General features: G+C 61.7%; 38 protein-coding genes and 1 tRNA gene (2 of these 39 only partly in view). 15 read left to right on the forward strand and 24 right to left on the reverse strand.

Translation table 11 applies throughout. The features are described from left to right. From PRI8871_RS19595 to PRI8871_RS10425, 8 genes are all read right to left on the reverse strand, one after another. Positions 1-15974, reverse strand: partial view of a PKD domain-containing protein gene (locus tag PRI8871_RS19595; RefSeq protein ID WP_108886153.1) — the 5' portion only. It extends 12811 nt beyond the left edge of the window; the window shows 15974 of its 28785 coding nt (coding positions 1-15974); it begins with the start codon at positions 15972-15974; the stop codon falls past the left edge of the window. A 327-nt stretch (positions 15975-16301) separates the two neighbouring features. After that, entirely contained in the window at positions 16302-17021 is a 720-nt protein-coding gene (locus tag PRI8871_RS10395; RefSeq protein ID WP_108886154.1) for an alanyl-tRNA editing protein, read from the reverse strand. Next, positions 17018-19378, reverse strand: coding sequence for a DUF3772 domain-containing protein (locus PRI8871_RS10400; protein WP_108886155.1), 2361 nt, complete (start codon positions 19376-19378; stop codon positions 17018-17020). Before PRI8871_RS10400 ends, PRI8871_RS10395 begins: the two co-directional genes overlap by 4 nt. 2 nt (positions 19379-19380) lie before the next feature. Then, a complete protein-coding gene (locus PRI8871_RS10405) occupies positions 19381-20415 on the reverse strand; it encodes a cysteine synthase A (RefSeq protein ID WP_108886156.1) in 1035 nt (344 codons plus the stop codon). A gap of 56 nt (positions 20416-20471) precedes the next feature. After that, positions 20472-21596, reverse strand: a complete 1125-nt coding sequence (locus PRI8871_RS10410; protein ID WP_108886157.1) for a gamma-glutamylcyclotransferase — start codon at positions 21594-21596, stop codon at positions 20472-20474. Positions 21597-21602: 6 nt separating this feature from the next. Continuing rightward, positions 21603-22043, reverse strand: a complete 441-nt coding sequence (locus PRI8871_RS10415; RefSeq protein ID WP_108886158.1) for a TrgA family protein — start codon at positions 22041-22043, stop codon at positions 21603-21605. Positions 22044-22049: 6 nt separating this feature from the next. After that, complete coding sequence (locus tag PRI8871_RS10420) at positions 22050-23258, reverse strand: SAM-dependent methyltransferase (RefSeq protein ID WP_108886209.1); 1209 nt, start codon at positions 23256-23258, stop codon at positions 22050-22052. 73 nt (positions 23259-23331) lie between these two features. Then, entirely contained in the window at positions 23332-24753 is a 1422-nt protein-coding gene (locus tag PRI8871_RS10425; RefSeq protein WP_181389438.1) for a cryptochrome/photolyase family protein, read from the reverse strand. A gap of 142 nt (positions 24754-24895) precedes the next feature. On the opposite strand from PRI8871_RS10425, the gene PRI8871_RS10430 reads away from it, so the two are divergent. Then, positions 24896-25270, forward strand: a complete 375-nt coding sequence (locus PRI8871_RS10430) for a VOC family protein (RefSeq protein WP_108886160.1) — start codon at positions 24896-24898, stop codon at positions 25268-25270. Positions 25271-25274: 4 nt separating this feature from the next. Here the strand turns inward: PRI8871_RS10430 and PRI8871_RS10435 are convergent, their stop codons facing one another. The 8 genes from PRI8871_RS10435 to PRI8871_RS10470 form a co-directional block, all read right to left on the reverse strand. After that, positions 25275-26261, reverse strand: coding sequence for an MDR family oxidoreductase (locus PRI8871_RS10435; protein ID WP_108886161.1), 987 nt, complete (start codon positions 26259-26261; stop codon positions 25275-25277). A gap of 122 nt (positions 26262-26383) precedes the next feature. Beyond that, positions 26384-26968 (reverse strand): SMC-Scp complex subunit ScpB, encoded by a 585-nt coding sequence (scpB, locus tag PRI8871_RS10440; protein ID WP_108886210.1) that lies wholly within the window; start codon positions 26966-26968, stop codon positions 26384-26386. A gap of 67 nt (positions 26969-27035) precedes the next feature. Further along, positions 27036-27842: a segregation and condensation protein A gene (locus PRI8871_RS10445; protein ID WP_108886162.1), complete on the reverse strand. Its 807-nt coding sequence runs from the start codon at positions 27840-27842 to the stop codon at positions 27036-27038. After that, positions 27835-28872 carry a glycoside hydrolase family 3 N-terminal domain-containing protein gene (locus tag PRI8871_RS10450; protein ID WP_245897825.1) on the reverse strand — a complete coding sequence of 346 codons (1038 nt, stop codon included), beginning with the start codon at positions 28870-28872 and terminating at the stop codon, positions 27835-27837. The genes PRI8871_RS10445 and PRI8871_RS10450 overlap by 8 nt, the downstream gene beginning before the upstream one ends. Then, positions 28848-29822, reverse strand: a complete 975-nt coding sequence (locus PRI8871_RS10455; RefSeq protein WP_108886164.1) for an SPOR domain-containing protein — start codon at positions 29820-29822, stop codon at positions 28848-28850. Before PRI8871_RS10455 ends, PRI8871_RS10450 begins: the two co-directional genes overlap by 25 nt. Before the next feature lie 81 nt (positions 29823-29903). Beyond that, complete coding sequence (gene argS / locus PRI8871_RS10460) at positions 29904-31646, reverse strand: arginine--tRNA ligase (protein ID WP_108886165.1); 1743 nt, start codon at positions 31644-31646, stop codon at positions 29904-29906. A gap of 49 nt (positions 31647-31695) precedes the next feature. After that, positions 31696-33522, reverse strand: coding sequence for a cation:proton antiporter (locus tag PRI8871_RS10465; RefSeq protein WP_108886166.1), 1827 nt, complete (start codon positions 33520-33522; stop codon positions 31696-31698). Between the two features lie 41 nt (positions 33523-33563). Beyond that, complete coding sequence (locus PRI8871_RS10470; RefSeq protein ID WP_108886167.1) at positions 33564-34745, reverse strand: deoxyguanosinetriphosphate triphosphohydrolase; 1182 nt, start codon at positions 34743-34745, stop codon at positions 33564-33566. 81 nt (positions 34746-34826) lie between these two features. On the opposite strand from PRI8871_RS10470, the gene PRI8871_RS10475 reads away from it, so the two are divergent. After that, the gene (locus PRI8871_RS10475) at positions 34827-35150 is read left to right on the forward strand and encodes a HesB/IscA family protein (protein ID WP_108886168.1); all 324 of its coding nucleotides are present in this window, start codon (positions 34827-34829) and stop codon (positions 35148-35150) included. Between the two features lie 4 nt (positions 35151-35154). On the opposite strand, the gene PRI8871_RS10480 is transcribed toward PRI8871_RS10475, so the two are convergent. From PRI8871_RS10480 to PRI8871_RS10490, 3 genes are all read right to left on the reverse strand, one after another. Then, positions 35155-36057: a DMT family transporter gene (locus PRI8871_RS10480; RefSeq protein WP_245897826.1), complete on the reverse strand. Its 903-nt coding sequence runs from the start codon at positions 36055-36057 to the stop codon at positions 35155-35157. Continuing rightward, positions 36054-37124, reverse strand: a complete 1071-nt coding sequence (locus PRI8871_RS10485) for a DUF6902 family protein (RefSeq protein ID WP_108886169.1) — start codon at positions 37122-37124, stop codon at positions 36054-36056. Before PRI8871_RS10485 ends, PRI8871_RS10480 begins: the two co-directional genes overlap by 4 nt. 70 nt (positions 37125-37194) lie before the next feature. Beyond that, complete coding sequence (locus PRI8871_RS10490) at positions 37195-37740, reverse strand: DUF6749 family protein (RefSeq protein ID WP_108886170.1); 546 nt, start codon at positions 37738-37740, stop codon at positions 37195-37197. Between the two features lie 332 nt (positions 37741-38072). On the opposite strand from PRI8871_RS10490, the gene xth reads away from it, so the two are divergent. Then, positions 38073-38855 (forward strand): exodeoxyribonuclease III, encoded by a 783-nt coding sequence (gene xth, locus PRI8871_RS10495; RefSeq protein WP_108886171.1) that lies wholly within the window; start codon positions 38073-38075, stop codon positions 38853-38855. 121 nt (positions 38856-38976) lie between these two features. Then, entirely contained in the window at positions 38977-41088 is a 2112-nt protein-coding gene (locus PRI8871_RS20120; RefSeq protein WP_108886172.1) for a calcium-binding protein, read from the forward strand. 26 nt (positions 41089-41114) lie between these two features. Here the strand turns inward: PRI8871_RS20120 and PRI8871_RS10505 are convergent, their stop codons facing one another. Both PRI8871_RS10505 and dksA read right to left on the reverse strand, forming a co-directional pair. Continuing rightward, a complete protein-coding gene (locus PRI8871_RS10505) occupies positions 41115-42287 on the reverse strand; it encodes an FAD-dependent monooxygenase (protein ID WP_108886173.1) in 1173 nt (390 codons plus the stop codon). Between the two features lie 85 nt (positions 42288-42372). Then, on the reverse strand, positions 42373-42795 hold the full coding sequence (gene dksA, locus PRI8871_RS10510) for an RNA polymerase-binding protein DksA (RefSeq protein WP_108886212.1): 423 nt from the start codon (positions 42793-42795) through the stop codon (positions 42373-42375). A 277-nt stretch (positions 42796-43072) separates the two neighbouring features. Here dksA and PRI8871_RS10515 point away from each other — a divergent pair, with 277 nt between their 5' ends. From PRI8871_RS10515 to PRI8871_RS10545, 7 genes are all read left to right on the forward strand, one after another. Then, a complete protein-coding gene (locus PRI8871_RS10515; RefSeq protein WP_108886174.1) occupies positions 43073-44356 on the forward strand; it encodes a VHL beta domain-containing protein in 1284 nt (427 codons plus the stop codon). 72 nt (positions 44357-44428) lie between these two features. After that, on the forward strand, positions 44429-45274 hold the full coding sequence (locus PRI8871_RS10520) for an AAA family ATPase (protein ID WP_108886175.1): 846 nt from the start codon (positions 44429-44431) through the stop codon (positions 45272-45274). A gap of 72 nt (positions 45275-45346) precedes the next feature. After that, on the forward strand, positions 45347-46246 hold the full coding sequence (locus PRI8871_RS10525; protein WP_108886176.1) for an AEC family transporter: 900 nt from the start codon (positions 45347-45349) through the stop codon (positions 46244-46246). Positions 46247-46348: 102 nt separating this feature from the next. Further along, positions 46349-46807, forward strand: a complete 459-nt coding sequence (locus PRI8871_RS10530; protein WP_108886177.1) for a GNAT family N-acetyltransferase — start codon at positions 46349-46351, stop codon at positions 46805-46807. Further along, positions 46804-48180 carry a DUF2927 domain-containing protein gene (locus tag PRI8871_RS10535; RefSeq protein ID WP_108886178.1) on the forward strand — a complete coding sequence of 459 codons (1377 nt, stop codon included), beginning with the start codon at positions 46804-46806 and terminating at the stop codon, positions 48178-48180. The genes PRI8871_RS10530 and PRI8871_RS10535 overlap by 4 nt, the downstream gene beginning before the upstream one ends. Beyond that, positions 48177-48341 (forward strand): apolipoprotein acyltransferase, encoded by a 165-nt coding sequence (locus tag PRI8871_RS10540; RefSeq protein WP_108886179.1) that lies wholly within the window; start codon positions 48177-48179, stop codon positions 48339-48341. The genes PRI8871_RS10535 and PRI8871_RS10540 overlap by 4 nt, the downstream gene beginning before the upstream one ends. 16 nt (positions 48342-48357) lie before the next feature. Continuing rightward, entirely contained in the window at positions 48358-49542 is a 1185-nt protein-coding gene (locus PRI8871_RS10545) for a vWA domain-containing protein (RefSeq protein ID WP_108886180.1), read from the forward strand. A 73-nt stretch (positions 49543-49615) separates the two neighbouring features. Here the strand turns inward: PRI8871_RS10545 and PRI8871_RS10550 are convergent, their stop codons facing one another. Next, the gene (locus PRI8871_RS10550; protein WP_108886181.1) at positions 49616-50407 is read right to left on the reverse strand and encodes an MBL fold metallo-hydrolase; all 792 of its coding nucleotides are present in this window, start codon (positions 50405-50407) and stop codon (positions 49616-49618) included. A gap of 3 nt (positions 50408-50410) precedes the next feature. Continuing rightward, complete coding sequence (gene guaB / locus PRI8871_RS10555) at positions 50411-51859, reverse strand: IMP dehydrogenase (protein WP_108886182.1); 1449 nt, start codon at positions 51857-51859, stop codon at positions 50411-50413. 265 nt (positions 51860-52124) lie between these two features. On the opposite strand from guaB, the gene PRI8871_RS10560 reads away from it, so the two are divergent. The 3 genes from PRI8871_RS10560 to PRI8871_RS10570 all read left to right on the forward strand — a co-directional run bounded on the left by PRI8871_RS10560 (position 52125) and on the right by PRI8871_RS10570 (position 55842). Continuing rightward, entirely contained in the window at positions 52125-54161 is a 2037-nt protein-coding gene (locus PRI8871_RS10560; protein WP_108886183.1) for an ASKHA domain-containing protein, read from the forward strand. Between the two features lie 67 nt (positions 54162-54228). Next, positions 54229-54302, forward strand: a tRNA-Gly gene (locus tag PRI8871_RS10565). 118 nt (positions 54303-54420) lie between these two features. Further along, a complete protein-coding gene (locus PRI8871_RS10570) occupies positions 54421-55842 on the forward strand; it encodes a DarT ssDNA thymidine ADP-ribosyltransferase family protein (RefSeq protein ID WP_108886184.1) in 1422 nt (473 codons plus the stop codon). Here the strand turns inward: PRI8871_RS10570 and PRI8871_RS10575 are convergent. Then, positions 55839-56939, reverse strand: coding sequence for an acetoin utilization protein AcuC (locus PRI8871_RS10575; protein WP_370741987.1), 1101 nt, complete (start codon positions 56937-56939; stop codon positions 55839-55841). The genes PRI8871_RS10570 and PRI8871_RS10575 overlap by 4 nt on opposite strands. Positions 56940-57037: 98 nt before the next feature. Here PRI8871_RS10575 and PRI8871_RS10580 point away from each other — a divergent pair, with 98 nt between their 5' ends. Beyond that, a protein-coding gene (locus PRI8871_RS10580) for an AbrB family transcriptional regulator (protein WP_108886186.1) crosses the window boundary here: on the forward strand, positions 57038-57671 show its 5' portion. 425 nt of this gene lie beyond the right edge of the window; 634 of the gene's 1059 nt are visible here — the first part of the coding sequence; its start codon is at positions 57038-57040; the stop codon falls past the right edge of the window.

Below are 57671 nucleotides of genomic sequence, written 5' to 3' on the forward strand. Positions count from 1 at the left end.
TCCCATCTGTAGCGCGTCACGGTTTCGGTATTCTTGCCACCATCACCGCCCGTGCCGCCGTCACCGCCCGCGCCGCCAGCCCCGCCCGTTCCGCCAACCATCTGACCGGTAACGACTTTGTAGCCGCCATCCCCGGCGCCCGCGCCGCCAATCACGCCTTCCGCATCCGACGAGAAGGTGACGTTCTTGCCGACGATCAAATCGCCTTCGACTTCCAGTTTGAACAGCCTGGAGCCCTTGACCTCAATCACTGTGTTATCCGCAATCACCAGATTGCCCGGCACGGTGATCACCACCGTATCCGTTCCATAAAGGGTCGCTGCATCGCTGCTACCGGCGACACGCGTCGGCAGGGTCAGCGTCTGGTCGGTGTCCAGAACGATCGTGCTGGCCGCGCCATTGGTGCCGAACTGCCATGTGGGCACGACCGTCGTGCCAAAGGCGGTGCTGCCCGTCGGCAGGCTCAGGGTGTATTGGCCCGAGTTATAGCTGCTGGCCAGCGGTTGCAGGTTCTGGCTATTCAGGCCAGCGACTTCTTTGCTAACGACATTATCGACACTCACCCCGGCCGAGCCGCGGATTTCGATCCGTGTCAACGCGCCAAACTGCGCCGGCAGGTTGTCGAGCGCATAGACCGATCCGTCCAGCGTGACAGCTGGCAGTTCGATCACATCGCCCGAAACAGACCACGCCTTCAGTGCAAACTGCTGCCCGGCCTGCCCCCGGAATTCGATCAGGCTCAGATCGAAGATACCGCCGTATTGGTGTTCGATGACCAAGGGGGCCGCATCGCCCGTCAGCTTGATCGCCCCGGATCCATCCGCCGGACGCGACAGGGTTTCATGGGTGATGGTGTCTATCTGCATGGCCGCCGCAAAGGTGCTGGCGGTCAGCAATTTGCCGTTGCGCTTGACCTGAAGGTTCAGGGCTTCGACGTTGAAATCATAAGTAATTCGCAGCGACTTGATCGCATCATTCACGCCAAGGCCAAGCCCCGCGCCGTCGCCCAAGGACTGCAGGTTGATCGTGCTGTTCTTGGCCAGATCTGAGGATATCAGCACCGTGCCGGATAGGGTCTCAATCTCGATCTGCAACAGCCCAAAGGGGCCATTTGCGTTTTCGAGTTTCAGGCTGTCCAGCTCAAACGCGCCGCCATCCTTGGCGGTGATCAACAGCTCACTATTCACCGGCGCAGTCAGATTGGTTGCCCGGACATAGCCGCCGCTATCGGCCAATGTGGTGGCCAGTTTGCTGGACTGTTGGGTGAAGGACAAATGCCCTTCGGTATAGGCGTTGGTGTTGCCCAGCGTCTCGAACCGGAAGGCCCCGTCCACATAGCCCGGCTGGACAAAATCGCTGCCCGCGTTTTGTTGGCTGACCACCAGCGGATCGGCGTCAAAAACAGCGCGGTTGTCGGCCAGAACCACGCGGGTATCGCCCTTGGCGACCGGGCTGACCGTCAGCTTATCCGCCCCCAGAAGCAACAGGGACTCCGCTCCGTCAGTGGACAGAACATGCGTCAACGATGAGGTGTCGGTCGCCGATTTGGCCGCCTTCAGCGATGCGCCGTCAAAGACCCAATGCACGGCAGGTGTCGCGCCGGTGTGGTCGACGACAACCCGTTCAACCGCCAGATCCATATAGGCATAATTGGCCGCAACCGTGGTGCCAAACACCGCGCCCGATCCGAACGTCAGCGCGATTTCGTCGTCGCCCGCTTCGCCGTCCAAGGTGACCCGCGCCAAGGGGTTGACCGCCGTGCGCGCGGTTTCGGTGCCTTTGCCCGCTTTGGTTACGTTGAACCGGTCGTCGCCGTCGCCGCCATGAACCAATATCCGCAGCGATCCTTGCGCGGTGGCTGTGGTGTTGATGTCAACAGTGTCATTGCCCGTGCCCATCGCAAGATCAATGATATCAATGCCTTGCAAAGACAGACCCGACAGGTCGATATCGGCGCCCGACACCTTGATACCGGTGCCGCCTGCGTTGTCTTCAATCACGGCGGCCATACCGGCCTGCGCATCGCTGCGGTCAATGGTCACCTGATCGGTGCCCGTGCCGCCGGTGACTGAAATCGTGCCAGACAGCCATTCGCCAACCGCAACCGTGTTGTCGCCCGATTGCGTGGTCACGGTCACATTGCCCTGCCCGCCATAAAGGCCGACCGTGTCATTGCCCGCACCCAGCGCGGCGGTGATGTCGATATCCGTGTCGCGCACCGTCAGGCGGTCTTTGCGGTCGCCGAAGGTCAGGTCCAGCTTGCCAATACCATTCAGCACAATCGCCGGGCTCACCGCCGCGTCGGGCTGCAACGCATCGCGCAGGCTAAGGCCGACCGACCCGCCGGGGCGGGTATCGACCAGCAGGTCCATCGCGCTGCTTTGCACCAATCCGAAGGTCGTCGCGGCGGTCCCGCCGGTTTGCGTCACACCCAGCGAAACCGGCAGATCAGCCAGCGCATTCGCCGTGGTGGCCGGGGTGGTGCCGCCAAAGATCACCTTATCCCCGGCAGTGCTGCTGCCAAGGTTGCCGGTGTTGATCTGAACGCCGCTGCTAAAGGCCGAGGACAGCCCCAGAATACGCAGCGTGTCCTGCGTCCGGTTGAGCAGGTTGACGTCCAAACGCTCAAACCCGAGCATATCGACCGCGCCATTCGCCGTAGCGCCAAGGCCGGTGATGCGTGCACCATCAATCGTGCCGCTACCGGAGCCATAGGCGATCAGCCGGTCCGCCCCGCCTGACCCGATTAGCGTGACAGCCGAGGTCACGCGCGACAAGCCACTGGCTTCGGTCCCAAGCGTGACAAGGTCATCGCCGCCGCCCAGATCAACGGTGACTTTCTGCGTGGCCCCTTCAACCGCTAGCCAATCACGGTTGTCGCTGAGGCGCAGTTCGATTTCCTCAACCGTGCCAATGCCAAGGGTGACGTCGCCTTGCATTCCGGCGACCTTGAACCCGTTCTGATAGACCGAATGCGACGGTGCGGTGGCCCCGTTGGGCGTGGCCGACTGCGACCCGGTCAGGTCGACCAGGATTTTGTCTTTGCCCGCGCCGCCCGCAAAGAAAACATTGCCAAGAATGGCGTCCACATTGCTTTTGGCCGTGCCGGACTCGCCATCCAGAACCGAGGCCAGCTTGACTGTGTCGTCCCCCGCGCCGGTGTCTATGCCATAGCGCATGCCTGCGTCCACCGACCGGATGACCACGGTGTCATGGCCCGAGCCGGTTTCCAGCAACACCGAATTGCCGGTGATCGAGGCATCCAGATCGATTAGCCCGGCATTGGCGGCGTCAGTCACCTTACCGTTTCGGCCAAAGTTCGACCGCAACACCACGCGGCCATAGGTTTGGTCCGCCGCCGCCGACACAACGGCGCGCTGCCCGGTCAGGGACAGAACCGCCTTCAACGCGTCGCCCGCATCCAGCGTGATACCGCCGAACAGCGCGATCAGGCGGCTTTCGCCGTCCAGAATGATGCTTTCGTCAATCCGGTCGGTGGTGTCCCAGGTGCGAATGTCGATGTTCGAGGTGTCCGACCGCAGATTGCCAAGCGTCAGCGGCCCGCCGAATTGGGTGACATAGATCCCGCCCTTGGCCACCGCGTTCAGGCGGCCCGCATCGGTGATCAGGCGGTTGGTCAGCCCGCCGGCATAGCCTTGGCCAGTCGTGGAGCCGATCTGCCCGCCAGCGGTCAGCGTGACCGTATCGGCAATCACACGGGCCACGATTTCGGCCTCAGACGTCAGCGCGGCAGCATGCAGCAGATCACCGCCCGCACTTAGCGTGACGGCCGCGCCTTCGCCCCGCGCGATGGCGTGGGCAACGGTCATTTTACCGGGCGATTTCAAGGACACATCGCCCGATGCCTGCGCATCAATCACCCCCGACAGGATGGTGATCGGGGCCGCCGCACTGCCGATGGACCCGCCCGCCTTGAGCGTCACTGTGCCAGCAGACAGGCTATGATCGCCGCCCGACAGGATATCGCCCGCCGATTGGATCAGCACGCTGTCCATAACCACGGCATCGCCAAGGATCACATGCGCCTCAGGGTTGGTCGAAACGATCTGCAAGGCAGGCACGTTCGGCACCGTGGCAATGGTTGGGGCGGTATTGGTGGGCGTGAAGGAATTCACGGTGTAAAGCCCGGCATTGTCTGCCGACACCCCTGCGCCTTCGATCCGCCCCAAGACCACATCCATGGCCGAGGCGTTTTCAATCCGCAGCGTGGAGTAGCCCGTTGGGGCCGACACAGTGGCCCCTTGCATAAAGACACCGCCGGAGCGGATCATTCCGTCGCGAGCGTCAAAGCCCTGCCCCGCCGCCGACACCGTCAGCTTGGGTGCACCTTTGGAATTGATCGCCACCATATCGGGCAGATAGATTTTGCCGTCTTTGATTGTGACACTATCGACCGGCTTGCCATCGGGGCCAATGGCCGACCGTTCCAGCCCTTCGGTGATGATGCTTTTCGCACCCAGCGGCAGATCTGCGGGGATGATCACGCGCGGCGTCACCACATCGCGCATGGTGATGTCGCTTTGAACCTGGACTTTGCGGTCCACAATGATCGTCGATTGGTCGTTTTCGGATCCGACGTCCAACCCATAGGCCACCCGGTCCGCCGTGCCATAGATCGAGAACGCTCCGCCGTTCAGCAGATTGCCCGAGTCCGCTGTCAGGTTCAGGTGCCGCGCTTCGATCTGGCTTTGCGTGGTGCCTGCCGATTTCGCTTCGATCTTCTGGGCGAAATTCGCCGTCATGCCCGCCGTGGCGGAAGTATTGCCACCGATCTGCACGCCCTTGGCATAGGCATCGGCAATGACCAGCACCGCGTCCGAGGCCTGATCGGCCAAAAGCGTGACCGTGTCGCCCGCCAGCTTGGATTGCGACGTGATCTCGACAAAATTGTTGGCCGTGACATTGGTGATGGCCGACCCGCTGTTCACACCGGCCAGCCCAAGGTTCAGCGCCGCCCCATGCGATGTGACGCGCGTTTCTGTGCCGCCTGCCCGCAAGGTTAGCGTATCGTCTGCGACAATCGTCCCGGCCGAGGTCACCTTGGCCGTCGTGCCCACCGTTGCACTGGCCAAAGATTTGGTGCCTGCAACGCCCGAGGTCGCGTCAGATTTTGCATCAACGAACACGAATTCCGCGTGGCTGGCATCGACCGTTATATTCTTGGCTCGCAACGTGCTGCCGCTGTTCAGGTCAATCGTCGCGTTGTTGGTCACGTTGCCCGCCGCCCGCGCCAGAAGCGCCGCCGCCAGCGCGGTCGTGTCCAGCGTTTCCTTGGCGATCACGGTTTGCTTGGCCGCAGCAGTGATCGACAGATCCTCAAACGCCTGCATCGTCACGTTCTGCGCGACCTGCACAATCGCCTTGTTGTCGGTTTTGACTGCAAAGGTCGCGATGCTGCCGGTGGCCAGACCGCCCGACACCAAACTGCCATCCGCAAGCACGGACAGGGTGCTGTCTGCGCCAATCGTCAGGTCGTCTTGGTTGCCGGTAATGACCACGTCCTTCTGAACGTCGACGCGGGCCGTGACCTGAATGAAGGGATCAACGAATATACCGCCCAAGGCGACAACACCGCCATTGCCGCCACTGGCGACCATATTGGCGGCAAAGTTCGCCTTGGCCTCAAAGGTTTTGGCATTCGGCACCGCGACATAGGAACTGATCCCGCCCGAGCCACCAAACACCCGAATTTGAGCGCCGTCGCGGACTTGGGTTTCCACCACGACAACCGCGTTCACATCGGCCACAATGATACCGGCAGCAAAGCCGCCAAGCGCCAAGGACCGCGATTTTACGTCTGTCGCACCGCTTTCGACCAGCAGCGACCGCACGCGCATCCGATCCAGCCGTTCGACCTGAACCAGCGCGTCCTTGCCGATATAAGCCTGCACAATCAGGTTGTTGCCCGTCGTGCCCATGTCGATTTTCAGAACGTTGGCCGTGACCGCGCCAAGGCCCACGCCATAGTTGGTCAGCATATGACTGGTCGTGCCAAAGATCGGCGCAGGGCTAATCGCCACGCGGCCCGTGGCCTCAACCACCAAGGACCGGGCCGCGACGGTTGCCGCTTCGCCTGCCCCTGAGGATGCCCCAAGGCCGATCTGCGTCTTGTCGCCGACGGCAGCAATCGTGTCGCCCGTCGCCTCAACGATAACCACCGCCGCGCCCGCCGCGACACCGCCAATGGTGGCCGAACCTGTGGCGACTTTCAGGTCGATATCCGCATCCGCCGTGATCGACAGATCGCCGGGGCTATAAACCAACAACGTGCCCGAGGATTTACCGCCGCCGCCCAGGTAGGCGGTCGTATCGCTATCGTCCCGCACCACAGATACAGCCGCTGCGCCGCCGATCAGGCCGCCCGCGCCAGCAACGCCCACCGCCTCGATATCCGAGGTGAGCCGCGACGCGATGTCGATGTTCAGTCGGTGTTCCTTGGGCAACAATTGCCCCGAAGCATCCACATAGGCCGTGACCAGCAACGACTGGTTTACAACAGACACGCCAGCGCCGCCCGCAATGGCACCTGCGCTGACCGCGCCGCCCCAAGCACTCAGCGTCACATCATGGTCCGCGGTCACCGTCAGATCATCGGCCTGCACCGTCGCGTCAGACAGAATCCGGGCGGTGGTTCCGGCGCGCACATCCGAAGACCGCACCGATGTCGCCCCGTTGATCCGCGCCTTCAGCGCCTGCTGTTTCGCGCTTTGGGTGTCGGGGCCGATGTCGCCCGAGGTGCCATCATTCAGCAACCCGGCCAGCCCTGCGCGCAGTTCCGTCAAGGCGCTGTCGACAGGTTCCGGCTTGCCGTTCTTATAGACCACCGCATTGGTCGAACTGCCCGAGGCGCTGCCATAGCTGGCGCGGGTGAACCCCGCATCGGTCATGCCAAGGTTCAGCAGGTTCACACTGCCCGACAGGCCAACCCCGCCAAGCGCCCCGGCTGCGGCGTGGCTGGTCACATCCCAAACGCTATAAGCGGTGACATGCACGCCATAGCCTTGCACAGACCCGCCGTTGATCTCGGCCACTGTGGCGCGGTCCAGCGTGGCCACGACAAAGCCTGCGCCCGCCGCCGCCGCGCCGCCCGCCAAGCCACCCGCCACCGCATCCAGCAACAGGGTGTCTTCGGCGTGGAACGTCGCATCGCCGCTGGCCGCAACCGTCGCGCCGGTGGATTTTGAGGCCGTCTGCCCCTTGGTTTCGACATAGACGACACCCGCCGACAAGGCACCGCCTGCCGCACCTGCCGCGCTTGCGCCGACGGTCAGGATGTCTTCGCCCGAGGTGGCCACGACCGACAGATCGCCCGTCACGTCCACAATCGCGCCGGTGCCCATTTCGGCCACAACGAATTTGTTCAGCAGAACGACCGACACGGCCCCCGCCGCTGCCGCCGTGCCAGCCCCGCCCATCGCCCCCGCGACAAGGATAAGCTCGGAATCGTGATGCGCGGCGACCGCCATATCCGATTGCGCGCCAATCTTGGCCCCGGCCTGAACACGCGCAAAGGTGCCCGTCGCCAGATCCGCCACCGAGGCCGATCCGCCAAGCGCCGCAGCGCCTGCGCCGCCAATGCCCGCGCCGACCAAAATGATATTTTCTGACGCAATAGCGCCAACCGTTACGGTGTCTTTGGCCGCCACAACGCCGCCAAGGCTGGCCTTGGTATCCCCGTCCAGCATGACAACCGCGCCGCCGATGCCGCCCGCCGCCGATCCGCCGCCCGCAAGCGATGCGCCCACTGCGATCACGTCATACTGACGGCCTGCCGCCACATGCACACCTTTCTGCGACGTGACGGTGGTATCATCGCCCAGCACGGCGCCGGAATTGGCGTCGGACGTGCCAGAATGGACCACGCCTTCGATCTGGGCCGTGGTTTCGATGATGTGAATGCCCGCGTGCCCGCCCATGGCCAGACCTGCCGTGCCGCCGCCCGCGATACCGGCTCCAACGGCCACGACCTCAGTCCGGCTGGTGGCGTTGACGATCACGCCCGACAACGCCGCCCGATCCGCGACCGAACTGCGCTGCCCCATGGTCTTGTCGGTTTCAAGGTTGGGAACCGCCAAGGCCCCCGCGCCGCGTTTAATCTGCGGCGACAGGACAAACAGACCGGTGTCCGACACCTTGGTCAGGTCGATCGCATTGGCCCCCTGCGCCGCATCTTCGGCGTTGGCATGCAGGCTGACACGATTGCCCGGCAAAACGCGGACATAATAGGTGCCGCCATTGCTCAGCCCGCCGATGCTGCCTTGGCTGCTGACAAACAGAACTTCGTCGCCGGTCTTGAAATTCGTCGGCGTATCAGAGCCTTCGCCCAGAGTGATCTGGTTGGCGGCATTGTCCACACGCGATGCGCTGAATTCTTGCTGCGCGACCTCGCGGGTGGTTTGGGGGGCCTCATCCGTGGTGAATTCGCCTGTGTTGACCGTGACAGACGCGGTGCCCCGCGCGTTCAACTTGGCCAATTTGCCCACATGCGCCGTGGTGTTTTTGTCGATGAACCCGATGTTCACCGGGATCGCCGCGCCAACGCCTGACCCAGCCCCGGCAATGCTGCCCGCGACGGTGACCACCTCCAACGCGTCATCCGCCGTGACGGCAATGCTGCCCTGCGCGGTGATGGTGGCCGACGCGCCAATCAGCGCCTCAGTCCGCGTGGTAATGGAGGAAAGCCCCGCCTGAACCGCCAGCGCAAGCGCCTTGCCGCCCGCGATGCCCATGGTCAGGCCGGTGGTGTCGATTGAGGTCAGCGCATCGACGATCACCGAGCCGCCCGCCTGCGTCGTGCTGGTGTCGCTAATGGTTCTGATCTTCACCCCATCGCCGATCTTGGCGCGGGTCGTCACGTCGATATAGCCGATATCCGTCGACAGGCCGATCCCGGCCCCTTTGGCCAATCCAACCGCGCCAGCGGCGCCGATCAGGTCCAGCGACGAATGCGCCACAACGCGCACATCGCCAAGGGCCGTGGTGATCTGATGCGCCCCATCCCGCGCTGCGCCATAGGTCAGACTGCCCTCCGCGGCTTCGGTCACAGCGCCGATGGAGGCGATGGTTTCTGTATCAATTTGCGATACACTCGCCACACCGCCTGCGGCCAGCACCCCCTCGCCCGAGGCAGCCCCGGCAAAGGCGAAGACCTTGGGATCCATGTCCAGATCGGCGGAAACGGTCAGCCCATCTTTGCCCGCCTCGATTTTGACATAGGGGTCCACAAAGGCCTGCGTTGCCAGATCTAGGCTGAGGATCGTTGCGCTCAGGCCTACTGTCGCCTTGCCGCGTGCCGCCACCTGCCCCGACAAAACCATGGATTTCGCTGTGGTACGCGCGTCGACCGTGATGCCGCGCGCCTTGACTGTCCGGGCCAAATCCGCCGCATTGGCCGGGCTGATGAAGGCCCGCGTGTCCGTGGTGATGACATTGACCGAGACCGACCCGCCCAGCGTCAGCTTCGACGCCACAGCCAAGCCCCCGGTGATCGACCCGATCTCTGCCGCCTGCACGGCGCGCACGTCGATCAGGGCCCCGGCGGTCAGGGATGCGCTGCGAATATAGGCCTGCGTGGCTGCGTCGATGAAGTTGTAACCAACCGCCGCGCCCGCGCTATTGCCCTTGCCGCTGACGGCCATAGTGCCGTTCAGGGCGGAAATCACTGTGCTGTCCTTGGCCAAAATCTCGGCATTGCCGATGGCGACGGTGATCGCGCTATCGCCATTCAGGCCAGCGGTCACCGCACTGGTCACGCCGTTCAGGCCGATGTTGAAGGCCGCGGCATTGGCATCGCGCGATGCAGCCCCGCCGACGGCGGCGGCGGCGATCTTGCTGCCCAATAGCCCGTCCGAGCTGGCCACGGCCCGGATGGTCAGGCCCGCGACGGTGTTGGCCGTGCCGGTCAGCGCAGCGGTGGTGCCGGTGATGGTGGCGCTGGTGTTGATCGACACCTCGTTCCAGCCAAGCCCCGCGCCCACGGCGGAACTGTCGCCGCCCGCCAGCGCCAAGACGCCCGCAAGCGCGGTGATGTTTGTTTTATCGTCAGCCTCAACCCGCAGGGACCGGGCGCGCAGACCGTCGCCATTGGCCAGTTTGGCATTGGCCACCAAAGCCTGAACCGAGCCGGAAATATCGTTGGCCGACAGGGTAAACGCCGCCGCAAAGGCGGTCGAAGACAGGCCCGCACTGACCGAGAAGGCCTTGATTTCACGCGCATCTTCGGCGGTGACAGCCACGTCACCCGTCAGCGAGAACCCGGTCCAGCCGGTGTTCGCGGCAGCGCCCCGCAGCGCGGCCAGTGTTGTACCGTCCAGATCGTTGTAGCTGGCCGATCCGCCAAGACCCTTGCCCCCGCGCCCTGCGCCCACCGCACCGGCAACCGACACGACCGAGGCGTCGTTCAGCGCGTCGATGGTCAGCCCGCCGCCCGATGTCACCGACGCGCCATCGAGTTCGGCGGTGACGTCGTAATCCAGGAAATTCGCGCCGACCGATCCGCCAAAACCGTTGCCCTGCGCCGTGCCAGACACGCCAATGCCCGCCGCTACAGAATACAGATTTCCACCGGCATGCGCGGTGATCGAAATGTCCTGCGCGCTGCCAAGTGCCAGCGTTAGCGCCGGATCCGAGACCGCGCCATTGCCGCGCACCAGAACCGCCGCCTCAGTGACGGACGCGATATGGCTCAGGCCAAAGGCCCCGGCGATCATATCGGTCTTGGCGGTTGCGTCATTGCCGTAACTAGCCGCAACGCCGCCCATGGCGTTGACCACTGTCATGTGGTCCTGCGCATCGACGGTCAGGCCCGCGCCACCCGAACCGTTCAGCGAAATCCGCCCGTAGCTGGCGATTGTGGCCGAGGTGGTCTGATCGACCTTCCAGAAGGCCGCCGCCCCTGCCACGCCAAAGCCCGAGGTGGATTTGGGCGCTTCGGCGTCGGCATCGTTCAATTCGGCCCGCGCCCCGCCTTTGTCATCGGTCGGTTTCAGCCCGCCGGTTACGTCGCGGGTGGCCGGGTCTGCCGCATCCTCGGCGGCATCGTCTGGCGTGGCTTGATTGGCCTCAATGCGCGTACCAGCAAAGGCGGTGTTATAGCTGCCGCCCGTGCGCAGCGCCTCAACCGATAGGGTGCTGGCGTCAATCAGAATGCCGCCTGAACTGCCTGTGGCCGGTGCCCGCAACGTGCCTGCCTTAGCGCTTTCGCCCGCGTCGCTATTGGCGATGTCGCCGATATGGGCCAAGGTTTGCCGTTCGGAATTGCCGACCAGCCCGGACACGCCCGCCGCCTTGGCGCCGGTTTCGGCCCAGACCACGCCCCCGGCAAAGTTCACCTCATCAATGTCCGAGGTCGCCTTGACCGAGACCGCGCTGCCCCCGGTCAGGGTGCCGCGTTTCGATGTGGTCGCCCCCGCCGCCGGGGCAAATAGCGCCGCCTCAACCAGACTGTTATGCAGGACAACGCCGACGCTGCCCGCAATGCCAACCGAATCCGCTGCCGGGGCAGAGCCTGCCGTAATCAGCGCGGCGCGGATCATCTTTTCTGTCGCATCGACGCTGACACTGCCATCGGGACCGGCCCGCAGCGTGGTGCCTTCTTCGATGATCGCCTTGGCCGTGGTGTCGAACTTCGTCACCAAAAGCGAGCCGCCAGCCCCGTTCCCGCCCGAGCGGTTGACCAAGTCAATCACGCCGCCCGATTTGAAGGTGTTGCCGATCTTCTTGCCCCAGGTGCCGCCGTCGTCTTCAATTGCGGCTGTGACCGCGTCGGCGGTGCTGGCGGCATTGCCCATGCCCACCAGATCGACCAGTTCGCGCGACACATTGGCCGCAACCGCGATCGAGCTTCCGCTCCCTTCGGCCCAAGTGACCGTCTGGCCTTCGCCGTCCTTGCGCATCGCGATGCCGTCGCCGGCGCTGGCCTGATTGATCTTCGCACCCGAGCGGACATAAGCCTCGGCGCGGTCGTCATAGATCAGGATGTTGATCGACCCGCCAAGCGCGGTGGACCCTGTGTCGGGCGAATTGGTTTGACCTAGCGCCTGACTGTTGACCAGCCCACTTAGGCCGAACAGACCGTCGGTATAGGTGCCGTAAACACCCTGCGGATCGGCCAGCAGGTCATCGCGCAGCTTGGTCCAGAACTCTTTCTTCCAGATGCCCAAAATCGTTTCGCGCGGCGGCGTGGCAAAGGGATAAGACACATCGGAAGTCAGGTTCACCGACCCCAGCGCATCAATCCGGGCATAGGCGCCAATCTCGGCCAGCGCGGCATTGTCATAGACCCCGACCGCAATGGCCAGCGCGGCCCCATCGGCCTTGACCTTTTCATCGCCCGGCTTGCCGACAATGGCGGTGACGCCCGTGGTGACCGTTTGTTCGATGGTCGCAACGATATCGACATCTTGTTCGGACAGAATCCGGCCAGCCCCTTCGGCGGTGCCAACCTTCACCGTGACATCATGGTTAAAATGCGTGACGCCAACGGATCCGCCAAGGCTAAAGTTGACCCCCTCGCTCACCGGGTCTTTCGTTTCGGTCTTTTCGTCCTTGGCATCAGTGTCGGTGCCGCTGGAATCCGCCGGATCGGCATTGCCGGTATCGACCGTGCCCACATCGGGCTTGGCCCCGCCAAAGAAGCCTTTGGCCTTGTCCATGCCTGCGCCCATCAGGTAGCTGGTCAGAACATCTTCGCCGGTGTCGCCCGCGCCGATTTCACTGCCAGAGGCATTGCTGACGCTGCTGGTCAGCCGGGCGTAGATCCCTACGCCATTGGCCAGATCGGCATCGGGCAGCAGGGTATGCGCATCGCCCACGCCAAGCGCGGTCAGGTCCACCACTTCGGGCGCATGGGCATAGGCCGATGAGGTGACAAGCCGGAAATGGTCCTGATCAATGCGGACCACGTGATAAAGCGTGCCATCCTCTAGCCCGTCAATCGCCGGGTCTTTGATCCGCTCGACCGTGCCGTCGTCATGGGTGACAAAAGTATCAGCCCCGGTGGCATAGAACAGGCTATCGCCGGTCTGCCAACCGTGCCCTTTAAGCGTGATGATATCGCTGGCGTCATCCACGGCGCTGGTGGGCGTGAAGCTGACCGCCGCGCGGGTGCCGATGAACCGGTGCAGCCCGCCCGAGGCCGGACCGCTCAGATCAACGATTGCGCCTGTGGCGTCCTTCAGTTGGAAGCCCGTGCTGGTGACATTGGTGGCGAAATAGGTGGTTTCCGGGGCCAGCCCGCCGATCGCATCCGGCGTCAGGGCCAGCAGGTATTCAACCTCTTGCCCTTCGGTAAAGCCATGATCGGAAACCATAATCCGGTTTGCCGCGGCATCGATCCCCATCAGCGAAACGCTCAGGGTGCGGGGGGATGTGCCTTCGGTGGTAAAGCTATGCGCATTGTAGGGGTCGCGCTGCGTTGGCAGGCCAATGGCCAGCGGCGTGGCCAGATCCGTGTCGCCAATGGCATAGAACTGCACCCTGTCTTGGTCCAGCACTTTGACCCGGTAGCGTTTGGAACTGGTCAGGCCCGAAATTGCCGCACCGGCGGCCTGATAGGTGACGATATCGCCATCGCTCAGCCCGTGGCCGATCAGGCGCAGCGAATTGCGGATCGCTTCATCAGCCGAGGCATCGGCAATCGCATCCACCGCGCCGACAACATCCACCTTTTGGCGCAGGGTATGCGTGGCATCGGCATCCAGCGAAGACGCGCCAAGGTCGATTGTCGTCGGCGGCGCGCTGAGCAGTTGGAAATGGTCTTGATCGACGTAATTGACGTAATAGGTGCCGCCATCCTCTAGTCCGCCAATGGCCTTGGCCCCGGTGTCGATCAGAATGGTGGTGTCGGCGGCGGTATAGACAATGCGTTGACCATGGCTCAACCCGTGATCCTTGACGGTGATCAGATCGCGCGACAGGTCCACAACGGCGCTGGATTCCGCGTCAAAGCTGTAATCGGTGCCCCAATCCCATGTGCCTTGGTCCGGGCCATCTGCGGCCCCCACCCCGCCCTTGGCGTGGATTTCGCTATCGACGGTGGTGGTCACATCCACCAGTTCCACGGCAATGCCTGCAGCCAGCATCGCCTTGGCGTCGCTGGTGGCCGAGATAGACAGATCGCTGGTGGTGCTGGTGTCCGCCGTTGCGATCATATTGACGTTGCCGCCATGCGACACGATGGTCGTGCCTTTGTCGGATGATAGCCCGGTATCGACATCCAGAACCGCGACCGTCAGGCCAAAGCCGCCGCTGCTATCGGTTTCGCCCTCGAAATGCCCCTGCATCGCCAGCGTGGCCGAGGCCGAAGCGGTGGTCTTGGCGGCAACCAGTACATCACCACCGGCCGAGATTTGGCTGCCGGTCAGGGTGGTCGCAACATCGGTCACAACCACCGATACCGTCACGCCCGCTTGGCTGCCGGTGTCTTTGGGCAGGCCCAAGCGTTCGCGCTCGGCGGCGTTGAGCGGTTGCACCAAGGCTTCCGAGCTGACCTCGGTCGTGGCGCTGATCTGTACGGTGCCTTCGGCAAAGACCTTGGCCCCGGTCATCGTCACATCGGCATTGGCCTTGTGGATCAGAACCTCAGCGCCAACCCCCTTGAGGGTCGCGCCCATGTTCTTCAGAAATTCCAGCCCACCGTCGACGGTTTGTTCCAAGTCGACATTGCCAGTGGCCAGAAAATCCCCAACCTTCGCGCCGGTCTTGGCCTGCAAGGGCGCATCCACCGCCGTGGCGTCGATCGAAACAGATGCGCCTAGAATGACGCTGCCCGACCCAATAGTGATCTCGGCGCTATGGGCCTTTACGTCGATCAGCGGGATTCCGACCCGCTGGATAGCCTCATCCGCGCGGATCGAGACCGCGCCGCCGGTTCCCGCTTCAACCGAGGAGGTCGCGGCACCGGTATCGCCCCCGTCCAGCCGGGCCGAGCGGATGGTCGCGTTCGCGCCGACATCCACCTTGCGGCCCGCGATGTTCACATCGCCCGCTGCGCCTTCGTCGGTCAAAGTGTCGATGATCGCGCCGCCCGACATGGCAACCGTGTCACCGATCAGCGTGACACCGCCATCCGCGCCGACCCGGCCCGACACAGTGATCTTGCCCGATCCTACCAGATCCGAGGTGTCGGGCGTCGATCCGCCAAGCCCTTCGAACAAGGCCGCGCTTAGGCCGGTGCGGATCTCATCTTCTTTGAACGGGTCGTATTTATCGGCCAAGCTGACCCGAAGCGTATCGACCCGCGCATCGCCCATCGTGCCGATGTCGAACGAAACTGACCCTGCGTGGTTCAGATAGCCCACATCCAGCGCCGCCCCGGTCGAGACTGCCGCCTTCTGGCCAAAGGTGATATCCACCGCGCCGCCATACAGATGCAGACGCGGTATTGCGCCGGACGTATCCTCGCCCAGCGTCCAAGACGCGCCAAGCTGGCCGAAATCTTCGAAGGTCAGACCGTCGTCCGACACGGTAATCGGATTGCGGCTCGCCGCATCGTCCGTCAGACTGGGCTTGCCGAGAACGATCTTATCCGCGCCGCCCTTGGTGATGTAATCAAGGCTGAACGCCGTCAGATCCGTTTTCAGCGTCGGATCCAGCGTCAGCAGGTCATTGCCACGCGATCCGGTCAGATTGACCCGCACCGCCGTGGCTGCATCCATATTCCAGGATTTGAGCGTTCCCGAATTGTCGGCCAAAACCAACTGGCGCGTGTCGCCCTGATCCACCACGCGCAGAACCACGCTTTTGGACAGGCCGCCATCGCCCATATAGTCCGACAGGGAAATCGCCGCGGTGAACGGGTCCGCGCTGAGCAGAATGCGCGGCTCCATCGGCTCCAGCACCAGCGCCTTTTCCCGGACGCGCGGGGCGCCAAACGTATCTGCCACGCGCTTGGCCACACCAGCGATCAACGCAGATTTCATACCTTTGCGGAAGCGGCGGTCAAATGCGAACATGGCGGGCCTCAAATCAAGACAGACGTCTAAAAGGATCGATCTTCAAACGAGAACAAAGGTTTAGGACAGCCCCATGCCTTCAAAATCGCCCGCCCAAAGAAACCGGCATGGATTGTAAAACTATCCATTTGGGATCATCAGCGCATAAATTGCCCCGACTCGCCCCCGCCTAACCAAATGAGCATTGGGTTATCGATAGAACCAGGGAGGCCCGTTTTCAACGAATTTCCTTAATTTCCAAAGGAATTCCGGGGCCGTCACTTGGACACTTCACCCGAAAGATCCGCCGTGCCAAAAGGTGCCTAAATTTAAATCAGACAGGCCGAGTCAGGCGTCAAACACCAGCGATACACGCCGGTTTTGTTTGCCCTTGTTTTCGATCTTGCCGATGCGAATTGCGCCGATTTCGCCGGTGCGGGCCACATGCGTACCGCCGCAGGGCTGAATGTCGATCACCGCATCCGATGTGCCGATCTGAACCAGCCGAACACGCCCCGATCCGCGCGGCGGCTTGACCGACAGCGTTTTGACAAGGCCGGGGTTTGCGTCAAGCTCGGCTTCGCTGATCCACTTTTCGGTCACCGGCATGTCGCGGTCGATCAGCATGTTCAGCCGATCCTCCAGCGCGTCTTTGTTGTTCGGCGGCTCTGGCATCATGAAATCGAGCCGCCCCCGATCCGCCATGATCGCGCCGCCCGTCACAGGCAGTGGAATGACGACCGACAGCAGGTGCAGCGCCGTGTGCATCCGCATGTGGCGGTGGCGTCTTTCCCAATCCAGCGTTTGCACGACCGGCGTGCCAACGGCGGGCAACCGCGCCGGTTCCGCCGGGATCAAAACGATCGCGCCGTCATCGCCTTTGACAGCCGAGGCAATGCCGATCGACTGGCTGCCCCAACGCAACACGCCGCTATCGCCCGGCTGGCCGCCGCCGGTGGCGTAGAACACTGTCTGGTCCAGCACGATTCCACCTTCGAAGGTCAGCCCGGTCACGGTGGCCGGTGCTTCGCGTAGGTACGGGTCTTGCTGGAACAGTTGGGCAGTCATTCGGGAACTCCTGTGGTCGGCGGAGTGTCTTCGATTTCAGCGCCCCGATCAACCGGGGCCTTGGGGTGCAAAGCCTCGGGGTTGCGCAGCCAGATATCGCGCTGCGCGAACGGGATCTCGATCCCCTCTTCGGCAAAGCGGCGGGCGATTTCGTGGTTCATGTCGGATTTGACCTGCATGACCTGATGCACATCGCTGAGGATCGCGCGGATTTCGAAATCGACGGAATCCGCTCCAAAGCCCATCAGATAGACATTGGGTTCGGGGTTCATCATCACCATCGGATGATCACGTGCGATGTTCTTGAGGATCTTTTCAACGCGCATCGTGTCGGTGCCATAGGCCACCCCAACCGCCACTTTGACCCGGCCAATGGAATTGCCGCGTGTGTAGTTGGTCACGGTGCCCGACACCAGATCGGCGTTCGGCACGATCACATCGGTGCGGTCAAAAGTTTCGATCCGGGTGGACCGGACGGAAATGGTTTTGACATGCCCGTGCTGGCCACCGACCTCGATCCAGTCGCCTTCGGAAATCGGACGTTCGATCAGCAGGATGATGCCCGAGACAAAGTTCGATACGATGTTCTGCAAACCAAAACCGATACCGACCGACAGCGCACCAGCCACAATGGCCAGCGACGACAGATCCAGCCCGGCGGTAGTGATCGCCACAATGGCCGAGATAAAGATCCCGACATAGCCCACGCCCGACACAATGGCATTTCGCCCGCCCGCATCAATCCGGGTCTTTGGCAGAACCGTCCGGCGCAACCCACCCTGCAGCAGCCGCGTGACCAGAAAGCCGACGATGAACAGCACCAGAACCAGCAGGAAGTCGGTGGGCGAAATCCGTGTCTCTCCCAGCGCGAAGCCTTCATGGAACCGCGTCCACAGTTCGGTCAAGTCGGCGACCCGTGCCCCCCAGACCAGAGCCAGAACGGGCAAGGTCATCAGGATAAGGATAAAGCCAGTCATGACGGGGATCAGGCTATTGCGGGCGTCGGCTTCGTCTCCGACGATCATCGCATACAGATCGCCGATGAACCGTTGCAGCACTAGCAGCACGGCCAGCACGCCAACCGTCTGCACCATCGGCAGGATCATCCCCCGACCGACGCCACCATATCCGATACCGGCCAGGATCGGACCAAGCAGGCCAACGACAATCAGGCCTTTGCCAAAGATGTGAAGCAGTTGCGACCGGAAACGCTGGGAATCGCTTTCCTCAGTGGTATCGCCAGAGGGGCGACCGCTTTGCAGGATCAAGCCCAGCCGGAACAGCATCAGGCCCAGCACCACCAGCAGCGGGAAATCGAGAACGGCCAGAACCGTTTCGTCAAAAACCGAAATGGTCGCAAGCACGTAGAGCGCCATGCGCAGCACCGTCACCAGCGCCATCATATGGGCGTAGAACACCGCCTCGACCCGGCGCACCGGTTCAAGGTGAATCAGCGCCGCACCGTCTTCGCGATACAGCACCTCTTCAGCCAGCCAACGGACCACCAAAAAGGCCAGCGCCCAGACCGGCAGCAGGTCGACCATTTCGCCGGTGCGCAGGCCCAGCATTCCCGTGGACTTAACCGCAAAGACCGCAAGGTAAATCGCAACCGCAGGCAGAACGATGCGGCCAAGGGACAGGAGAAAACTCCAGACCGGGCCACCACGCACAGACGTGCCTTTCAAACCAGTCAATGCCCGGCGCACCCAAGTGTTGCCCTTGACGCCCAGCACCAGCGCAATGGTCAAAAGCAGCATCACGACCGGCAGGTTGGACCGCATCACCGCCAACTTGGCAGGGGTCTTGGCGGCTTGATACAGCTCTAGCCACATCGAGTTGGCCGACTGATAAAGCGCATCCAGCGCGGCAGGCCAATACTGCGGATTGAGCGGGGTCGGACCCAGTGCCAGCAGGCGATCCGCTTGCCGGGTGCGGATCAATGAATCGATCTCGCCAATCAGGCCGTCGGCCCGCAAATACGCCTCTTCGGCGCGGATCACCGGGGCACGCAAATCGGCCAGCTGTTTGTTCAGGGCGCTGCGGCGTTCGGCGATGTCGGGGGCCTCTTCCCGGCCCTCAGGAACCTCACCCAGCGCAGCAATTTGATCCTGCAACGTCTTGATACGCAACGTATTTGACGATTGTGCAGCTGTGAACGCATCGCGCCAAACGACGATCTCGACACGCAGTTCTTCCAGTGCACTATCTGATGCGCGACCGGCCTCAATCGCCTCTTCTGCGCGGATCGCCGTGCTTTCCCAAGTGGCATAATCCGGGGTCGCCGTCTGCGCCCATGCTGATAAGGTCAGTCCGAGCGCAAGCAGCAGACCGGCGGCAATCCGAGCAAACCAAGCCATTCTTAATCGTCTTCAAATACGCCGGGAATGGACGCCGCCGCCCGGTCAAGCCACGCAGGAACCGGCAGGCCCTTTTCCTTCAGGAATTCAGGGTTGAAAAGCTTGGACTGATAGCGTGTGCCATAGTCGCACAGCACCGTCACGATGGTGTGACCCGGCCCCATTTCCTTGGCCATGCGGATTGCACCTGCGATGTTCACACCGGACGACCCACCAAGGCACAGGCCTTCGTGTTGCAGCAGGTCGAACACGATCGGCAGCGCTTCGGCGTCCGAGATGTTGTAGGACATGTCGGGCGTGAAACCTTCGAGGTTGGCGGTGATCCGCCCCTGCCCGATGCCTTCAGTGATCGAGCCGCCCTCGGCCTTGTGCTCGCCCGTGGTGTAATAGCTGTGCAGCGTCGCGCCATCGGGATCGGCCAGCGCGATCTTCACGCCCTTGGGCTGAAGGGCCATGCCAACGCCCGCAAGTGTCCCACCCGAGCCAACCGCACAGACAAAGCCATCAACCTTGCCGCCGGTCTGTTCCCAGATCTCCGGGCCGGTTGTTTCGATATGCGACTGGCGATTGGCCACGTTGTCGAACTGATTGGCCCAAATCGCGCCGTTTGGTTCGGTTTTGGCAAGTTCTTCGGCCAGACGGCCCGAATAGCGCACGTAATTGTTCGGATTCTTATAGGGCGCGGCGGGCACCTGAACCAGTTCCGCCCCGGCCAAGCGCAGCATGTCTTTCTTTTCCTGGCTTTGGGTCTCAGGAATGACGATCACCGTCTTGAACCCCATCGAGGCCCCGACCAGCGCAAGACCGATCCCGGTGTTGCCTGCGGTGCCTTCGACGATCGTGCCGCCCGGCTTCAGAAGGCCCTTGGCAATTGCATCGCGAATGATGAACAGCGCGGCGCGGTCCTTGACCGATTGGCCGGGGTTCAGAAACTCACATTTACCCAGAATCTCGCAGCCGGTCTCTTCGCTGGCCTTGTTTAGGCGGATCAGGGGGGTGTTGCCGACGGCTGCGGCCAGATCTGTTGCGATGCGCATCGACCTGCTCCTTCTTAACTGGTTTGTAACAGGTGTAGGCGGGCCTGCCGGGGAACTCAAGCAGATGCGCGCAACCGATCACGATGTCTTGCAAGCCATAGCACCATCATCGCAAGGGGCGCGACGTTGATTTCGCCAGTCTCAAGCAGATCCATCGCCCTGTTGAATGAAATGACATGGGTGCGAATGTCTTCGGTTTCGGTCTCCAACCCGCCCAGCCAGTTGCCTTCCTCGGGCAGATCGCACAGGCCAAGGAAGCAGTGGAAATAGTCCGTCGCATAGCCGGGTGACGCATAGACCCCGCCGATTTTCTCAAGCCGGGTCATAGCGATACCGGATTCTTCCATGGCTTCGCGATGGGCGCAGACCTCGGGGCTTTCGCCCGCATCCACCATGCCCGCCACGGGTTCCAGCACCCAAGGATGCGGATCGCCCCGCCCCATCACGCCCATGCGCAACTGTTCCACCAGCAACAACCGGTCCGTGCGCGGATCATAGGGCAGCACTAGCGCGGCATCGTAGCCAATAAAGATTTCGCGATGCACCGGATCGGTTTCACGGCCATCGAACCGGCGAAAGCTGACGTCAAATTCCTTCAGGCGGAAGAAACCATCATGCCCGGTGCCGCGATCCGTGACCGTCACATGATCGGCCAGCGCGCTGCGGCGCAGGCTGTGCGGATCGGATTGTCGGGCCAGAACCCGTGACCAAGCCCGCGCCATCAGCGGATTGCGCAGCGCGCGGATCTGCGCCACGGGCATGCGCCCGTATTGGCGCAGGATGTCTTGCGCGGCCAGCACCGTCAGATCTCCGCGCCGGGCGATCCAATCGTCCAAGTCCCAAATGCCGGGGCCGGTTTGCAACGGCTTGCCCGGAACATAGACCTGCGCGGGCACCTCTTGGCCGTCCAGCACCACAGTGCACGGGGTCAGCACATAGTCATAGCCGCCTTCGTAATAGTCCAGCCGGGCCAGATCCTCATCAGACACAGTCACCAGCAGGCCCTGCGCTGCGGCTCCGGCATCCGGCACCAGCGCCGGGAAATCTGCGCCGTTGACGGGGGCGGCACGGTGGCCGGGGAATTGCGCGGCACGCAGGTCATCCGCCCCAAGCGCCCGGCCCAAGACAGCCTCAAGCAAGGGAACACAGCGCAGCGTCCCGAACAAAAACAGATCTGTCACGCGATGTTATCTCCAGTTGCGGGCAGTCAGTTCGATCACCAAGCCCACAATGACGGCGCCGATTAACAAAAACTTGATGAAATCGAGGTTCAGCATCAATGCGCCGTGTTTCAGGCCAAATTCCACCACGCCCGCAAAGGCCTCTAGCACGTCGCCGTAGCGGTGGCGCATGGATTCCTGCCACATGTGATAGATGCCTTGCACGAAAAGCGCCCAGAACAGCAGGGCCACGGTGCCGGTAATGCCATTGCCGATGCCCGCGCCCCAGCCGCGCCCGGCGCGTTTGCCAACGATCCACCACCCGCAGAAAAAGCCCACCGCTGCATTGACCAGATTGAACGACCCATAGGCCGTATCAGGCGGCATCAGGGTTTTGAACTGTTCCGAAATCAGGAAGGCGAAGCCGGCAAACAGAATGCCGGCAACCAATCGAGCAGCAGTGAACATTTGGCCTCATGCGGGTTTTGCGATGGTGATCTGGGTCACGTCGCAGTTTCCGCTGTGGAAGGTGGCAGCGCAAGAGGTGAGGTAAAAATTCCACATGCGCCGGAACCGATCGTCAAAGCCAAGTTGCGCCACGGCGTCCCATTGGTCGTTGAACGTATCGTGCCAGCGCCGCAGCGTCTGGCTATAGCTTTCGCCAAATTCAATCGAGCCGACCTCTTGCAAACCGGCCCGCGCAACGGCTTGCCGGAGCGCAATGGGGCTGGGCAACATGCCACCCGGAAAGATGTATTTCTGGATGAAATCGACACCCTTACGGTACACATCCCAGCGCCGATCCTGCACGGTGATGATCTGAAGCGTCGCCTTCGCGCCGGGTTTCAACCGTTGACGCACGGCGTCGAAATAGACCGGCCAGTATTTTTCGCCCACCGCCTCAAACATTTCGATGCTTGCGATTCCGTCATAGGTGCCAAGCTCGTCGCGATAGTCTTGCAGCTTCAATTCGACAAGATCGGAAAGCCCTGCCTTTTCAATGCGATCCTGAGCAAACTTCAACTGCTCCTTTGAGATGGTCAGCCCCGTAACCCGCAGGCCACGTTCCTTGGCGGCGTATTCGGCAAAGCCGCCCCAACCGCAGCCGATTTCCAAGATATGATCGCCCGGCTTGGCCCCCATCTGATCCACCATCGAGGCGTATTTGGCCGTCTGCGCGGCCTCAAGGCTTTCTTGGCCCGACCGGAACAGGGCTGAGGAATAGGTCATTGTATCGTCCAGCCAAAGCCCGTAGAAATCATTGCCCAGATCGTAGTGATAGCTGATGTTCTTCTTGGCCTGACGCTTGGAATTGGACTGCATCCAGAACCGCATCCGCTCATAGGCGCGCAGCAGGCTCATGCCCGGAAAGCCGTCGTACAGCTCATCATTGTCGGCATGGACAAGGTCCATAAAGGCCTGAAGATCCGGCGTGCTCCACCAGCCATCAAGGTAGGCGTCGCAGAACCCAAGGTCGCCTTCGCGGATCAATCGGGCAAAAGTATCGGGATTGTGGACACACAATTCGGCCACCGGGCCCGGCCTGCGCCCCTCGGCGCGGAATCGCCGCCCATCCGGCAGAACAAAATCAAGCCGCCCTGCGCCCATGTCACATGCGACGTCGAACACCTTGGCAAAATACCGCGGCAGATTGGACTGCCCCTCTGTTGATGTCAGGATCATCCCCACAGCCTCCGAACTGCCATTCAGGCTATGCGGCACGCCGCTTTCGGGCAAGTGTCTTGAATCCAGCATGTTAAAACCCCCTGTTTTCATAGGCGTCCAGCGCCCGTTTGCGCCCGTCTTCTGCGGTGACCACAGGGTCGGGGTATGGATCGGTGGCCGACAGGCCCCATGATTTCGGTACGGCTTGGAAATAGGCCAATGCATCGCTGTGCGGGTTGGATTTGCCCTCGGCGATCCAGCGGTCCACGTAAACGTGACCTGCGTCGAACTTTTCCAATTGGCTGACCGGGTTGAACACGCGGAAATAGGGCGCAGCATCCGGGCCACTGCCTGCCGTCCACTGCCAGCCCATCGCGTTTGAGGCCGGATCCCAGTCGGTCAGGCAGTCTTCGAACCACGCCTGCCCGATGCGCCAATCGGTCATCAGGTGTTTGGTCAGATAGCTGGCAACAATCATCCGGGCGCGGTTGTGCATCCGGCCAGTCACATACATTTCGCGCATCGCGGCATCGACAAAGGGAATACCGGTGCGCCCCTGTTTCCACGCGACCACCTCGGGCCGGGTGTCATCGGTGTTCCATGGGAAGGCGGACCAGTCCTCGCGCCAGTTGCCGGTCAGGATATGCGGCGTGTGCCACATCAGATGATAGGCAAATTCGCGCCAGACCAGTTCCTTCAGATAATGTTCCGCGCCGCGTTTGCCTTCGTGCATGGCCCGCATCCCGGCGTGCCAGCACTGATGCGGGCTGATTTCCCCCAGCGCCAGATTTTCCGACAGGTTTGAGGTGGCATCTTCGGCCGGGTGATTGCGCATGTCTTTGTAGGTGTCGACCTTATGCGCCATGAACGCCCCCAGCCGCCCCTGCGCCGCCGCCTCGCCCAGTTGCTGATAGGGCCGCACCACAGCCGCACCCCGCCGCATCGCGGCGCCAAGGTGCCAGTCGTCCAGCGCTTCGCTCTCGGGCCATGTGTCCGGCGCCGGGATCTGCGAAGGCGCTTTCAGGGGGCCGGGCACGTCAACATCCTTCACCGCCCGCCAGAACGGCGAATAGACCTTATAGGGCCCGCCTGTCTTGGTCTCGACCGTCCAAGGCTCAAACATCAGATGGCCGCCGAAACTGCGTGCCTCAATGCCCCGATCCTTGAGCGCCGCCTTGACCGCCTTGTCGCGTTCAACGCTGGCAGGATCATATAGCCGGGTCCAATAGACAGCCCCCGCACCAGTCTCATCGATCAGCTGGGTCAAAGCCGCCAAGGCGCCGCCTGACCGATAGATCAACCGGCTGCCCTTGGCCGCCAGCGCCTCGGCATAGTGGCCCAGCCCAAGCCCCAACCGCCATTTCGGCGCCGCGCCCAGAACGTCGACTTGCCCGTCACGGATCGTCACCGGAATCACCGGGCGCCCCGTCTGAACAGCGGCGTCCAAGGCCGGATGATCGGTCAAACGCAGATCGCGTCGGATCCACAAAAGGATGGGGGATTGGTCGCTCACCTTAAACGGCTCCTTGGTTTTCATACAGTTAGAGCAGGCCGAAATCGGTCAATGCACAAATTGCGCTTTCTCGCCGCCACTCCTGCCAAAAAATGACAGGTGTCTATGCGATACCCTCCTCATCAACACGAAAGGAAACGACATGACTTACAAACCCAACAACTGCCTCATCTGGGCCGAGATCCCGGTATCGGATCTGACCGCTGCTACAACTTTCTACGCAGGGGTCACCGGAATGGATCTACAATTGAACACAGATATGGGCCCAGAGCCGATTGCCATCTTCACCTATCAGGAACCGGGCGTATCGCTGCACCTGTTCCAAGGCACGCCTGCCCCGCGCGGCATCGGCAACCGCGTGCACCTGAATTCCGAAGGCAAGCTGGAAGACACCATGGGCCGCGTCGAAAAGGCAGGCGGCAAAGTAATGTCGCCCGCCATCGAATTGCCCGATGGCCGGTTCTTTTATGCCGAAGATCCCGACGGCAATTCCATCGGGTTCTTCGAACCGAAATAAAGGGTTAGCGGGTCACGTCCACCACGACGCGGCCCCGCACCTGACCTTTCAGGATCTGTTCGCCCAAGGCGGGCAGATCCGACAGGCCCGCCGGCTGAACCATGGCCTGCGACACATCCATCGGCAAATCCCGCGCAATTCGCTGCCACGCACGCACACGCGCCTCATAGGGCTGCATCACGCTGTCGATGCCCAGCAGGTTCACCCCGCGCAGCAAGAACGGAATGACCGTCGCAGGCAGGTTCGCCCCGCCCGCAAGGCCAACCGCCGCAACCGAGCCGCCGTATTTCATCTGCCCCAAGATCCGCGCCAGCATCGGCCCGCCAACCGCATCCACGCAGCCCGCCCAGGTCTCGCTCTCCAGCGGGCGCTTGACCGTTTCGGCCAGTTCTTCGCGCGGCACAATGCGCGACGCCCCAAGACTGCGCAGATAGTCCTCTTGGTCGGGCCGCCCCGTGACGCCCGCCACCTGATAGCCAAGCGCCGCCAGCAGCGCCACGGCCACCGATCCGACACCGCCCGCAGCGCCGGTGACCAGCACCTCGCCCCTGTCCGGCGTCAGCCCATGATCTTCCAGCGCCATAACCGCCAGCATCGCGGTAAACCCCGCCGTGCCCACAGCCATCGCCTGATCCAGCCGCAAACCATCCGGCAGCGGCACCAGCCAATCGGCATTGACGCGGGCAAACTCGGCATAGCCCCCCCAATGCGCCTCGCCCACACGCCAGCCGGTCAGAACCACCTTGTCGCCGGGCTGATAGCGCGGATCGGCGCTTTCCTCGACCACGCCAGAAAAATCGATCCCCGGAATATGCGGGTAATTGCGGACCAGACCGCCCCCCGACCCAAGGCATAGCCCGTCTTTGTAGTTCACCGTAGAATAGGCCACGCGCACCAGCACATTCCCATTCTCCAGATCCGCGATGTTCAGATCTTTGACCGATGCCGAAGTGCTTCCATCCTCGGCCTTCTCAACCATCAATGCCCGCATTGGACCCTCCCTTTCATCTTTCCGGCAAATACTCGGGGGTGAATGGGCCCGCAGGGCCCAGAGGGGGCAAAGCCCCTTCCCCGACGACCTACCAATCACACAGCGCCAATCCAGCGATCGCGTCAGGCACCCTCCTCGTCGAACAGATCATCCTGCCCGTCGTTCTCAAGCGGCTCCTCCCGCTCGTCTTCGGCACCGGGGCGCGGACGGTTGTCCAGCAGGCCAGCGGCACGCAATTCCTTCAGCCCCGGCAGATCGCGGGCCGATTCCAGCCCGAAGTGATCCAGAAACGACTGCGTGACAACAAAGGTGACAGGCCGTCCGGGCGTCATACGGCGGCGGCCAAAGCGGATCCATTCCATCTCCAGCAACTGATCCACCGTCCCGCGGCTGACCGACACGCCGCGGATTTCTTCGATCTCGGCGCGGGTGACCGGCTGATGATAGGCGATGATGGCCAGCGTTTCGATCGCGGCGCGACTAAGCTTGCGCACCTCGACCGTTTCTTTCTGCATCAAGAACCCCAGATCGGCAGCGGTGCGAATGGCCCAGGCCTCGCCCACGCGGACCACCTGCACACCGCGCCCGTCATAACGGCGCTGCAAATGGGCCAGTGCGGTTTTCGCATCGCACCCATGCGGCATCCGGGCGTTCAATTCCCGCTCGGTGATCGGTTCCGCCGTGGCAAACAGGATCGCTTCGACCATGCGTTCCTGTTCCGCCAGCGGCGGGGCCTCAAACAGACTTTTTTCCTGCGGGTCACGAAGGTGCGGATCACTCACTGCGTCGGTCCCTCTTGCGCAATTGAATGGGTTCGAACAGGCCCGATTGGCGGATCTCGGCCTTGCCCTCTTTGCACAGCTCCAGCGATGCGGCAAAGGTCGCCGCCGTGGCAGACCGCCATTTGACCGGGTCTTTGTGCCAGCCGTCGGGGATGTAGCTGGCGATATCGGTCCAAACGCCTGCAAATCCGATCAGCGGGCGCATTCGTTCCAGCGCCTGCTCCATCGTGAAAACGGAATCGCGGTCCATCACGAAGGGGCGGAATTCATCCTTGGTTCGGATGCGGGCATAGCCCTGCATCAGGTCCAGCAGCGTCGCGGTATATTCCACCCGGCGCACCCGTTCGATCTGTTGCGTCTGGGCACGGGCAAAAAAATCGCGGCCCAATTGGTCCCGCGCCATCAGCCGGGCGGCAGCATCGCGCATGGCCTGCAAGCGTTCCAGCTGAAACGCCAGATGCGCGGCCAGATCTTCGCCGGATGGGCCTTCTTCCTCGGGGTCGGGCGGCAGCAGAAGGCGCGACTTCAAGAAAGCCATCCAAGCGGCCATCACCAGATAATCAGCGGCCAATTCGATGCGCAATTCCTTGACCTTATCAACAAAGGCCAGATATTGCCGCGCCAGATCCAAAACCGAGATTTTGCGCAGGTCCACCTTTTGCGTGCGGCTAAGTTGCAGCAAAAGGTCCAGAGGGCCCTCATAGCCGTCCAGTTCCACAATCAGGGATTCCGCGGCCAGCCGTTCGGCGACTGCCTGGTCCTTTACTTGGTGGATTGCATCGATCTGTTGGTCACTCATGTCCGCGCTCAGCTTCAAGCGCCTCAAGCTGAGCATCCAACGCCGCAATGTCAACACTATCGGAGGTAGGCCGCGCCGCCAGCGCTGCATCGGCCCGCATTTGCGCGGCGTCAGTCATCGTGCCGGTGCTGCGCATCAGGGCGATCATTTCGCGCAGGTCGCCATTGCAGTGCAGCACCACATCACAGCCTGCATCCAGCGCTCGCCGCCCACGTTGCCAAACCGGGCCGTCCAGCGCCTCCATCGAGATGTCGTCGGTCATCAGCAGCCCGTCAAAACCGATCTGCCCCCGGATCATCGCGATCATCTTGGCCGATTGGGTGGCCGGTTCATCCGACAAATGTTCATAGATCAGATGCGCCGTCATCCCCATCGTCATATCGGAAAACGGGCGGAAGGCGGCGAAATCGGCCTTCTCAAGCGTGGCGACAGGGTCGGTGACGCGCGGCACGTCCAGATGGCTGTCGATCTGCGCCAGCCCGTGGCCGGGGATATGCTTGATGACCGGATAGACACCGCCATCCAGCAGCCCCTGCGCCACGGCGCGGCCAACGCCGACCACCGTTTCAAGGTCACTGCCATAGCAACGGTTGCGCAGGAATTTATGGGTTTGGGGCCGGGCGATATCCAGCATGGGGGCGCAATTGGCGTCGATCCCCAGCGACAGCAGTTCCGCCGCGATGATCCGATAGCGAAGGTACATAACGCGGGCCGCCTTGGGGCCAAAGCGGGCCACATGATCCAGAGGCGCAGGCCAGTCGCGGGCCAAGGGCGGGCGGAGCCGCTGTACCCGTCCGCCTTCTTGGTCAATGAACACGGGCGCATTCCAGCCGACCGTATCGCGCAGATCGGCAGTCAGCGCGCGGATCTGGTCGGCGGCTTCGATGTTGCGGGCAAACAGGATAAAGCCAAAGGGGTTGGCATCGGCAAAAAAGCGGCGCTCAGCGCCGCTTAGGGCCGTGCCCTCACATCCCAGAATGGCAGCGCCAAACCGCGACATCGGCGTTATCGCATGACCACGGGGATACATTCCGCCTTGCCTGCAACGATGGCGGCGCAGAACTGGCGGGCGTCGGCCACGTCTTCAAAGCCCATGGCGCGCAGACGATAGAAGGTCCGGCCACCCGACGTGGCCTTTTGCACGACCCGCTGTTTGCCGGCCATAAACTCGCCGAATTTCTTGTTCAGCTTGTCCCATTCGCCGCGCGCGATGTCGTCGCTGGCATAGGCACCAAATTGCACCATGCGCGTGCCAACCGCGACAGATGCGGCATCCACGTCAATCGAGGCAACCTGAACCGCCGGGCGCGGCGCGGTGGCCGCAGCCTTCAGGCCGCTGGGGCGCACAACCGGGCGCAGGGATTTGGAAACACCGCCAATAAACTCATCGGCTTCAGCTGTTGGCGCATCGTCGATTTCATCCGACAGGCTGGCCACTTCGACCGGTGCCGCCCGTTCAACCTTGGCACCGCTCAGAGGCGGAGCATTCCCGGCGATCAGGTTGGCCATGTCTTCGACCGACTGGCCTTTGTTGAAATCAATAGCGGCGACCGTATCGACGCTATCCTTGGCCGACAGTTGGATCGGCTCAGACGATTGGGCGCTGGCGACGGTCAGGCGTTCCGGCATCACGATATCGGCGGATGGCTGGTCTTCTTCGCTGAGGATCGCACCGCGCGGGGCCAATGTCAGACGGTCTGCGGGGGCCTCGGCCACGCCGTTGCCCGCCACCGAATTGACCGCAAGCCCCTGATGTTCGGCAGCCTTGCCGCCGGGGGTTTCGGGGGCCACGCGCATCGGGCCTTGGGTGGCCTTGACGATCGGCACGCCCGAGACGTCCCGCACCAAAAGCTGATACCCCCAGACGCCAATGCCGCCAACCAGCGCCAAAGACACGACCGCCCCGGCCCAATTGGCCATGGATGCCATTGATTTCTTCGACGCGGGCGTTGCCTGCGCGCCCTCGTAATACTCTGCCATGTCCGCCTCACTGCCGCGCCGGGGAAATTGCCCCGGACATCGTTTCTTGGTGCTGCCTCAACCGATCATGGCGCTTTATTGTCAGCGCATTTCTTCGACCGGAGTTACCCCCAAGATACCAAGACCGGCGGAAATAACAACCGCTACCGCCCGCGCCAGGGCGATTTTCGGCTGACTTGTGGCTGCGTCATCCTGAATCATGCGCAACGCTTCTTCTTTGTTGCCGCGATTGTAAAAGGTGCTGAACTCAGACACCAATTCGATCAGATAGGTTGCCACCCGGTGCGGTTCATTCGCTTTGGCGGCGATTTCCACCTGACGCGGCCAATCGGCCATCTTGCGCACCAGCGACAGTTCGGCCTCGTGGTCGATCTTGGACATATCCGCGCCGCCCAGCGTCGCGTCATCCACGGCGATGCCAGCTTCAGCCGCTTTGCGCAGGATCGAACAGATCCGCGCATGGCCGTATTGCACATAGTACACCGGGTTTTCGTTCGACTGTTCCAGCGCCTTGGCAAAGTCGAAATCAAGCGAGGCGTCGTTTTTACGGGTCAGCATGATAAAGCGGGTCACATCGGCGCCCACCTGTTCAACCACATCGCGCAGGGTCACGAACGTCCCTGCCCGCTTGGACATCTTGAACGGCTCGCCATTCTTATACAGCTTCACCAGCTGGATCAGCTTGATATCCAGCGGGGTCTTGCCATCGGACAGCGCCGACACGGCTGCTTTCATCCGTTTGACATAGCCGCCATGGTCCGCGCCGAAAATGTCGATCAGCTGGTCATAGCCGCGCTGCACCTTGTCAAAGTGATAGGCGATATCGGGGGCGAAATAGGTCCATGCGCCATCCGACTTCATGATCGGGCGGTCGACATCATCGCCATGTTCGGTCGATTTGAACAGGGTCTGTTCGCGCGGTTCCCAATCATCGGGCAGCTTGCCTTTTGGCGGCTCCAACGTGCCGCGATAGATTAGGCCTTTGCCCCGCAGGCTTTCGATGGCCGCTTCGATCCGGCCCGTGCCATAAAGCGATTTTTCCGAGAAGAAGACATCCATCTTCACGCCCAACTGCGCCAGATCTTCGCGGATCAGGTCCATCATCTTGCCGGTGGCAAAGTCGCGCACCTCTTCCAGCCAAACCTCTTCGGGTTCGTCCAGATAGGCATCACCCACCTTGGCCTTCAGTGCCTCACCGACTTCGATCAGATAGTCGCCGGGATAGGTGCCTTCGGGGAATTCCACATCCTGACCATGCGCTTCGAGGTAGCGCAGGTAGGTCGACCGCGCCAGCACATCGACCTGCGCACCGCCATCGTTGATGTAATATTCGCGCGTGACGTCGTAGCCCGCGAAATCCAGTAGCGACGACAGCGCATCGCCCACCACCGCGCCCCGCGTGTGGCCCACGTGCATGGGGCCAGTCGGGTTGGCGGATACGAACTCAACGTTGATCCGCTGACCCTTGCCCATGTCCGAACGGCCAAAATCACGGCCCGCCGACAGGATCGCCGGAACCAAACCCTGCCAGACCGTCGGGTTGAGCCGCAGGTTCAGGAAACCGGGGCCAGCCACTTCGGCACTGGCAATACGCGGATCTTCGGCCAGCTTGGCCGCCAGCACATCGGCGATGTCGCGCGGCTTCATCTTGGCCGGTTTTGCCAACACCATCGCGGCATTCGTCGCCATGTCCCCATGCAGCGGATCGCGCGGCAACTCGACGGCCACGTTTCGCGTGTCCAGATCACCGGGCAGCGTGCCCGCAGCTTCGAGTTTGGCCAGAGCCTCGATCACGAGGCCACGAATATCCGAGAACAGGTTCATCACAGTATCCTTTGTCTTGCGATGGTCTGTATCATGGCCAGATATGGCGTCAATGCTGCACGCTGCTGCGCTTTTCCCTTTCTGGAACCAAAACGATGATCGTGGTGCCCGCCCCGCCCTTCGGCTTGCGACTGTCATCCAGCAAGCGCAGCTGCATTTGCGGCGTCAATTCAGCCATCACAACGCCGTTGGGATTCATGTCGCGCCAATTGGCCAGCGTGAATTCTTCGGTCAGGCCAGTTGCCCGGAATTCCCACCCCGAGGCGATCCGATCCCGCGCGGCCTCAAAGGTATCACCGCAGCCCAAGCGCCGCCCCCCGAGCGTTGGGGGCAAGCTGTGCCGCGCTTTGTCATGCTTTTCGCGGCTGAACTGGAACACGTTTTCTCGCCCGAATTCTGGTGCAAGGTCGGTCGCCACAAGGGTGTTGTAGGCGTCGTTGTCCGTGGCGGCGATGATCTTTTCGTAGGGCATAAAGTCCAGCCGGTGTTCAGCCGCCTCAGACAGGATATCGCCGTAGAAGGTGCGCAGGTTGCGTTCACGGGCCATCCGCAGCCGTGCGCGGTTGGTGTCGGCAATCATCACCGGCAGTTCCAACGATTGCAGCACCTCGGCCAGCTTGACGCTCCAACGTGATCCGCCGACAATCAGAACCCCCGGCGCCGAGGATGCCGTAACCCCCAGTGCCCGCGCCATTGGCGACAGGGTAAACCCGTGCAGCACCACCGTCGCCGCCACCAGCGCAAAGGCCAGCGGCGGAATGGACGCGCCGTCTTCGATGCCGATCGACACCAGACGTTCGCCGAACAGGCCCGCCACCGCCACCAGCACCACGCCGCGCGGGCCGGTGAAAGCCACAAGCAGGCGTTCGCGCCACGGCACATCGGAAAAGGCCAGCGAAATCAGCACTGGCAAGGGCCGCGCCACCAGAACCACAGCCAGCACGAACAGCAGCGTGCGCAGGTTCAGCGACATCAGCGTTTCGCGGTTCATGTTCGCGGCCAGCAGGATGAACACCCCCGAGACCAGCAGAACCGTCGCATGTTCCTTGAAGCGGCGGATTTCGGCGTAGCTGGGCAGATGCGCGTTGGCGATATAGACACCCATGACGGTCACCGCCAAAAGCCCGCTTTCATGCAGCGTTGCATCGGACACGGCAAAGACCGCCAGGACGGATACGAACAGCACCGGCACTTTCATGTATTCCGGCACCAGCGCATTGCGGAAAGCCCGCGCCAGGCCCCAACCGCCGATCCCGCCCAGAACCACCGCGACGGTGATACCGGTCAGAAGAACCTGCACCGCGTGGCCCGCATCGGTTGCGGTGCGCAGCACGATGACCACCTCAAAGGCCAGAACCGCCGCCAAAGCGCCGACCGGGTCGTTGACGATGGCCTCCCATTGCAGCAACGCCGCCGGACGGCGTTTCAGCCGCGCTTGGCGCAGCAAGGGCGCGATCACCGTTGGCCCCGTCACGATCATGATGCCGCCAAATACGGCCGAGCTTTCCCAGCTTAGGCCCGCCGCATAGTGCAGCGCCGCCGTCGAGGAAATCCACCCCAAGGGCGCGCCATAGATCACCAAGCGGCGCACACCCCGCGCGGCATCCGACAGGCTTTCGAAATTCAGGGTCAGCCCGCCCTCAAACAGGATGATGGCAACCGCAATCGCGACCATCGGCTGAAGCAAATCGCCAATATCCCGCGCCGGATCAATGATATTCAGCCCCGGCCCCACGGCCAGCCCAGCCACCAGCATCACAACAATGCCGGGCAAGCGCATGCGCCACGCCAGCCATTGCGACCCGACGCCAAGCGCCCCCACAAGTCCAAGCGCCAAGACAGGCGCCAGCCCTGCTGCGTCTCCTGCTGTTGCCATGTTTTGCCCTCACGTCCGGCAGGCCGTTCGGGCCTGCGAAATTATATCCGAGACAGGTGTTGCTGTAGCGCCTTGGCCGAAGCATCCCCGCCGATCAGCCTTGCGTGTTCTTGCAGCGCAAAGCGATCTGTCATCCCAGCGATATAGTCCGAAACGATCCGCGCCAACTGTGTCTTGGTCTCAACTTCCGCAACGTCTTTGCGCCACTGCCGGGGCAATTGGCCCGGATTGTCAATGTAGAACGGAAATAGATCGCGGATCACCTGCGTCACCTCAACCCGCATCGAGACCACCTCGGGCGCGCGATACATGCGGTGGAACAAGAACTTACGAATAACCTTCAAATCCGCCCACAAAGCCGGGGTGAAGAAGATCATCATTTGCCCGGCCATGCGGATATCGGTCACCGATTGCGGCTGCAATTCCCCCAGCGTTTTCTGCGCATTGGCAATCACATCCTCAACCAGAACGCCGAAAAAGCGGCGCAGCGCCTCATACCGGCGGCGATAGTAATTCAGGCCGGGATATTTGCGGTCAACCTCGGCAAAGCAATCGCACAGGATTGGCAATTCGGCCAATTCGTCGGTCGAAAACAATTCGGCCCGCAAGCCGTCATGCAGATCGTGGTTGTTATAGGCAATGTCGTCCGACAATGCGGCAACCTGCGCTTCGGCGCTGGCGTGGGTGTGCAATTCCAGATCGTGTTTGGCGTTATATTCGGCCATCGCCCAAGGGATTTCACCGGTCACCGGGCCATTGTGCTTGGCAATGCCTTCCAGCGTGTCCCAGGTCAGGTTCAGCCCGTCGAACGTAGCGTAGTGTCGTTCAAGCTCGGTCACGATGCGAATGGCTTGGGCGTTGTGATCAAACCCGCCATAAGGCAGCATCAGTTCGGCCAATGCGTCTTCGCCAGTGTGGCCAAAGGGCGTGTGCCCAAGGTCATGCGCCAGCGCCACGGCCTCGGTCAGCTCCGAGTTCAGACCGATGGTGCCGGCAATCGTCCGCGCCACCTGCGCCACCTCGATCGAATGGGTCAGACGGGTGCGAAAAAAGTCACCCTCATGTTCGACAAAGACCTGTGTTTTGTGCTTGAGCCGCCGAAACGCCGACGCGTGAATGATCCGATCACGGTCCCGCTGAAAGGCCGAGCGAAAGGTGCTTGCGTCTTCGGCATGGAGACGGCCGCGCGTTTGCGCGGGGTCGCACGCATAAGGTGCCTGCATCTGCCTGATATCCTTGTGGCTTGTCCCTGTGCCTCCTATATTGCAGTTCAACGGAAAGTGGAACCGTTGCAGGAGACCCCGATGCAATTGCCCCCCAAAGTCACAGATCGCGCCTTTGACCGTCTGGCCGAGATCGGCGCAGGCGATCAGGGACAGGCCCTGCGCATCGCCGTTGAAGGCGGTGGCTGCTCTGGGTTTCAGTATGACATCCGGCTGGATGAACCCGGCGCGGATGATCTGGTGCTGGAACGCGATGGCCAGAAGGTTGTCGTGGACGCGGTGTCTTTGCCGTTCCTGTCGAACGCGACCATCGACTTTTCGGATGAGCTGATTGGCGCGCGTTTCGTGATCGAAAATCCGAATGCCGCCAGCTCTTGCGGATGCGGAACAAGCTTTTCGATCTAAGGACTTACACCGTTTGGTTTGAGCGTTGCGGCAAGTGTTCGTCAAGCACCAGCATGATGCCCGACACCACGACCATTGCCACCCCCAGCACGACGCCCGAGGACGGGATTTCGTCAAACACCAGGGCGCCGAGCAACACCATCCAGATGAACTGAACGTTCAGCAACGGCAGGGCAATGAAGGCCGGTAGCAGCCGCAGGCCCACCACGATCAGGGCGCGGCCAATGAACAGCAAAATCGCATAGGCCAGGATCCAGCCCAGATCGGCCATCGGCACCGGCTTCCAAACAAATGGCAGGGCGCAGGCCATAACCACAAACAGCGCAAGGTTCGGGTAGAACACCTGCGCCATATCGTTGCGTTCCGCCTGGCTGATCCGGCGCGACAACAGCATCGACAACGTGCCGGTGACCCCGGCAAACAGCGCCCACAAATGCCCGACTTCAAGGCTGCCCGGCCCTTCGTGGATGATGAACACCACGCCAACGGCCCCAACCACCAGCGCGATCCAGCCCATTGCGCGCACTGGTTCGCCCAGAAGCGGGCCGCTTAGGAAGGCCGCGAAGATCGGCATCAGCGCCATGAAGAAGAACACATCCGCCAAGGGCAAGTTGCGGAAGGCATAGAAAAATCCGATGGATGCCAGCACGGTGAACAGCGCCCGCAGCGCCATGGTCCATGGCATGGTGGTTTTCAGCCCAAACCGGCCATTTGCCCCCGCCCCGCGATCCCGCAACAGGCTGGACGTGCAGCTAAGCGCGACGACGACAAAGGCCGAGATCGCGAACAATTGCGGGGCGTCATAGGTTCCGGCAATGCGCTTGGTGATGGCATCGCCCGATGCCATCAGCGCCGTATAGAGAACGACAATGGCGCTGCCGCCAACTATGCCGGATGGTGATTTCAAACAGACCCCGTTCGTGCTGCCCGCGAAAAACCTTCGAAGAAACGGTCAAACCCATCGCAGGACGTTTCTGCCAGATGCAGAAGGTTCAATGCTTCGGGGGACAGCCACTGTTCGACGGAACGGCGCATCGCGGACCAGTTGGCCGAACGGCCCTGACCCATCTGATACATGCATTCCGACATTTGGCGCAACGGCGCAACTCCTGATTGAACGCGATCAAATCGAACTCTGCTATTGTTGAGCGACTTTCGAAATGGTTCAAGCCCTTTAATTGCAGCAAACCAGTTGCACATTAGATACGTATGATAGTCATCCTGAATCGAAATAGCGTCACCTTCGGTTAATTCAAAGGCGCGCATCTCGGCCAAAACCCAATCTGTCCATGCGGCGGGCGGTGTCCGACCAGCCCAAACCATCGATATGCAGATCTCGGCCATCAGGTCGACGTTCTGATCGAGGAAGGCCAGCATCCCGGCATGTTCAAGGCTGGTCATCGCCTCCTCTGACAGGCCCGGATCGCGGCGGCCATATTCGCTCAGATAAAAGACGATATGGGTCAGTTCATAGGCGGCTTTCTTGTTCGGCAGCGCGAAGGCACGCGAATTGCCAATAAAGCCGTGAAGACGGTCGGTTAGACCGGGATCTTGCGGCAGCGGATCGCGCCCTCGGCGGGCCATCAGACGGCTTGCCTCGGCCCGTTGCAGATCCGACAATTCGGCCCGCACCAGATCATCTGAAATCGCCCGATCGATCAGACGTTCGGACACATCGCCGGGCATGCCCAGATCTTCCAGATCCAAGGCGATGGACAGGAAAAACCGGTAGTATTGCGGGAAGAAGGCGAACCGATCTTCCAGCCCTGCGTAGAAATCGGCATGCGGCGCAAGCAAATGGTCAACTTGCTGGCCAGTCGTTTCCAAAATATTAAGAACTTCGGCATTTTCCTTGAGCCAATACACATCGTCGCCGAACCTGCGATGTGTGGCGAAGATGTCCAGAAGCGCGCTCAGGCGCGCCTCCAGGCTTTCAATGCGGTTGGGAACGGGCAGTGTTACGATCTTGGACATCTGAGTTTCCTTTGATCTTCGTCTTTGGAACGAGGGCTGACCGCCCCCAACCGGCATCGCACACGCGCGCTTACTTGGGTTCCGACCAGGACGGGAACAGCTCGGTCGCGTCACCTTCGGTCATGTCCGACTTGGCGGCCGGGCCCGACCACGACGGGAAGGCACCGGTGGCATTGCCGGTGGTCATTTCGCCGGACTGCGGCTCGGACCAGGACGGGAACAGGTCGGTTGCGTCGCCTTTGGACATTTCCGCCTCGGCCGAGGGGCCGGACCACGACGGGAAGGCACCAGTGGCATTGCCGGTGGTCATGTCGCCGGTCTGCGGCTCGGACCACGAGGGGAACAGGTCGGTTGCATCGCCTGCGGTCATGTCAGATGCGGCGGCAGGGCCGGACCACGACGGGAAGGCGCCAGTGGCATTGCCGGTGGCCATATCGCTGGCCTGCGGCTCGGACCACGACGGCATCAGGCCAGTTGCATCGCCCATCAGCATATCAGCACCGGTTTCCGGGCCGGACCACGACGGAACAAGATCAGTTGCATCACCATTGAATGCGCTGTTTTTCGCAGTCTTTACAATAGCTTCACGGGCAACGGTTTTCAGCAGAGCAGTCATCAGAACCTCCTAGTTGCTAGACTGACTTCACGCTTTTCAATTTTTCGTTGCGCTGCAATAAGTTTTTTCTTGTTAAAATTGTGTCCTGAGGATTATCCACAGCAGAAGATGACGCTAAGGAATTCGCGCCAATTCCATTCCAAGATTATCCACAGAAAAATAAAAATCTTTTCCACAGATCCTGATTGTTGATAAATCCCGCCCCAATTCTGCCCGACAAATCGGCGAATCTGGCGAATTGGGCGCGAATCCCCTGCCACTGATTCCAAAACCCGGCGCTTGAACCCGGCCCTGCCATCGGCGATAGATCGGGAAACAGCCCGGAGGCCCGCATGAAAATCGCCAGTTTCAACATCAACGGCATCAAGGCCCGGATCGAGGCGCTGACGCGCTGGCTCAATGAGGCTCAGCCAGATGTGGTGGTCCTGCAAGAAATCAAGTCGGTCGATGAGGGTTTCCCGCGCGACCATTTCGAGGACATGGGCTATAATGTCGAGACGCACGGGCAAAAGTCGTTCAACGGCGTTGCAATCCTGTCGAAACTGCCGCTTGAGGACGTCACGCGCGGATTGCCGGGCGACGATAGCGACGAACAGGCCCGCTGGATTGAGGCAACGGTGACCGGAAACCATTCATCGGTGCGGGTCTGCGGGCTGTATCTGCCCAATGGCAACCCCTGCCCCGGGCCGAAATACGATTACAAACTGGCGTGGATGGCGCGGCTTGAAGCGCGCGCGCGTCAGTTGATGGCCGATGAAATGCCCGCGCTTATGGCGGGAGACTATAACGTCATTCCGCAGGCCGAGGACGCAGCCAAGCCCGAAAGCTGGACAGAAGACGCGCTGTTCCGCCCCGAAACCCGCGCCGCCTTTCGCCGGATCCTAAACCTTGGCTTTACCGAAGCCTTCCGCGCCCGCACCCAAGGGCCGGGGCATTACAGTTTCTGGGATTATCAGGCGGGGGCATGGCAGCGGAACAATGGCATCCGCATCGACCACTTCCTGCTGACCCCGGCCTGCGCCGATATGATGACCGATTGCCAGATCGACAAAGACACCCGCGCGGGCGACAAACCGTCAGATCACGTGCCGATCTGGATCACCCTCGACGCATAGGCGGATAATGGCCGATCGCGCCAAGGCCACGTGATCTTTACGTGAAAGCGGCCCGCAGGGGTTGTTTTGTGATACTTTTGCCGAAACACTTTCCCCAGATATTTTATTTCGGGGAAAGATTATGGCCATCGCTCATTCAACCGTCACCGACAATTCACTATTGCCGTTCAACACCGCAGGCGGAGTCAATCTGTTTGAGGGGCAAAATTACGTTTACAGGGACACCCAAAGCCAATGGGTCGAACTGGCTGATATTTTTGCCAATGGTATCCAGTTGGGGGATGAGACCTATACTGGTTTCAACGTCAAACCTGGGTACGGCCTCCAGTTTGGCAATGGTCAAGGCTATGACACCACACGCATCGCAGCCTTATACTCCAATATTCGGGACTATTACTACCGAAGTGCCAGTGACCTGACAGGCGTCTACGTCGACAAGAACACCGATCGGGATTCTGTCGTTATCACTTGGTATGAGATGCAGACCTCTGGCTTCACCGATGCCTCGGTGACGATGCAGGTCGAATTGATGGACCGCGGTGATGGCGATGCCGAGGTGATTTTCCGGTTCAATGACGTAACCGGCTTAAACTATTATCCGCACCACCAATATGGACCCAGCTTTTTTGTCATCGATGGGGAAGGCAGTGCGCGCACACCGCTAGGCTATGTTCCCGGATTGGAAATGTCGCAATATGACACCATCGTTGGCAACACTGGCGTCGCAGGCGTGTGGCAGTTTACCTTGGAAGACGGACAGCTGAACACTAGCGAGTTTGCGACTACGGCCGTGATCGAGGACGGAACTTCGGGTGACGACAGTTACACCGGCTCTTTGCTGGGCGATGCCATTCGTGGGGCGGACGGCAATGATACACTGGACGGCGGTTATGGGAACGACACCCTAAACGGGGGAGCAGGCGATGACTCACTGACGGGCGGGTTTGGTTGGAACTTCCTGTTTGGCGGGGATGGCAACGATACCCTCGACAACAGAGGCTCTAGCGGCGGTGAACTGTACGCCGGGGCCGGTGACAATCTTGTCAGAGGCGGTGGGGGAATGGAAACGATCACGGCCGGGAATGGAAATGACTCCATCTACGCGGGTGAAGGCAGCAACACCATCAATGCCAGCAGCGGCGAAAACCGGATCATCACCGGCAGTGGCCACGACCGTATCACCACCGGCATCGACGCCGACGCGATCCAATCAGGGTGGGGCAATGACACGATCAACACCTTCGCGGGCAATGACACTGTTGAGGCCGGGGGCGGCAATGACACGGTCCATTCCGGCGATGGCGACGATCTGGTGGTTGGCGGCGATGATCAAGACTACATCACCGCGGGCCTTGGCGATGATTTTGTGAATGGCGGGGCAGGCGATGACAAAATCCTCGGGGCTGCTGGCAACGATACGCTCCTGACCGGGACAGGGAGTGACACGGTTTATGGCGGCGAAGGCAATGACAGCCTTGATGGCGGTACGGCAGCTGAATCGTCCTATCGGTATTACGATTATTCTATCTATCGCTATGTCTACTCTACGCCGGGCAAAGAATTGAACGGCGACGCTGGCGATGACACCATCATGGGCAGCCATTACAACGACACGATCAGCGGCGGCACCGGCAATGACTATATCGACGGGCGGCGCGGCAATGACAGCATTGGCGCGGGCGATGGCGACGATACGATCATCGGCTCGGAATGGGACGGCACGGATGAGGATTGGATCTATGCCGGGGATGGCGCGGATTCAGTCTTTGGCGGCGGCGGTCATGACACGATCTATGGCGGCGCGGGCAATGACACGCTGGTCGGCGGCTTCGGGCGCGACCTGATCCTTGGCGGCGACGGCGATGACATCATCTTTGGCGGCGAAGGCTATGACAACGTGACCGGCGGCGATGGCGCGGATAAGTTCGTGGCCTCTGGGGCCAAGACCGATGTCAGCGTGATCACCGATTACAACCCCGACGAAGGCGATGTGCTGGTTCTGGATGTGGCCAATGTCAGCGTCGGCAACCTGCGCCTGCTGGGCGACCGCCTGACGGATCTTAGCGGCAACCCCGCCGAATTCCGCAGCCTGTCGCTAATTGATGTGGGCGATGACGGCACCTTGGAACAGACGATCTTTACCTTCGCCAACGCGACCGAGCTGGACCGTCTGGTGCTGCATATGGCCGACGGCGGAATTGTGCAGGACGTGATCGACCTGGACCTGTTCTGATCGGCTAGGGGGCGGGTCGCCGCCCCCTAGCCTTTCGTCACGTCGTGGCAGTACAGCCAATCGAATTGATGCAATAGCTTGCCGGGGGTGACCCGGCTTGCAATCCCCAGCCCCAGATGGGCCGCCATGCGCAGCGGGCCGGGCCCAAGATGGTATTTCCACGCATTGCCATTGGCCGCCTCGATCACACGGACAGCCCTGTCGCGGCGGCGGGCCTGATAGCTGGCCAGCCCGGCCGCGATATCCGGCGCTTTGGCCAAGGCGTCGGCCAGCACCCAAGCATCCTCAAGCGCCATATTCGCGCCCTGCGCCATATAGGGCAGCGTCGGATGCGCGGCATCGCCAAGGATCACTGCGTTTTCACCATACCAGCGTTCGGCCACCGGGTGGCGGAACAGCCCCCATAGCAAGGGCCGGTCCGCCTGTTTGATCAACCGCTGCGCCATCCCGCCGAAATCGGCAAAGGCCCGGCGCAGGTTGGCCGGATCGTCGGGGTGGTTCCAGTTTTCATCGGCCCAATGGCTGCGTTCCTGCGCGGCCACCAGATTGACAACGGACCCATCGCGCAGCGGATAGCTGACCAGATGCCGCCCGCCGCCCATATGCACCATAGCGTGATCGGGGTGGCGAACCGTGTTCGGCACAACCGCGCGCCAGACCACATGGCCGGTAAAGAACGGGTTCGCCGCGCCATTGAGCGCTTTGCGCAGGCACGAATGCAGCCCATCCGCCCCGATCACCAGATCACAGCTGCGCCGGTCGCCCGTGGTCAGTTCGATGCAGGGGCGCGGCCCCGGATTGATCGCCTGGACATGCTGCAAAAGCCGGATTTGCACCCCGGCCTCACGCGCCTTGGCCGACAGCAGGTTGATGATGTCGGCCCGATGGACAAAGTAATAGCCCTGATCGGATGGCAATCGGGTCAGGTCGATGCGTGCCACTTCGCGCCCCGTTGCGCCATTGCGCAGGCTAACCGCCTGCCCGCGCACCGATGCGGCCGCCAGATCATCCGCCAGCCCCAGTGCCTCGATCACCCTCAGACCATTGGGCGACACCTGAATGCCTGCGCCCACTTCGGTGATGGCCTCGGCCTGTTCCAACACGGTGACATCCGCCCCCCGCGCCCGTAGCGCCAAGGCCGCCGCCAGCCCGCCAATTCCGGCGCCGACCACAGTGATATTCAGGTTCGATAATGTCATGACCGTCGTTATAAAAACGCCGGAGCAATTGCCCCGGCGAGATTGGTATCAGCCCATAGGGCCCACGCACCCAACGATGCGCAGATCAATCGTCGCGATGTACTTTTTCGCGGCGTTCGTGCCGTTCCTGGGCCTCAAGGCTCATGGTGGCGATGGGACGTGCGTCCAGTCGCTTGAGCGAAATTGGCTCGCCCGTCACTTCGCAATAGCCGTATTCGCCTTCGTCGATGCGGCGCAAGGCGGCATCGATCTTGGACACCAGCTTGCGCTGACGGTCGCGTGTACGCAGTTCCAGCGCACGGTCCGTTTCTTCGGAAGCACGATCCGCCACATCGGGGATGTTGCGCGTGCTATCCTGCAACCCTTCAATCGTATCACGACTGTCGGCCAGCAGGTCTTTTTTCCAATCGATCAGCTTACGACGGAAATATTCCAGCTGCCGTTCATTCATGAACGGCTCATCCTCAGCCGGTGTATAATCGTCGGGAAGAAAGTTTTCAGCTTTCATTTTGGGTTCCTCATCAACGCCGATATCCGACATTAGGCACCTCCAGATATCTGGCATTCCTCGAAAGGGCCTTACCCCATGGGTCTGCCATTGTCACTAGCCAAAAGGCCAAAAAACGGCTCAGCGCGAAATTGTTATCCTTAGAAAATCGTTACAAAATCTCAGCTTGCCGCAAAGCGCCCAAGATGTAGAGTGCGCACGCCAAAGATCAATTTTCATGGGTTTGGCGTCTGAATTGCCCCCTGAATGACCGTGTTTGCGCTATCGGAGCCTTTGAATGCGTTTGATTTCCTCAGCACTCGCCCTTGCGGGCCTCACAACTGTTTTCGCCGCCCCCGCTCAGGCCGTTGATTGGGGCCAGCATTATGCCTCAGTTCGCGATTGGGATGTTTATCAATCCGACATTTCGGGCTGTATTGCCGCCCGCCCATCGGGCCAAATGGTCGATATGGCAATGCTGATCGCCCCGGCCAGCGGGTTTGAGCTGATGTTCTCCAGTTCGCTACCCAATGACAGTTTGGCAAGTGTCTTGGTCACCATTGATGGCCGGTCCACCCATGACGAATATATCGCCGTCGACGGCTGGCTGCATGGCGTGTTTGACACGCCCCTGCGCGAAGCCATGGCCGCATCCAGCAGCGCCGAAGTGATGATCGACGGCCTCCCGATGACCTTTCCGATGGATGGTGTGACGGCGGCCCTGCTCAAGCTGCAAGATTGCTGGTTCGATCTGGCTCAGCCCGATCCGAACACATCGCGCGCCCTGCCCGTGGCGCTGCCGTCCAAATCCGGCGGTCAGGCACCGGGCCGCGCCCCCACGCGCCCCACAGCTGCGCCCATGGTTCCGGCGGTCACCACCACGCATTACGACACTGCCCGCGACTGGACCGTTCACGCCGAACAAAACGCCCATGGCTTTGCCGGCTGCGCGATGACCCGCGGCCCCGGCTTTGATCTGTCGCTGGCCCGTTTCGGCGGCGCATGGACGCTACGCTTTCCGTTCAATGCCCCCGACGGCACACGCATCACCGCCGATATGGATCTGGACCGCGCCAGCGCATTGGCCGATCTGACCGTCCTGAATGGCGTCGCTGAGGGCGAGATTGGCGAATCCTGGGTCGAAGGCATCGCCCTTGGCCGCCGGTTCTTTGTCAGCTTGGGTGGCCCGCAATCCCGGATTTCGCTGTCCGGCACTGCCGCCGCGATCACCAAGGTCGAAGAATGCGACATGAACTTCGGCGTGGTTCCCGTCGCTCAGACTGCCGTCGAAAACGACGCCCTGCGCCCCGGCCCCAACTGTCCGGCCATGGGCAGCATGCGGTCGCCAAACCTTCAGGATCTGGGCAATATCACCTTCATCAACCAAACGGATGCAGCCATTAATCTTTATTGGTTGGACTTTAACGGCATGCCGCAGGAAATGGGCGGCCTTCTGCCCGGCGACATCGCCCGCTTCAATTCGGTTGCCGGGCATTACTGGCTGGCACGCGATGTCCACGGCACCTGCCACGGCGGCACCATCGAAGTGCCCTTTGGCGACACCTCCTACGAGATCCGCTAACCCCTTCGGCCCCCGCTTGAAAAGCCGGGGGCCGAGGTCTACCACTGTGCCGGACAAAAGGAAGGACGCGCAATGACCACCCGTTTTGACGGCACCGACAGCTATGTCGCCACCGACGATCTGACCATGGCCGTGAACGCCGCCATAACGCTGGAACGGCCGCTGCTGGTCAAGGGCGAGCCGGGCACAGGCAAAACGGAACTGGCGCGTCAGGTCGCCTCGGCGCTTGACCTGCCGATGATGGAGTGGAACATCAAATCCACCACAAAGGCGCAACAGGGCCTTTACGAATACGACGCCGTCAGCCGCCTGCGCGATAGCCAACTCGGCGAAGAACGCGTGCATGACGTCAAGAATTACATCAAAAAGGGCAAGCTCTGGCAGGCGTTTGAAGCCGAACAAAAGGTCGTTCTGCTGATTGACGAGATCGACAAGGCCGATATCGAGTTCCCGAACGACCTGCTGCAAGAACTCGATAAGATGGAGTTCCACGTCTACGAGACCGGCGAGACGATCAAAGCACGCGTGCGCCCGATCGTCATCATCACCTCGAACAACGAAAAAGAACTGCCCGACGCCTTCCTGCGCCGCTGCTTTTTCCATTACATCCGTTTCCCCGAGGCCGACGTGATGCGCAAAATCGTCGAAGTACACCACCCCGGCATCAAGGGCGAATTGCTGACCGCCGCGCTGACCCAGTTCTATGAGCTGCGCGAACAGCCGGGGCTGAAGAAAAAGCCTTCCACCTCCGAAGTGCTCGATTGGCTCAAGCTGCTGCTGGCCGAGGATCTGGCACCCGAAGACCTCAAGCGTGACGGGGCCAATGCCCTGCCGAAACTGCACGGCGCGCTGCTGAAGAACGAACAGGACGTGCACCTGTTCGAACGTCTCGCCTTCATGGCGCGGCGGCAACGATGACCCGGGCCGTGGACTGGAGGGCGGGCCGCTGGCGCAGCCAGTCGGGGTGCTCGGGTCCACGGACCTGATCCCATGCTGCATATCCTGACCCACGACATTCTGCCGGTCTTTTCGCTGCTGGCGCTTGGCTTTTTGCTGGGCTGGCGGCGCAAGGTCGTGGTGGACGAGGCCCGCGCCATCAATCGCGTTGGCCTATTGATCCTGCAACCTGCGCTGATCTTTCCGCTGGTGGCGCAGGTCGATTTCCACGCGTTTGAACCTCTAGCCCTTGCGCTCTATGCGCTGTGCCAGACCATCGGCTTTACCATCGCCTTCATCATCGCCCGGTATATTTTCCGCCGCGAACGGCTAGAGGCGTGGCTGCTGGCGATGACGATGATCTTCGTCAACACGCTGCTGTATATCTGGCCCATCTCGCTGCTGATTTTTGGCGAGGCCGCGGCCCTGCCGATCAAATCCATCGTGGCCTGGGATGCGACGGTGACCTTTGCCTTCTTCATCATCTCGTCCGATCTGATGTCCGGCCACGGCACGCCCCGTCAGGCCATGGGCCGCGTGGTACAGAACCCGATCCTGATCGGCATTGTCGCAGGCGCGATCATCAACCTTGCGCGCATTCCCCTGCCCGAGCCGATCCTGACCGCCACCCATTTCGCAGGAGTGGCCGCAGCCCCCCTGACTCTGTTCGCGCTTGGCGTGATCCTGTCGCAGCAATCGCTGCGCCCAACGCCGGTGGTGGTGACAATGACGGGCCTTAAGCTCTTTGGCTTTCCGCTGCTGGTTTGGGCCGCTGTCTCGCTCAGCCCCTTGCCGGATCATTGGCAGGCGCTGTTCGTGCTGGATGCCGCTGGCCCCGCAGGTGCGATGGCCTTTGCCCTGGCCATGCTGCATGGGGTGCGCACCGATGCCATTGCTCCGGTCATCATCTGGACCTCGATCCTGTCGCTGCTGCCCATGGCATGGCTGGCCTGATCCTGCCACCCCCACATTGAAACCTTGCAAGCCGGTTCCGATGCGCTAGGCTTGCGGCAACCACAAAGGCCAAAGGCCGCGCACGACAAGAGGCACCGCAGAATGACACAAGACGCCGAATTGCTGATCCGCCCATTGACGGCAGGCGACAAAGACCAATGGCGCGAACTTTGGGCGGCCTATCTGGCCTTCTACGGCTCGGCCGTCGGTTCTGAGGTGTATGAGACCACATTCGCCCGCCTCATTGGCAAGGATGAACGGGATTACAATTGCTTGGTCGCCGAGGTTGAGGGCGAACTGGTCGGTTTGGTGCATTTCCTGTTTCACCGTCATTGCTGGCGGGTTGAGGATGTCGTCTATCTGCAAGACCTGTTCACCTTGAAACACTGGCGCGGCATGGGCATCGGCAAGGCCCTGATCGAAGCCGTCTACGCCTGCGGCGACGAAGCTGGCGCGCCGACCGTTTATTGGCTGACGCAGGACTTCAACACCCAAGCGCGCGAACTTTATGACAAGGTGGCCGACGTCACCCCCTTCATCAAGTATCAGCGCCCGGTATGATGCGGCTGGCGCTGCCAATTGCACTGGTGTTGGCCGGGTGTTCACCCGTCCAATCGCCTTCTGCCTTGGTGCCCAAGGGCAAGATCGCCCAAAGCCAGCCTTTGCCGCCGATGAAGATGTTCGGCGCGGCGCAGCCCGATGCGCCCGTACGGTCCAACCGCGACATGGCGCGGGACTATCTGGATCTGGCCTTTACGCTGGAAAGCGGGCGCTCGGTCAAATTCTTCACGCGGGTCGAAGGCCCGATCCGCATTCGCCTGGCCGGCACCCCGTCCAAGACCATGATGGCCGATCTGAACGCTCTGATCCTGCGCCTGCGCAGCGAGGCACGGCTTGATATCGCCCTGACGGACGCGGACACCGCCCAGATCACCATCAATGCCGTATCGCGCAAGCGGATCAGCCGGTATCTGGCCAGCGCGGCCTGTTTCGTTTTGCCGGGTGTGGCCACCGTGTCCGAGTTTAATTCAAACCCCGGCAAAACCCGCCTTGATTGGGCGCAATTGGAACAGCGCGACCGAATGGGCGTCTTCGTGCCGAACGATGCCAGCCCGCAAGAAGCCCGCGACTGCCTGCACGAAGAGATCGCCCAAGCCCTCGGCCCGGTGAATGACCTCTATCGCCTTGGCGACAGTGTGTTCAACGACGACAACACCCACGCCATTCTGACCGGGTTCGACATGCTGATGCTGCGGGTTCACTATGACCCCGCCCTGCGCACCGGCATGAGCCGGGATGAGGCCGCGCGGGTCGTTCCCGGCATTCTGGCCCGTCTGAACCCGCGCGGAGAACGCATCGCGTCCAATCCCCTGCCCGCCACGCCGCGCAGCTGGATTGAGGCTGTACAAACCACGCTCTCGCCGGACAAATCCGCCACCTCGCGCCGCCTCAATGCCGCCAAGGCCCTGACCATCGCCCGCAGCGAAGGCTGGCGCGATCAGCGCCTTGCCTTCAGCCTTTATCTTGTCGCCCGCATGTCGAGCGAGGACGACCCGGCCCGCGCCGAGGCAATGTTCCGCGCGCCCCATGACCTGTTGGCCGGGCAGCCCGGTATGCAGACCTTCCGCATGTTCACTGGCATGCAGCTGGCCTATTACGCATTGCAGCGCAGCGCCCCGGATCGGGCGCTTTCGGTGATCGACGAATTCGAACCGCAGGCCCACAAGGCGCAGAACGCCGCGCTGCTGTCGTCCTTCATGATGCTGCGCGCCGAAGCCTATGACCAAATGGGCCGCAGGTCCGAGGCAAGCGCGGTTCGGCTGGACAGTCTGGGCTGGGCAAGATACGGCTTCGGCCCGGATTGGGCGGTACGTGCGCGGCTGGACACCATGTCGTCGCTTGGCCCGAAACAAAACACGAAGGTTGGATCATGATCGTAATCATCCTCACACTTCTGGGCGTCACGGTGGGTGCCTTGACCGCCAAACGCCGTAAGGGCAAGCCGCTGGACATGGCGCAATATGCCGCCGGTTACGGCATTTTATTTGCGCTGATGGGTCTGATCATCACAATCGCGGTCGAAAAATCCCTCTGACACAAAGGCAGGGCCGATGTTCGTCCCCTTCTTCGAAAACCTTCGTGCCGCCTCGGTTCCGGTCTCGCTTCGCGAGTATCTAACCTTTCTTGAGGCGTTGAAGGCCGGTCTGGCGATCTACGATCCCGAGGCGTTCTATTACCTCGCTCGCAGCGCCATGGTGAAGGACGAACGCAACATCGACAAATTCGACCGCGCCTTTGCGGCGACCTTTTCGGGCCTTGAGGCGATCAGCGCCGATGATGTGCTGAACGCCGTTGATTTGCCCGAAGACTGGCTGCGCAAGATGGCCGAAAAGCACCTGAGCGCCGAAGAAAAGGCCGAGATTGAGGCGCTTGGCGGGTTCGACAAGCTGATGGAGACGCTGAAAAAGCGTCTTGAGGAACAAAAGGGGCGCCATCAGGGCGGCTCGAAATGGGTTGGCACGGCGGGCACCTCGCCCTTTGGCGCCTATGGCTACAACCCCGAAGGCGTGCGTATTGGTCAGGACGAAAGCCGCCACCAGCGCGCCGTGAAAGTCTGGGACAAACGTGAATTCAAGAACCTTGACGGCGATGTCGAACTGGGCACCCGCAACATCAAGGTCGCGCTGAAACGCCTGCGCCGCTGGGCCCGCGATGGTGCGGCCGATGAGCTGGATCTGGACGGCACCATCCGTGCCACGGCGGAACATGGCTATCTCGATGTGCAAACGCGGCCCGAACGGCGCAATGCGGTGAAGGTGTTGCTGTTTCTGGATGTGGGCGGCTCGATGGACCCGCACATTAAGGTGGTGGAGGAGCTGTTTTCCGCCGCGCGGGCCGAATTCAAGCACCTCGAATACTACTACTTCCACAATTGCCTTTATGAGGGCGTCTGGCGCGACAACCGCCGCCGCTGGGATGCGCAAACGCCGACTTGGGAAGTGCTGAACACCTACGGATCTGAATACAAATGCATTTTCGTGGGCGATGCCAGCATGTCGCCCTATGAAATCGTCCAACCCGGCGGCGCGAATGAGCACTGGAACGCCGAGGCTGGCCAGACTTGGCTGAACCGCGCGCGCCAGCAATGGCCCTCGCATCTGTGGATCAATCCGCTGGCCGAACGCTATTGGCAATACACCCAGTCGGTGCAGATGATCCGCCAGATCTTTGATGATCGCATGGTGCCGATGACCCTACAGGGGCTAGAGGCTGGTATGAAAGAATTGATCCGCTGACGCTGGTCTGCCATGGGGCTTGTCCCATGGCTCGGCGCGGGCGGCCTCGATGGCCGCGCGGGGCGATGCGCCCTTACACCGTCTCGGCGCGATAGCCCTGCCCGTCTACCACCAAGCGCACGAACTTCTGCCCGGCTATCGCATGGCTTGAGGCCATGACCAAGCCGCGTTCCGCAATTTCGGCCAGCGCGGCCTTGCGTGTGGCAATGCCCTGCGGCTTGTCCGCGTCGTATTTGGCAAACACTTCGGGTTCGGGCAGTTGCAGCGCAAAGCTGTGCAGGATGTCAGCGACCAGCACCAAATCGGACCCAATCCGCAGCCCCATTTGTCCCGGTGTATGGCCGGGTAGGTGCCAGCCGCGCACATTCGGCGCGACCTCGTCCCCGTCGTCGAACAGGGTGATCTGGTCCGCATAAGCCTCCGTCACGATGGCATTGCCCTCGCCCGAACCGTGCCACCGCGCATGTTCAGCCCGCCCCAGCCAGATTTCGGCCTTCGGGAAAACCTTCCCGCCTTCTGCATCGAACAGCCCGCCGAAATGGTCGCGGTGCAGGTGGGTCAGGATCACGCGGCGAATGTCGGTCAGGGCAACGCCCAATTCGGCCAGACGCGCGGGCAAATGCCCCGCCGCATCACCCCAAGTGCTGCCGCATCCGGTATCGACCAGATCGCAAGCCCCATCGGGGTGGCGCAGCAGGAAGGCGTTGAACTCAGTGATAATCCCGCTCAGGCCCGCCGCCCGAAGACGGCTATCCCGGACAACCGGATCAAGGTCGGGAAAGACCGTTTCGTCAAACACCGTGTCCCCGTCCTTGAGGGCGAAAACCTCGATGCCTGCGGTGGTGAAACGGTCAATCCCTGCCATGTCTTATCCGATGCGGTAGTTCGGGCTTTCGCGGGTGATCTGCACGTCATGGACGTGGCTTTCGGCCAGACCGGCGTTGGTGATCTTCACGAAATTGCAGTTCTTGCGCATTTCTTCGACCGTGGCGTTGCCGGTATAGCCCATGGCCGCGCGCAGACCGCCCACCAGCTGGTGGATCACCGCGCTGGCCGGGCCTTTGTACGGCACTTGGCCTTCGATGCCCTCGGGCACCAGCTTGTCGCTGGCCGCATCCTTCTGGAAATAGCGATCGGCCGAGCCGCGCGCCATGGCGCCAAGGCTGCCCATGCCTCGATAGGATTTGAACGAACGGCCCTGATAGAGGACCACCTCGCCCGGGCTTTCGTCGGTGCCAGCGATCATGCTGCCCACCATCGCGCAGCTTGCGCCCGCCGCGATGGCCTTGGCGAAATCGCCCGAGAACTTGATGCCGCCATCCGCGATCACCGGCACATCACCCGCCGCGCCCGCGCAATCGATGATAGCGGTCAGCTGGGGCACGCCCACACCGGCCACCATCCGCGTGGTGCAGATCGAGCCCGGCCCGATGCCGACCTTGACCGCATCCGCGCCCGCATCGATCAGCGCCTTGGTCGCCGCAGCCGTAGCCACATTGCCCGCAATCACCTGAACGTTGCTCGACAGTGCTTTGACGCGTTTCACCGCATCCAGAACGCCCGCCGAATGGCCGTGGGCGGTATCGACAACAACGATATCAACACCCGCATCAATCAGGGCCTCGGACCGTTCAAAACCCGAATCCCCGACCGAGGTCGCGGCGGCCACGCGCAGGCGGCCCAGTTCATCCTTGCAGGCGGTGGGGTTCAGAACGGCCAGTTCCGTATCCTTAAGGGTCAGCAGACCCGTCAGCCGGCCCTGACCATCATGTACCAGCAGCTTTTCGATGCGGCGCGCCTTCATCAGGCTTTTCGCCTCTTCGAGGTCCGCCGGTTCGGCCAGCATGGCCAGATCGTTGCTGGTCATCATCACATGCACAGGCGTGTCGTCCGAAGTGGCGAAGCGCATATCGCGGTTGGTGACGATGCCGACCACGCGGCCCTGTTCGTCCACCACTGGGAAGCCAGTGAAATTATACCGCTCGATCAGCGCCTTGGCATCGGCCAGCGTCTGGTTTGGGGTCAAGGTCACGGGGTTGTAGACGATCCCGGATTCGAAACGCTTCACGCGGCGAACCTCGCGCGCTTGCGCGATGATATCAAGGTTCTTGTGGATCACGCCTATCCCGCCAGCCTGCGCCATGGTGATGGCCATGCGGGCCTCGGTCACCGTATCCATTGCCGAGCTGAGAAGCGGGATGTTCATTTTGATGGCCCGCGTCACACGCGTTTTGGTGCTGGCCGTGCTGGGCAGAACGGAAGAAGCTGCCGGAACAAGAAGAACATCGTCGAAGGTAAGCGCCTCGCGAATCTCCATGGGGGGTCCTTTCCAAGGGATGCGTCGTTGGCGCTTCCCTATTGCATGGAACGGCGTCGGGGGAAAGGGGCTTTTGCCGCAGAAGCGAAGAAGGGAACGCGCCCGAGGCCGCCCATCGAGGGCGCCCCCGCGCGGCTGGACTGCGCCAGCGCCCATACGTCACCCCGCCCGCAATGCCGTTTGCGATGCGCAAAGTGACGCGGGATGGCTTTCCCTTGCCGCGCAAACCACTATGTTGCGCCCCAAACGCGCGAAGGACTTTGGCATGAGCAGTGATCCCCTTGTGATCTTTACCCCCTCGGGCAAACGAGGCCGGTTCCCTGTTGGCACCCCGGTTCTGACGGCCGCCCGGCAATTGGGCGTCGATCTGGATTCGGTCTGCGGTGGGCGCGGGATCTGCTCGAAATGCCAGATCACCCCGTCTTACGGCGAGTTTCCCAAGCACGGGCTGACCGTGGCCGAGGATGCGCTGTCAAACTGGAACGCGGTCGAGGAACGTTACCAGCAAAAGCGCGGGCTGAAGGCAGGCCGCCGCCTTGGCTGTCAGGCCACGATCCAGCGCGATATCGTCATTGACGTGCCGCCCGAAAGCCAGGTCCACCGCCAAGTGGTGCGCAAGGCCGCCAGCGCCCGTGTGATCGAAATGGATCCGGCCACGCGCCCGCATTACATCACCGTGGATGAGCCTGACATGCACGAGCCCACCGGCGATCTGGAGCGGGTCTGCCGCGCCTTGGCCGCCCAATGGGACGTGCCACGCGCCACCATGGCCCCCGGCCTGCTGCGCCGCCTGCAACCCATTCTGCGCAAGGGCAATTGGGCCATCACCGTGGCGCTGAACACCCCGCAGGAAGGCGCGGTGCCGCAGATCGTCGCGGCGTGGCCGGGGCTGAAGGAAGGCGGGCTTTATGGGTTGGCGATTGATCTGGGATCAACCACCATCGCCGCGCATCTGACCAGTCTTGAGACGGGCGCGGTTGTGGCCTCGTCCGGGATCATGAACCCGCAGATCCGATTTGGCGAAGACCTGATGAGCCGCGTGTCCTATTCCATGATGAACCCCGGCGGGGCGGTCGAAATGACCCGCGCGGTGCTGGAGGCGCTGGATACGCTGATCACCGACATCGCGAAAGAGGCAGGCGTTGGCCTTGATGCGGTGCTTGAAGCGGTGTTCGTGTGCAACCCCGTGATGCATCACCTGCTGTTGGGCATTGACCCGGTGGAGCTGGGTCAAGCGCCCTTCGCGCTGGCCACCTCGGATGCCATGTCGCTGGATGCGCTGGCGCTGGGGCTGACCGCCCTGCCCGCTGAGGCGCAGATTTACCTGCTGCCGTGTATCGCTGGCCATGTGGGGGCCGATGCCGCCGCCGTGGCGCTATCGGAACAGCCGGGCAAGTCCGAAGATCTGGTGCTGGTCGTCGATGTCGGCACCAACGCCGAAATCCTGCTCGGCGATACGCGCCGCGTGCTGGCCTGTTCTTCGCCCACGGGCCCCGCCTTTGAGGGCGCGCAGATCAGCAGCGGCCAGCGGGCCGCGCCGGGCGCGATCGAGGCGATCCGCATCAACCCCGAAAACAAAGAGCCGCGCTTCCGCGTGATCGGGTGTGATCTGTGGTCCCATGAGGACGGCTTTGCCGAAGCCACCGCCGCCAGCGGCATCACGGGGATTTGCGGGTCAGGCATTATCGAAGCCGTGGCCGAGATGCGGATTGCCGGGTTGATGGACGGCTCGGGTTTGATCGGCAGCGAAGCGCAAACCGGCACCAATCGCTGCGTTCCCAACGGGCGCACCCATGAATACGTGATCTTTGACGGTAGCGCCGAGGGCGGGCCGCGCATCACCGTGACCCAAGGCGATATTCGCGCCATCCAGCTGGCCAAATCCGCGCTTTATGCGGGGGCGCGGTTGCTGATGGATGAGATCGGCACCGACACGGTGGACCGCGTGGTTCTGGCGGGCGCATTTGGCGCGCATATCTCGCCGCTGCATGCGATGGTCTTGGGGATGATCCCGGACGTGCCGCTGGACAAGGTGACCAGCGCGGGCAACGCGGCTGGCACCGGCGCACGGATTGCCCTGTGCAACCGTGCTGCCCGGAGCGAGATTGAAAAGACCGTCAAGGCCATCACCAAGGTCGAAACCGCGATTGAGCCGCGCTTTCAGGAACATTTCGTCGCCGCCAACGCGATCCCGCACAAAACGGACCCGTTCCCGCATCTGGCCACCCTCACCACCCTGCCCGATCTCAGCTTTAACAGCGGCAAGGATGATGGCGGCACCCGCCGCAGACGCCGCCGCTGACAAAGGCTTGCAAGCGTTTTTACATCTTGCGAGGTAGAAACGCTTGCGATATCCCAACCGGAAGAGCGCGGGTATGGTGAAAAGGTATCACGCGAGCTTCCCAAGCTTAAAGTACGGGTTCGATTCCCGTTACCCGCTCCAAACCTCCGAAAAATCAGCGATTTCGCCGCAATACGGTCAAAATTCCGCTCAATCCTAGCGGTTCTACGACTCGCCCCATTCTGTTTGGGCGGGATATGACATTGCTCGGACCGATTTGATGACTGTTTTACTGTACCAAGCGCTGATCGTCGTTTCCCTGATCATCGTGCGCATTCTGACGCCCAAGTATTTGATCCATCTGGCGTGGCTGTGGTCGGCATGGTCGCTGCTGCTGATCCAGGTGCCGTGGCTGATGATCCTGCAACTGGCGGTCACATGGATCGCCTATGCCAAGCTGAGCCCGAATGAGCCGTCCAAGGCGCCACCGGTCAAAAAGCCTGCTGCGCCCAAAGCCAAGATCCCGGTAAAACAATCCGCGCAACGAGCGAAAAAACCTACGCCAATTGCTAGGCCAGTGAAAGAAGAGCAGAGAGAAGGCTTTCTGACCAAGGTAAATAATGGCTTGGAAAATCTGAACGATAGCTTGGACTTAGCCACCCAAAAAATGGAGATCGACGCGCTTTTCACGATCGAAGAAGCGGTCATCAGGAACATTCAGGAGCGTGCAAAGAAACGTCAAGACATAGGCCCAGAAATCCGGGCCATGACTGTCAGCCAATTGCGCCAAAAGGACTGGTCCGAGTTGCAGCCACAGGACAGCGATTGGCGCGACGACCTGACCGATGCAATCAACGCAATCGTGGCCAAGGCGGCCGCGCATCACCGCGCTGCCATCAAAGCCCATGCCAAGAACAAACTAGACCGCCGCGAAAACGCCCGGCGCGATGTGCGGGCGTTGTTCAAAGCCGATGATATGCTGCGGGATGAACTTGGCTATTTTTGGCCAATGTACCCCGGCTTGATGCCCATCCTGGCCCCCGAACCACCGAAACCGGCCCCCGCCCCTGTTGCGCCCGCCGTCATGCGCCCGCATGGCCCCGCCATCGCCAAAATCATCCGCGACCGCGGGATCACGTCGCTGGTGCATTTCACCAATCTGGACAACCTCTCCAGCATCGAGGAACACGGGCTTTTGCCGCTGTCGGACCTGCGCAAGCGCGGGCTGGAGCATGTGACCAACGACCGCCAACGCGTTGAGGGGCATCCAGATGCGCTGTGCCTGTCGATCAGCCATCCCAATGCCCGGATGTTCTATAAATACCGGCGCGAGGCGAGGTGTGGCTGGGCGGTGCTGGAACTGTCGCCCGATATTTTGACGACGCATGAGTGCTCCTTTTATCCGCGCAACGCTGCCGATCACCGGATGCGCGGCGTGCCGCGTTCAGTTCTGGGAACGCCCGAAGCCTTTGAGGCCATGTTCTCAGGTCTGGACGGACGGCCTGCCGACCGCGCGCCGAACCTGCCGACAGACAGTCAGGCCGAGGCGCTGGTCTTTGGCCGGATCGGGCCAGAGCATATCCGGCGCATTCATGTGGAAACGGATATTGAGGCCGCGGCGGCGGATATGGTGCTGACCACGCGGCTGGCCGGTTACCTGATCGAAAGCACCCAGTATTTTCGCGCTGCGGCCACAGCTTAACCCCCGGCGGCAAGCCTTTGACGCAAAGCCGAAACGCCGGAACGGATCTCATCGCGCACCGGCCCATCGCGCGGGGCGTCGCGCAATGTGGTCAGCAAGACCGGATCGGGCCGCCCTTTGCGCGGCCATGCCATGGACCGCTGGATCGCCTCGGCCTCGGGCGGCAGACGATCGGGGATGTCCTGCCCGCTCAGCGTGGCCCAGACCCCGGCCCAAAGCCTGCCCACCGTCCATGGGTTGTACCCCCCGCCGCCAGACACGATCAGGCGCGGGGTCATCGGCATCAGCGCCCGAACGGTGGACCAATGGGAATTGTTCGACAAAGCCAGCCGCGATAGCGGGTCTTCCAAGACCGCATCCGCCCCGCATTGCAAAAAGATCGCCTGCGGTTTGAAATCCGCAACCACGGGCAGGATCAACTCATTCAGCACAAGCGCAAATTCGCTGTCGTTGAACCCGCGCGGCACCGGCAGGTTGTACGACGCGCCCTGCGCTGTATCCTCTAGCCCGCCGGTGAAGGGCCAGCGCATGGCCTCATGCACCGACACCAGCCGCACCTTGTCAGACCCGGCAAAGGCATATTCGACCCCGTCGCCGTGATGGGCGTCAATGTCGACATAAGCGACGCGGGTCAGCCCCTGCGCAAGCAAGCGCTGAATGGTCAGCACCGGTTCGTTCAAAAAGCAGAACCCCTCGGCCCGGTCGGGCATGCCGTGATGCGTGCCGCCGCCGGGGTTAAAGACAATCCCACCGTCCCGCACCAGTTCCGCCGCCAGCATCCCGCCGCCAACGGCTGTGGCGGGCCTGCGCCAGACCTCGGGGAACACCGGATTGGACAGCGTGCCAAGCCCGTGCCGGTGGCGCACCGCATCGCTGACGCGCCCATCCTGTTCGGCCTTTTGCAGCGCCGCCAGATAATCGCCCGTGTGAAAGCCGGTCATGGCGGCGGGCTTGGCGCGTGGGCTGGTGCGGTACTGGTCCGGCCCCAGCCACCCCAGCGCCCGCGCCAGATCAATCGCCGTCGGCACGCGCGGGATGGCCAGTGGATGCCGGTCGCCGTAACGCGATCCACGATAGATCCCCGAACCGATGAACATTGGTGCAAACATAGACCAATGGGTATCGCGCCAATTCCTTGACCGCAAAGACGTTTTGATCTGGCGGCGAGAGAATTGCAGGTCTAAGACATAAAAACATGAGTCTTCGGATAGTTCTTTTGACCGCAGCGCTGATCCTTGCAGGCGCAGTTGGCGGCATGATCGCATTTCAGGTTCACATTCCAATGCCTTGGATGCTTGGCAGCCTGGCTGTCAGTGCGCTTGCCGTGGGGCTATTCCAGAAAACGGCGCTGGAGGGGTACAAATTCCCCAACCCGCTCCGCAATTGCTTTGTCGCGCTGATCGGCGTGATGATCGGCACGCAGGTCACGCCCGAGCTGTTCGAAATCTTGCCGCGTATCCCCTTGATCTTGCTTGCCCTCGCAGTGTTCGTCGTGGCCGCGCATTTCGGCAATTACCTGATCTTTCAAAAGGTTGGCGGCATGGACCGGTCAACCGCCTTTTACAGCGGCACCCCCGGCGGACTGATGGAAAGCATCCTGTTCGGCGAACAGGCGGGGGCTGATATCCGCGTTTTGACCATCCAACAATTCCTGCGCATCATCTTGGTGATCTCGCTGGTGCCGACCGGCATTTCGCTTTGGGTCGGCCATCCGGTCGGCAGCGCCGCAGGCCCGGTTGGCGACGCTGCGCCCGCGCTGGATCTGGCCCATGCGGCCATGATCGCCGGTTGCGGGGCGGTCGGGCTTGCCTTGGCGCGGGTGGTCCATT

The organism is Pseudoprimorskyibacter insulae, assembly GCF_900302505.1.
Lineage (GTDB): Bacteria > Pseudomonadota > Alphaproteobacteria > Rhodobacterales > Rhodobacteraceae > Pseudoprimorskyibacter > Pseudoprimorskyibacter insulae.

Bases quoted from the DNA above. Each gene is read 5' to 3' on its own strand.
- PRI8871_RS10520 (WP_108886175.1), top strand. From the start codon at position 44,429: ATGACCACCCGTTTTGACGGCACCGACAGCTATGTCGCCACCGACGAT.
- PRI8871_RS10470 (WP_108886167.1), bottom strand. From the start codon at position 34,745: ATGCAGGCACCTTATGCGTGCGACCCCGCGCAAACGCGCGGCCGTCTC.
- PRI8871_RS10435 (WP_108886161.1), bottom strand. From the start codon at position 26,261: ATGCGGGCATTGATGGTTGAGAAGGCCGAGGATGGAAGCACTTCGGCA.
- PRI8871_RS10445 (WP_108886162.1), bottom strand. From the start codon at position 27,842: ATGAGTGACCAACAGATCGATGCAATCCACCAAGTAAAGGACCAGGCA.
- PRI8871_RS10505 (WP_108886173.1), bottom strand. From the start codon at position 42,287: ATGACATTATCGAACCTGAATATCACTGTGGTCGGCGCCGGAATTGGC.
- PRI8871_RS10465 (WP_108886166.1), bottom strand. From the start codon at position 33,522: ATGGCAACAGCAGGAGACGCAGCAGGGCTGGCGCCTGTCTTGGCGCTT.
- PRI8871_RS10535 (WP_108886178.1), top strand. From the start codon at position 46,804: ATGATGCGGCTGGCGCTGCCAATTGCACTGGTGTTGGCCGGGTGTTCA.
- PRI8871_RS10540 (WP_108886179.1), top strand. From the start codon at position 48,177: ATGATCGTAATCATCCTCACACTTCTGGGCGTCACGGTGGGTGCCTTG.
- PRI8871_RS10515 (WP_108886174.1), top strand. From the start codon at position 43,073: ATGCGTTTGATTTCCTCAGCACTCGCCCTTGCGGGCCTCACAACTGTT.
- scpB (WP_108886210.1), bottom strand. From the start codon at position 26,968: ATGGTCGAAGCGATCCTGTTTGCCACGGCGGAACCGATCACCGAGCGG.
- PRI8871_RS10550 (WP_108886181.1), bottom strand. From the start codon at position 50,407: ATGGCAGGGATTGACCGTTTCACCACCGCAGGCATCGAGGTTTTCGCC.
- argS (WP_108886165.1), bottom strand. From the start codon at position 31,646: ATGAACCTGTTCTCGGATATTCGTGGCCTCGTGATCGAGGCTCTGGCC.
- PRI8871_RS10485 (WP_108886169.1), bottom strand. From the start codon at position 37,124: ATGTCCAAGATCGTAACACTGCCCGTTCCCAACCGCATTGAAAGCCTG.
- PRI8871_RS10490 (WP_108886170.1), bottom strand. From the start codon at position 37,740: ATGACTGCTCTGCTGAAAACCGTTGCCCGTGAAGCTATTGTAAAGACT.
- PRI8871_RS10400 (WP_108886155.1), bottom strand. From the start codon at position 19,378: ATGGCTTGGTTTGCTCGGATTGCCGCCGGTCTGCTGCTTGCGCTCGGA.
- PRI8871_RS10575 (WP_370741987.1), bottom strand. From the start codon at position 56,939: ATGTTCATCGGTTCGGGGATCTATCGTGGATCGCGTTACGGCGACCGG.
- PRI8871_RS10570 (WP_108886184.1), top strand. From the start codon at position 54,421: ATGACTGTTTTACTGTACCAAGCGCTGATCGTCGTTTCCCTGATCATC.
- dksA (WP_108886212.1), bottom strand. From the start codon at position 42,795: ATGAAAGCTGAAAACTTTCTTCCCGACGATTATACACCGGCTGAGGAT.
- PRI8871_RS10430 (WP_108886160.1), top strand. From the start codon at position 24,896: ATGACTTACAAACCCAACAACTGCCTCATCTGGGCCGAGATCCCGGTA.
- PRI8871_RS10450 (WP_245897825.1), bottom strand. From the start codon at position 28,872: ATGTATCCCCGTGGTCATGCGATAACGCCGATGTCGCGGTTTGGCGCT.
- PRI8871_RS10560 (WP_108886183.1), top strand. From the start codon at position 52,125: ATGAGCAGTGATCCCCTTGTGATCTTTACCCCCTCGGGCAAACGAGGC.
- PRI8871_RS10475 (WP_108886168.1), top strand. From the start codon at position 34,827: ATGCAATTGCCCCCCAAAGTCACAGATCGCGCCTTTGACCGTCTGGCC.
- guaB (WP_108886182.1), bottom strand. From the start codon at position 51,859: ATGGAGATTCGCGAGGCGCTTACCTTCGACGATGTTCTTCTTGTTCCG.
- PRI8871_RS10545 (WP_108886180.1), top strand. From the start codon at position 48,358: ATGTTCGTCCCCTTCTTCGAAAACCTTCGTGCCGCCTCGGTTCCGGTC.
- PRI8871_RS10455 (WP_108886164.1), bottom strand. From the start codon at position 29,822: ATGGCAGAGTATTACGAGGGCGCGCAGGCAACGCCCGCGTCGAAGAAA.
- PRI8871_RS10405 (WP_108886156.1), bottom strand. From the start codon at position 20,415: ATGCGCATCGCAACAGATCTGGCCGCAGCCGTCGGCAACACCCCCCTG.
- PRI8871_RS10415 (WP_108886158.1), bottom strand. From the start codon at position 22,043: ATGTTCACTGCTGCTCGATTGGTTGCCGGCATTCTGTTTGCCGGCTTC.
- PRI8871_RS10525 (WP_108886176.1), top strand. From the start codon at position 45,347: ATGCTGCATATCCTGACCCACGACATTCTGCCGGTCTTTTCGCTGCTG.
- PRI8871_RS20120 (WP_108886172.1), top strand. From the start codon at position 38,977: ATGGCCATCGCTCATTCAACCGTCACCGACAATTCACTATTGCCGTTC.
- xth (WP_108886171.1), top strand. From the start codon at position 38,073: ATGAAAATCGCCAGTTTCAACATCAACGGCATCAAGGCCCGGATCGAG.
- PRI8871_RS10420 (WP_108886209.1), bottom strand. From the start codon at position 23,258: ATGATCCTGACATCAACAGAGGGGCAGTCCAATCTGCCGCGGTATTTT.
- PRI8871_RS10530 (WP_108886177.1), top strand. From the start codon at position 46,349: ATGACACAAGACGCCGAATTGCTGATCCGCCCATTGACGGCAGGCGAC.
- PRI8871_RS10395 (WP_108886154.1), bottom strand. From the start codon at position 17,021: ATGACTGCCCAACTGTTCCAGCAAGACCCGTACCTACGCGAAGCACCG.